General features: G+C 58.7%; 54 protein-coding genes, 4 pseudogenes and 1 riboswitch (1 of these 59 cut by a window edge). Of the genes and pseudogenes, 37 read left to right on the top strand and 21 right to left on the bottom strand.

The features are described 5' to 3' along the window. The first annotated feature begins 86 nt into the window (after positions 1 to 86). From cysM to RGU44_RS13510, 5 genes are all read left to right on the top strand, one after another. Entirely contained in the window at positions 87 to 989 is a 903-nt protein-coding gene (gene cysM, locus RGU44_RS13530) for a cysteine synthase CysM (protein WP_322181102.1), read from the top strand. Further along, positions 989 to 2,344 (top strand): 23S rRNA (uracil(1939)-C(5))-methyltransferase RlmD, encoded by a 1,356-nt coding sequence (rlmD, locus tag RGU44_RS13525; RefSeq protein WP_322217523.1) that lies wholly within the window; start codon positions 989 to 991, stop codon positions 2,342 to 2,344. The genes cysM and rlmD overlap by 1 nt, the downstream gene beginning before the upstream one ends. Positions 2,345 to 2,505: 161 nt before the next feature. After that, entirely contained in the window at positions 2,506 to 4,749 is a 2,244-nt protein-coding gene (relA, locus tag RGU44_RS13520; protein WP_322217522.1) for a GTP diphosphokinase, read from the top strand. Positions 4,750 to 4,783: 34 nt separating this feature from the next. After that, the gene (gene mazG, locus RGU44_RS13515; protein ID WP_322181096.1) at positions 4,784 to 5,608 is read left to right on the top strand and encodes a nucleoside triphosphate pyrophosphohydrolase; all 825 of its coding nucleotides are present in this window, start codon (positions 4,784 to 4,786) and stop codon (positions 5,606 to 5,608) included. Beyond that, complete coding sequence (locus tag RGU44_RS13510; RefSeq protein WP_219063936.1) at positions 5,605 to 6,144, top strand: DUF2058 domain-containing protein; 540 nt, start codon at positions 5,605 to 5,607, stop codon at positions 6,142 to 6,144. The genes mazG and RGU44_RS13510 overlap by 4 nt, the downstream gene beginning before the upstream one ends. Positions 6,145 to 6,356: 212 nt before the next feature. Here the strand turns inward: RGU44_RS13510 and RGU44_RS13505 are convergent, their stop codons facing one another. The 4 genes from RGU44_RS13505 to purM form a co-directional block, all read right to left on the bottom strand. Then, the gene (locus tag RGU44_RS13505) at positions 6,357 to 6,536 is read right to left on the bottom strand and encodes a hypothetical protein (RefSeq protein ID WP_322217521.1); all 180 of its coding nucleotides are present in this window, start codon (positions 6,534 to 6,536) and stop codon (positions 6,357 to 6,359) included. A 288-nt stretch (positions 6,537 to 6,824) separates the two neighbouring features. Beyond that, positions 6,825 to 7,538 carry a DUF3108 domain-containing protein gene (locus RGU44_RS13500; protein WP_219063934.1) on the bottom strand — a complete coding sequence of 238 codons (714 nt, stop codon included), beginning with the start codon at positions 7,536 to 7,538 and terminating at the stop codon, positions 6,825 to 6,827. A gap of 8 nt (positions 7,539 to 7,546) precedes the next feature. Then, positions 7,547 to 8,197 carry a phosphoribosylglycinamide formyltransferase gene (gene purN, locus RGU44_RS13495; RefSeq protein ID WP_322182811.1) on the bottom strand — a complete coding sequence of 217 codons (651 nt, stop codon included), beginning with the start codon at positions 8,195 to 8,197 and terminating at the stop codon, positions 7,547 to 7,549. Between the two features lie 11 nt (positions 8,198 to 8,208). After that, positions 8,209 to 9,267, bottom strand: coding sequence for a phosphoribosylformylglycinamidine cyclo-ligase (gene purM, locus RGU44_RS13490; protein WP_219063933.1), 1,059 nt, complete (start codon positions 9,265 to 9,267; stop codon positions 8,209 to 8,211). A gap of 349 nt (positions 9,268 to 9,616) precedes the next feature. On the opposite strand from purM, the gene RGU44_RS13485 reads away from it, so the two are divergent. The 6 genes from RGU44_RS13485 (at position 9,617) to RGU44_RS13460 (ending at position 14,827) form a co-directional block, all read left to right on the top strand. Then, positions 9,617 to 10,669 (top strand): DUF2066 domain-containing protein, encoded by a 1,053-nt coding sequence (locus RGU44_RS13485; protein ID WP_322181091.1) that lies wholly within the window; start codon positions 9,617 to 9,619, stop codon positions 10,667 to 10,669. A 52-nt stretch (positions 10,670 to 10,721) separates the two neighbouring features. Next, positions 10,722 to 11,795, top strand: coding sequence for an AI-2E family transporter (locus tag RGU44_RS13480; RefSeq protein ID WP_322181089.1), 1,074 nt, complete (start codon positions 10,722 to 10,724; stop codon positions 11,793 to 11,795). A gap of 195 nt (positions 11,796 to 11,990) precedes the next feature. Beyond that, positions 11,991 to 12,695, top strand: coding sequence for a DnaA regulatory inactivator Hda (gene hda / locus RGU44_RS13475; protein WP_322182809.1), 705 nt, complete (start codon positions 11,991 to 11,993; stop codon positions 12,693 to 12,695). A gap of 7 nt (positions 12,696 to 12,702) precedes the next feature. After that, positions 12,703 to 13,467, top strand: a complete 765-nt coding sequence (locus RGU44_RS13470) for an NAD-dependent deacylase (protein WP_322217520.1) — start codon at positions 12,703 to 12,705, stop codon at positions 13,465 to 13,467. A gap of 76 nt (positions 13,468 to 13,543) precedes the next feature. Continuing rightward, the gene (locus RGU44_RS13465; RefSeq protein WP_322181084.1) at positions 13,544 to 14,197 is read left to right on the top strand and encodes a C40 family peptidase; all 654 of its coding nucleotides are present in this window, start codon (positions 13,544 to 13,546) and stop codon (positions 14,195 to 14,197) included. A gap of 84 nt (positions 14,198 to 14,281) precedes the next feature. Then, positions 14,282 to 14,827: a C40 family peptidase gene (locus RGU44_RS13460; RefSeq protein WP_322181082.1), complete on the top strand. Its 546-nt coding sequence runs from the start codon at positions 14,282 to 14,284 to the stop codon at positions 14,825 to 14,827. A 45-nt stretch (positions 14,828 to 14,872) separates the two neighbouring features. Here RGU44_RS13460 and RGU44_RS13455 read toward each other — a convergent pair whose 3' ends face one another. Next, complete coding sequence (locus tag RGU44_RS13455; RefSeq protein ID WP_322181080.1) at positions 14,873 to 16,198, bottom strand: sorbosone dehydrogenase family protein; 1,326 nt, start codon at positions 16,196 to 16,198, stop codon at positions 14,873 to 14,875. Positions 16,199 to 16,418: 220 nt separating this feature from the next. Beyond that, positions 16,419 to 16,642: riboswitch (cobalamin riboswitch) on the top strand. Positions 16,643 to 16,746: 104 nt separating this feature from the next. Between RGU44_RS13455 and cobO the strand changes: the two genes are divergently transcribed. From cobO to RGU44_RS13390, 13 genes and pseudogenes are all read left to right on the top strand, one after another. Further along, complete coding sequence (cobO, locus tag RGU44_RS13450; RefSeq protein ID WP_322217519.1) at positions 16,747 to 17,358, top strand: cob(I)yrinic acid a,c-diamide adenosyltransferase; 612 nt, start codon at positions 16,747 to 16,749, stop codon at positions 17,356 to 17,358. A gap of 10 nt (positions 17,359 to 17,368) precedes the next feature. After that, positions 17,369 to 18,664 carry a cobyrinate a,c-diamide synthase gene (locus RGU44_RS13445; RefSeq protein ID WP_322217518.1) on the top strand — a complete coding sequence of 432 codons (1,296 nt, stop codon included), beginning with the start codon at positions 17,369 to 17,371 and terminating at the stop codon, positions 18,662 to 18,664. Then, a complete protein-coding gene (gene bluB, locus RGU44_RS13440; RefSeq protein WP_322181074.1) occupies positions 18,661 to 19,311 on the top strand; it encodes a 5,6-dimethylbenzimidazole synthase in 651 nt (216 codons plus the stop codon). The genes RGU44_RS13445 and bluB overlap by 4 nt, the downstream gene beginning before the upstream one ends. Beyond that, positions 19,308 to 20,216 (top strand): adenosylcobinamide-phosphate synthase CbiB, encoded by a 909-nt coding sequence (gene cbiB / locus RGU44_RS13435; RefSeq protein ID WP_322217516.1) that lies wholly within the window; start codon positions 19,308 to 19,310, stop codon positions 20,214 to 20,216. The genes bluB and cbiB overlap by 4 nt, the downstream gene beginning before the upstream one ends. After that, on the top strand, positions 20,209 to 21,216 hold the full coding sequence (gene cobD / locus RGU44_RS13430) for a threonine-phosphate decarboxylase CobD (protein ID WP_322181070.1): 1,008 nt from the start codon (positions 20,209 to 20,211) through the stop codon (positions 21,214 to 21,216). The genes cbiB and cobD overlap by 8 nt, the downstream gene beginning before the upstream one ends. Next, positions 21,213 to 22,688, top strand: a complete 1,476-nt coding sequence (locus RGU44_RS13425) for a cobyric acid synthase (RefSeq protein WP_322217514.1) — start codon at positions 21,213 to 21,215, stop codon at positions 22,686 to 22,688. Before cobD ends, RGU44_RS13425 begins: the two co-directional genes overlap by 4 nt. A gap of 1 nt (position 22,689) precedes the next feature. After that, the gene (gene cobU, locus RGU44_RS13420) at positions 22,690 to 23,211 is read left to right on the top strand and encodes a bifunctional adenosylcobinamide kinase/adenosylcobinamide-phosphate guanylyltransferase (protein ID WP_322217511.1); all 522 of its coding nucleotides are present in this window, start codon (positions 22,690 to 22,692) and stop codon (positions 23,209 to 23,211) included. Further along, the gene (cobT, locus tag RGU44_RS13415) at positions 23,208 to 24,260 is read left to right on the top strand and encodes a nicotinate-nucleotide--dimethylbenzimidazole phosphoribosyltransferase (RefSeq protein ID WP_322217508.1); all 1,053 of its coding nucleotides are present in this window, start codon (positions 23,208 to 23,210) and stop codon (positions 24,258 to 24,260) included. The genes cobU and cobT overlap by 4 nt, the downstream gene beginning before the upstream one ends. After that, positions 24,257 to 24,826 carry an alpha-ribazole phosphatase family protein gene (gene cobC, locus RGU44_RS13410; RefSeq protein WP_322181061.1) on the top strand — a complete coding sequence of 190 codons (570 nt, stop codon included), beginning with the start codon at positions 24,257 to 24,259 and terminating at the stop codon, positions 24,824 to 24,826. Before cobT ends, cobC begins: the two co-directional genes overlap by 4 nt. A 2-nt stretch (positions 24,827 to 24,828) precedes the next feature. Then, positions 24,829 to 25,566: an adenosylcobinamide-GDP ribazoletransferase gene (locus tag RGU44_RS13405; protein WP_322182807.1), complete on the top strand. Its 738-nt coding sequence runs from the start codon at positions 24,829 to 24,831 to the stop codon at positions 25,564 to 25,566. A gap of 270 nt (positions 25,567 to 25,836) precedes the next feature. Beyond that, positions 25,837 to 27,045, top strand: coding sequence for an MFS transporter (locus tag RGU44_RS13400; RefSeq protein WP_322217506.1), 1,209 nt, complete (start codon positions 25,837 to 25,839; stop codon positions 27,043 to 27,045). After that, on the top strand, positions 27,042 to 27,164 hold the full coding sequence (locus tag RGU44_RS13395) for a hypothetical protein (protein ID WP_322183158.1): 123 nt from the start codon (positions 27,042 to 27,044) through the stop codon (positions 27,162 to 27,164). The genes RGU44_RS13400 and RGU44_RS13395 overlap by 4 nt, the downstream gene beginning before the upstream one ends. Before the next feature lie 5 nt (positions 27,165 to 27,169). Beyond that, positions 27,170 to 27,376: pseudogene (locus RGU44_RS13390) on the top strand (glutathione peroxidase); the annotation flags it as partial. A gap of 110 nt (positions 27,377 to 27,486) precedes the next feature. Here the strand turns inward: RGU44_RS13390 and RGU44_RS13385 are convergent. The 3 genes from RGU44_RS13385 to RGU44_RS13375 all read right to left on the bottom strand — a co-directional run bounded on the left by RGU44_RS13385 (position 27,487) and on the right by RGU44_RS13375 (position 29,978). Further along, positions 27,487 to 28,767 (bottom strand): OmpP1/FadL family transporter, encoded by a 1,281-nt coding sequence (locus RGU44_RS13385; RefSeq protein WP_322181057.1) that lies wholly within the window; start codon positions 28,765 to 28,767, stop codon positions 27,487 to 27,489. Between the two features lie 148 nt (positions 28,768 to 28,915). Then, the gene (locus tag RGU44_RS13380) at positions 28,916 to 29,395 is read right to left on the bottom strand and encodes a hypothetical protein (protein WP_322181055.1); all 480 of its coding nucleotides are present in this window, start codon (positions 29,393 to 29,395) and stop codon (positions 28,916 to 28,918) included. A gap of 358 nt (positions 29,396 to 29,753) precedes the next feature. Continuing rightward, entirely contained in the window at positions 29,754 to 29,978 is a 225-nt protein-coding gene (locus tag RGU44_RS13375) for a hypothetical protein (protein WP_322181053.1), read from the bottom strand. 1,130 nt (positions 29,979 to 31,108) lie between these two features. On the opposite strand from RGU44_RS13375, the gene rmuC reads away from it, so the two are divergent. From rmuC to RGU44_RS13360, 3 genes are all read left to right on the top strand, one after another. Further along, positions 31,109 to 32,473 (top strand): DNA recombination protein RmuC, encoded by a 1,365-nt coding sequence (gene rmuC, locus RGU44_RS13370; protein ID WP_322182805.1) that lies wholly within the window; start codon positions 31,109 to 31,111, stop codon positions 32,471 to 32,473. A gap of 171 nt (positions 32,474 to 32,644) precedes the next feature. Next, a complete protein-coding gene (locus RGU44_RS13365) occupies positions 32,645 to 33,568 on the top strand; it encodes a DMT family transporter (protein ID WP_322181051.1) in 924 nt (307 codons plus the stop codon). A gap of 210 nt (positions 33,569 to 33,778) precedes the next feature. Then, positions 33,779 to 33,901 carry a PA1414 family protein gene (locus tag RGU44_RS13360; RefSeq protein ID WP_306823067.1) on the top strand — a complete coding sequence of 41 codons (123 nt, stop codon included), beginning with the start codon at positions 33,779 to 33,781 and terminating at the stop codon, positions 33,899 to 33,901. A 128-nt stretch (positions 33,902 to 34,029) separates the two neighbouring features. On the opposite strand, the gene RGU44_RS13355 is transcribed toward RGU44_RS13360, so the two are convergent. The 5 genes and pseudogenes from RGU44_RS13355 to speB form a co-directional block, all read right to left on the bottom strand. After that, entirely contained in the window at positions 34,030 to 34,290 is a 261-nt protein-coding gene (locus RGU44_RS13355) for a hypothetical protein (protein WP_322181047.1), read from the bottom strand. 260 nt (positions 34,291 to 34,550) lie between these two features. Next, the gene (locus tag RGU44_RS13350; protein ID WP_322181045.1) at positions 34,551 to 35,945 is read right to left on the bottom strand and encodes a sodium:solute symporter; all 1,395 of its coding nucleotides are present in this window, start codon (positions 35,943 to 35,945) and stop codon (positions 34,551 to 34,553) included. A gap of 147 nt (positions 35,946 to 36,092) precedes the next feature. Next, a pseudogene (locus RGU44_RS13345) lies at positions 36,093 to 36,594 on the bottom strand (hypothetical protein); the annotation flags it as partial. Between the two features lie 25 nt (positions 36,595 to 36,619). Continuing rightward, a pseudogene (locus tag RGU44_RS13340) lies at positions 36,620 to 36,964 on the bottom strand (DUF4440 domain-containing protein). Between the two features lie 9 nt (positions 36,965 to 36,973). Continuing rightward, positions 36,974 to 37,924 (bottom strand): agmatinase, encoded by a 951-nt coding sequence (gene speB / locus RGU44_RS13335; RefSeq protein ID WP_322181042.1) that lies wholly within the window; start codon positions 37,922 to 37,924, stop codon positions 36,974 to 36,976. 169 nt (positions 37,925 to 38,093) lie between these two features. Here speB and RGU44_RS13330 point away from each other — a divergent pair, with 169 nt between their 5' ends. Then, entirely contained in the window at positions 38,094 to 38,987 is an 894-nt protein-coding gene (locus RGU44_RS13330; protein WP_322181040.1) for a LysR family transcriptional regulator, read from the top strand. A 10-nt stretch (positions 38,988 to 38,997) separates the two neighbouring features. Then, positions 38,998 to 39,603 (top strand): tRNA-uridine aminocarboxypropyltransferase, encoded by a 606-nt coding sequence (locus RGU44_RS13325; protein WP_322217504.1) that lies wholly within the window; start codon positions 38,998 to 39,000, stop codon positions 39,601 to 39,603. Between the two features lie 3 nt (positions 39,604 to 39,606). Here RGU44_RS13325 and RGU44_RS13320 read toward each other — a convergent pair whose 3' ends face one another. Next, the gene (locus RGU44_RS13320; RefSeq protein WP_322217502.1) at positions 39,607 to 39,819 is read right to left on the bottom strand and encodes a DUF6316 family protein; all 213 of its coding nucleotides are present in this window, start codon (positions 39,817 to 39,819) and stop codon (positions 39,607 to 39,609) included. A 232-nt stretch (positions 39,820 to 40,051) separates the two neighbouring features. Here RGU44_RS13320 and RGU44_RS13315 point away from each other — a divergent pair, with 232 nt between their 5' ends. Then, entirely contained in the window at positions 40,052 to 41,011 is a 960-nt protein-coding gene (locus tag RGU44_RS13315) for a DMT family transporter (RefSeq protein WP_322217500.1), read from the top strand. Positions 41,012 to 41,069: 58 nt separating this feature from the next. On the opposite strand, the gene RGU44_RS13310 is transcribed toward RGU44_RS13315, so the two are convergent. Both RGU44_RS13310 and RGU44_RS13305 read right to left on the bottom strand, forming a co-directional pair. Further along, positions 41,070 to 41,684 (bottom strand): NAD(P)H-dependent oxidoreductase, encoded by a 615-nt coding sequence (locus RGU44_RS13310; protein ID WP_322217498.1) that lies wholly within the window; start codon positions 41,682 to 41,684, stop codon positions 41,070 to 41,072. Next, positions 41,677 to 43,071 (bottom strand): class II fumarate hydratase, encoded by a 1,395-nt coding sequence (locus RGU44_RS13305; RefSeq protein ID WP_322181030.1) that lies wholly within the window; start codon positions 43,069 to 43,071, stop codon positions 41,677 to 41,679. Before RGU44_RS13305 ends, RGU44_RS13310 begins: the two co-directional genes overlap by 8 nt. A gap of 173 nt (positions 43,072 to 43,244) precedes the next feature. Here RGU44_RS13305 and RGU44_RS13300 point away from each other — a divergent pair, with 173 nt between their 5' ends. The 7 genes from RGU44_RS13300 (at position 43,245) to RGU44_RS13270 (ending at position 51,418) form a co-directional block, all read left to right on the top strand. Beyond that, positions 43,245 to 43,775, top strand: a complete 531-nt coding sequence (locus RGU44_RS13300; protein ID WP_219063900.1) for a DUF2059 domain-containing protein — start codon at positions 43,245 to 43,247, stop codon at positions 43,773 to 43,775. A gap of 27 nt (positions 43,776 to 43,802) precedes the next feature. Continuing rightward, positions 43,803 to 44,102, top strand: a complete 300-nt coding sequence (locus RGU44_RS13295) for a BolA family protein (RefSeq protein WP_322181027.1) — start codon at positions 43,803 to 43,805, stop codon at positions 44,100 to 44,102. Between the two features lie 392 nt (positions 44,103 to 44,494). Then, positions 44,495 to 45,433 (top strand): rhodanese-related sulfurtransferase, encoded by a 939-nt coding sequence (locus tag RGU44_RS13290; RefSeq protein WP_322181025.1) that lies wholly within the window; start codon positions 44,495 to 44,497, stop codon positions 45,431 to 45,433. A 36-nt stretch (positions 45,434 to 45,469) separates the two neighbouring features. Continuing rightward, a complete protein-coding gene (locus RGU44_RS13285; RefSeq protein WP_322182802.1) occupies positions 45,470 to 46,072 on the top strand; it encodes a DsbA family protein in 603 nt (200 codons plus the stop codon). Next, positions 46,065 to 47,882 carry an ABC transporter ATP-binding protein gene (locus tag RGU44_RS13280; RefSeq protein ID WP_416194626.1) on the top strand — a complete coding sequence of 606 codons (1,818 nt, stop codon included), beginning with the start codon at positions 46,065 to 46,067 and terminating at the stop codon, positions 47,880 to 47,882. The genes RGU44_RS13285 and RGU44_RS13280 overlap by 8 nt, the downstream gene beginning before the upstream one ends. A gap of 233 nt (positions 47,883 to 48,115) precedes the next feature. Then, complete coding sequence (locus tag RGU44_RS13275; protein WP_322217494.1) at positions 48,116 to 50,581, top strand: EAL domain-containing protein; 2,466 nt, start codon at positions 48,116 to 48,118, stop codon at positions 50,579 to 50,581. Between the two features lie 21 nt (positions 50,582 to 50,602). Continuing rightward, the gene (locus RGU44_RS13270) at positions 50,603 to 51,418 is read left to right on the top strand and encodes a TenA family transcriptional regulator (protein ID WP_416194625.1); all 816 of its coding nucleotides are present in this window, start codon (positions 50,603 to 50,605) and stop codon (positions 51,416 to 51,418) included. 35 nt (positions 51,419 to 51,453) lie between these two features. On the opposite strand, the pseudogene RGU44_RS13265 reads toward RGU44_RS13270, so the two are convergent. The 5 genes and pseudogenes from RGU44_RS13265 to RGU44_RS13245 form a co-directional block, all read right to left on the bottom strand. Continuing rightward, positions 51,454 to 52,379, bottom strand: a pseudogene (locus RGU44_RS13265) (GGDEF domain-containing protein). A 259-nt stretch (positions 52,380 to 52,638) separates the two neighbouring features. Further along, positions 52,639 to 53,379 (bottom strand): YciK family oxidoreductase, encoded by a 741-nt coding sequence (locus RGU44_RS13260; RefSeq protein ID WP_322181017.1) that lies wholly within the window; start codon positions 53,377 to 53,379, stop codon positions 52,639 to 52,641. A 70-nt stretch (positions 53,380 to 53,449) separates the two neighbouring features. Next, positions 53,450 to 54,121, bottom strand: a complete 672-nt coding sequence (mupP, locus tag RGU44_RS13255) for an N-acetylmuramic acid 6-phosphate phosphatase MupP (RefSeq protein ID WP_322181015.1) — start codon at positions 54,119 to 54,121, stop codon at positions 53,450 to 53,452. A gap of 4 nt (positions 54,122 to 54,125) precedes the next feature. Next, positions 54,126 to 54,824, bottom strand: coding sequence for a bifunctional 2-polyprenyl-6-hydroxyphenol methylase/3-demethylubiquinol 3-O-methyltransferase UbiG (ubiG, locus tag RGU44_RS13250; protein WP_322181013.1), 699 nt, complete (start codon positions 54,822 to 54,824; stop codon positions 54,126 to 54,128). A gap of 60 nt (positions 54,825 to 54,884) precedes the next feature. Continuing rightward, on the bottom strand, positions 54,885 to 56,114 hold the 3' portion of the coding sequence (locus tag RGU44_RS13245) for a TRZ/ATZ family hydrolase (protein WP_322181011.1). 117 nt of this gene lie beyond the right edge of the window; 1,230 of the gene's 1,347 nt are visible here — the last part of the coding sequence; the start codon falls outside the window, past its right edge; its stop codon occupies positions 54,885 to 54,887.

Genomic DNA, 56,114 nt, shown 5'->3' with positions numbered 1-56,114 from the left:
CCCTATGCAGCGCACTTTGCGTGATATGGGGTTTAGGCGTTTGCCGTTATGATAGGCGCCCCCGCAGTCTGGATTGCGAAGACGTCATGACCCTGCAGTATCAAACCATCGCCGACTGCGTCGGCAACACCCCGCTGGTCCGTTTGCAGCGCCTGCCGGGTGAGACTACTAATACCTTGCTGTTGAAGCTTGAGGGCAACAACCCTGCCGGATCGGTCAAGGATCGCCCGGCGCTGTCGATGATCACTCGCGCCGAATTGCGCGGGCAGATCCATCAGGGCGATACCCTGATCGAAGCGACTTCCGGCAACACCGGCATCGCGCTGGCCATGGCCGCCGCGATCAAAGGCTACCGGATGATTCTGATCATGCCGGATAATTCCAGTGCCGAACGCAAGGCGGCGATGACCGCTTATGGCGCCGAGCTGATTCTGGTCAGCAAGGACGAGGGCATGGAAGGTGCCCGCGACCTGGCTGAACGCATGCAGGCCGAAGGCCGTGGCAAGGTGCTCGATCAATTCGCCAACGGGGATAACCCGGAAGCGCATTACGTCAGCACCGGCCCGGAAATCTGGCAGCAGACTGGCGGCACCATCACCCATTTCATCAGTTCCATGGGCACCACGGGCACCATCATGGGTGTTTCGCGTTACCTCAAGGAGCAAAACCCCAAGGTGCAGATCATTGGTCTGCAACCGATGGACGGGGCCTCCATCCCCGGTATCCGTCGTTGGCCGACAGAATATCTGCCGAAGATCTACCAGGCCGACCGTGTCGACCGGATCGTCGATATGGCCCAGGCCGAAGCCGAAGACGTCATGCGCCGACTGGCCCGCGAAGAAGGCATTTTCTGTGGTGTGTCGTCCGGTGGTGCCGTTGCCGGGATGTTGCGCTTGTCCCGCGAAGTCGAGAATGCAGTCATGGTCGCTATCATTTGTGACCGAGGCGACCGTTACTTGTCGACCGGCGTCTACGATGTGCCTAACTGATGGCTAAGCAAGAGAGAGGCCTGCGCTTCCAGCCCACTGGCGGCACAAAGGTGCCCCAGGTGCCGACTGGGAAGAAGCAGCGGTTGACCATCGAGCGCCTGGCCAATGACGGACGCGGTATCGCATTCATCGAAGGCCGCACCTGGTTTGTGGCCGGCAGTCTGGCCGGTGAAGAGGTCGAGGCGCGGGTACTCAACGCCCACGGCAAAGTCGTGGAAGCCCGCACTGAGCGTGTATTCCAGCCCAGTCCTCTGCGCCGGCCGGCACCCTGCGTGCATTTCGGTCGGTGTGGCGGTTGCAGCGTCCAGCATTTGCCCCATAGCGAACAGCTTGCCCTGAAACAGCGCATGCTCGCCGAGCAGTTGACCCGGGTTGCAGGTGTCGAGCCTGAAGAGTGGGCAGCCCCCTTGACCGGTCCAGAGTTCGCCTACCGACGTCGGGCGCGCATCGCCGTACGCTGGGATGCCAAGGCCAAACGGCTTGATGTGGGATTCCGGGCCGCGGCCAGTCAGGACATCGTCGCCATCGACGAATGCCCGGTTCTGGTACAGGCCTTGCAACCTATCATGACCGAGTTGCCGGCCATGCTGCGTCGTTTCAGCAAGCCGCAGGTCGTCGGGCATGTCGAGTTGTTCAGCGGTTCGTCGACGGCGGTGCTTCTGCGCCATACCGCGCCGTTGGCCGAGGCCGATCTGGCGACCTTGATCGCTTTCTGTCAGACCCACGATGCCCAGCTTTGGCTGCACGGCGAGGGTGAGCCGCAACCGGTCGACCCGAGTCAGCAATTGGGCTATCGACTGGAACCGTGGAATTTGCAATTGGCCTACCGGCCGGGGGATTTCATTCAGGTCAACGCCGCGGTTAATGCCGCGATGGTTGCGCAGGCATTGGAATGGCTGGCGCCCACGGCGGACGAGCGGGTTCTGGACCTGTTCTGTGGGCTGGGTAACTTCGCTTTACCATTGGCCCTACAGGCCCGTGAAGTGGTGGCGGTAGAAGGCGTTGCGACCATGGTCGAACGTGCCACGGGTAATGCAATGAGCAATGAACTGCACAATGTGCAGTTCATTCAGGCCGATTTGATGCAGCCGTTGGCACACGCGAGCTGGGCCGAAAACGGCTTTTCTGCGGTACTTTTGGACCCCCCGCGTAACGGTGCTTTTGAGGTGGTGCGCAAGCTGTCGACATTAGGTGCCAAGCGGTTACTTTATGTTTCATGTAACCCTGCAACTTTAGCGCGCGACACGGTCGAATTGATCAAGCAGGGCTATAGATTAAAACGCGCCGGAATTCTCGATATGTTCCCGCAAACGGCTCATGTCGAGGCGATGGCTTTATTTGAAGCGAGTAAGTGAGCGACACGGCTTAAGGAAATGAGTCAGCCGCTCACAGGGAATCTCGTTTAATCCGACTGGACCGCGGACGCACAGCCCTTGCCTGCCCAGCAAGGAGCGTTTGCTCAAGAAGCCCAGCGACTGAAGGCGCTTTTTATCGCGCCGTAGGGAAGGTAAGCAACATGGTACAGGTGAGAGCGCACCAGCCGATCAACACCGATGGCAGTATCAATCTTGATGCATGGCTCGATCATATAGTCAGCGTTGACCTTGCATTGGACCGACAGGCCTTGAAAGAGGCTTGCGAGTTTGCCCGCCATGCCGAGCAACAGGACAACGCCTCAAAGAATTTATGGGCAGAAGGGGCCTCCAGTTTCCAGTCTGGCCTGGAAATCGCCGAGATCCTCGCAGATCTCAAGCTCGATCAGGACTCACTGGTCGCTGCCGTGATCTACCGTGGCGTGCGCGAGGGCAAGATCCCCTTGGCGGACGTCAGTCAGCGTTTTGGTCCGACAGTGACTAAACTGATCGACGGCGTGCTTCGCATGGCGGCGATCAGTTCCAGTCTGAGCCCTCGCGAGTCGTTGGTGATGGGGTCTCAGGCCCAGGTAGAAAACCTGCGCAAGATGCTGGTGGCGATGGTCGATGACGTGCGCGTCCCGCTGATCAAGCTGGCCGAACGCACCTGCGCGATTCGTGCGGTCAAGAATGCCGACGAAGAAAAGCGCAACCGCGTGGCCCGGGAAGTGTTCGACATCTATGCGCCACTGGCGCACCGCTTGGGTATCGGGCACATCAAATGGGAGCTGGAGGATTTGTCCTTCCGCTACCTGGAACCCGAACAGTACAAACAGATTGCTAAATTGCTGCATGAGCGCCGCCTTGATCGCGAGCGTTTTATCAGCGAGGTCATGGGCCAACTGGAAAACGAACTGCTGAGTACCGGGGTGAAAGCCGATATCAGCGGTCGGGCCAAACACATCTATTCGATCTGGCGCAAAATGCAGCGCAAGGGTCTGGAGTTCAGCCAGATCTATGACGTGCGTGCCGTGCGCGTGTTAGTGCCTGAAATCCGCGACTGCTATACCGCGCTGGGCATCGTGCACACGCTTTGGCGGCACATCCCCAAGGAGTTTGACGACTACATCGCCAACCCCAAGGAAAACGGCTATCGCTCGCTGCACACTGCGGTCATTGGCCCCGAAGGCAAGGTGCTGGAAGTGCAAATCCGCACCCACGCCATGCACGAAGAGGCAGAGCTGGGCGTATGCGCGCACTGGCGCTACAAAGGCACCGACGTCAAATCCGGCTCTAATCAATACGAAGAGAAAATTTCCTGGCTGCGGCAGGTGCTCGAGTGGCATGAAGAGCTGGGTGATATCGGCGGATTGGCAGATCAACTGCGGGTCGATATCGAGCCCGACCGGGTGTACGTGTTCACCCCGGATGGCCATGCCATCGATCTGCCCAAAGGCTCGACGCCGCTGGACTTCGCTTATCGGGTGCACACCGAAATCGGTCACAACTGCCGTGGCGCCAAGATCAACGGGCGTATCGTGCCGCTCAACTACAGCCTGCAGACCGGTGAGCAGGTTGAGATCATCACCAGTAAACACGGTACGCCGAGTCGCGATTGGCTGAACTCGAACCTTGGCTATATCACCACCTCGCGGGCGCGGGCGAAGGTCGTCCACTGGTACAAATTGCAGGCGCGTGACCAGAACGTCTCGGCGGGTAAAACCCTGCTGGAGCGTGAACTGGCGCGCGTGGGATTGCCACAGGTGGATTTCGACAAATTGGCCGAAAAAGCCAATCTGAAAACCGCCGAAGACATGTTCGCCGCTCTGGGTGCTGGCGACCTGCGTCTGACGCAGCTGGTCAATGCTGCGCAGCAACTGGTCGAGCCGGAACGCGGCAACGAACAACTGGAGCTGATCCCGCGCAAAGCCACCGGCTACAAGCCCGGCAAGCGTGGCGATATCCAGATTCAGGGCGTCGGCAACTTGATGACGCAAATGGCCGGTTGCTGTCAACCGCTGCCCGGCGATGCCATTGTGGGCTACATCACGCAGGGCCGTGGCGTGAGCATTCACCGCCAGGACTGCGCGGCAGTCCTGCAGCTGGGCAGTCGCGAGCCGGAGCGGATCATCCAGGTCAACTGGGGCCCGGTGCCGGTGCTCACCTACCCGGTGGACATCGTCATCCGTGCCTACGATCGCTCCGGTTTGCTGCGTGACGTTTCTCAGGTTCTGCTCAACGAGCGGATCAACGTGCTGGCGGTCAACACCCGCTCGAACAAGGAAGACAACACCGCGCTGATGTCGCTGACCATCGAAATTCCGGGACTGGATGCGCTAGGACGACTCCTGGGGCGGATCTCCCAGTTGCCGAACATCATCGAGACACGGCGTAACCGCACACCCTGAGTACTTGTAGCTTTGGTTTGAATGAGAACAATTGATGTACACACTCGAAGACTTGCTGCACCTGATGGCCCGACTGCGTGACCCGCAGTTCGGGTGCCCGTGGGATGTCAAACAAACCTACGCGAGTATCGTGCCTCACACGCTTGAAGAAGCCTACGAAGTCGCCGATGCGATTGAGCGCGGTGACTTCGATCACTTGCAGGGCGAGCTGGGCGATCTGTTGTTCCAGGTGGTTTATTACAGCCAGTTGGCGCGCGAAGAAGGGCGCTTCGAGTTCGATGGCGTGGTCGACAGCATCACCCGAAAATTGATTCGCCGTCACCCGCATGTGTTCCCTACTGGCGATCTGTATGCGCCGCTGGAAACGCCGCAGCTGGACGAGGCCCAGGTCAAGCAGCGCTGGGAGGAAATCAAAGCCGAAGAGCGAGCGGCCAAGTCTGACGTGCCTGAGCAGTTGTCCCTGCTCGATGATGTCCCCGGCGTGCTGCCAGCCTTGTCCCGCTCGGCGAAGTTGCAGAAGCGCGCGGCGCAGGTCGGTTTCGACTGGCCAGACGCCTTGCCGGTGGTCGACAAGGTGCGTGAAGAGCTCGATGAAGTGCTGGAAGCCATGGCGGACAATGACGCCCCGGCCATCGCGGATGAGGTCGGTGACCTGCTGTTTGCGGTGGTGAATCTGGCCCGGCACCTTAAGGTCGATCCTGAAAGCGCCTTGCGTGCGGCGAACACTAAATTCGAAAGACGCTTCCGATTTATCGAACAGGCATTGCGCCAGACCCATCGTCCCATTGAAAATTGCACCCTCGAAGAACTGGACGCTCTCTGGGGCGAAGCCAAACGTCAGGAAAAGAACGCATCATGAGCATTTCCCTTCGCGACCAGTTGCTCAAAGCAGGTCTGGTCAACCAAAAGCAGGCCAAGCAGGTCAGCAAAGACAAGCAAAAAGAACAACGTCTGGTGCACAAGGGCCAGATCGAAGCCGATGACTCGCAAAAGCGTGCGGCGCAGGACGCCATGGCCGAAAAAGCCAAGCGTGATCAGGAACTCAATCGCCAGCAGCAGGAAAAGGTCGAGCTCAAAGCCCGTACCGCTCAGGTCAAACAGTTGATCGAAGTCTCTCGGCTGCCGAAGCTGACTACCGAGGACTACTACAACTTCGTCGACGACAAGAAGGTCAAGCGCATCTCGGTCAACACGCTGATGCGTAATAAGCTCAGCAGCGGCTCACTGGCCATCGTTCATCATGGCGGCGGTTACGAGATCATCCCGCGTGAAGCCGCGCTGAAGATCCAGGAACGCGACCCACGCCGGGTCGTGCTGCTCAATACACCGACCGAAGCACCGGATGCCGATGATCCGTACGCGGCTTATCAGGTGCCTGACGACCTGATGTGGTAAGCCCAGGACCCAGACAAACAAAACCCGCTTCTGCTCAGGCTGTGTGAAAACTACTGCGCTCGGCAATACTGCGTTAAAAACAGGCTCGGAATGCTCATTTACAACACGTAGACTCCGCTTCCTCGCCTGTTTTTGCCTTGTCTTGCCTTCGCTCGCTGCGTTTTCACACAGTCTGTGCGGTTTTGTTTTTACAGCGATTCCTAAAGGGCGTCTTACTGGGTGCGTTGGCTTTCCAGTGTTTCCAGTTCGGCTTTGTATTGATGAGCGTCCGTCTCGTTATGGAACATCCCGACCAGCAAATCCTGCTGGTGCACATCCCATATCTGCACGCCCGCGGCGTTGCTTTCGTGGGAGATATGGGAAGCGTCGCGTTCAGTAACTTTTACGGTCATCTTTGTAAGCTCCTGACTCTGGGTAGCTGCGGCAACACGTCGCAGGCCTCTGTTATATCGTTAGCTAGCTATCTAAGTAAATGACTGAAATCTGTAACACACCTTTGCATAAAGTGAAGGAATAACTCCGGGGCGCGGACGGTATGGGTGTCGCGGAGGTCGCGGGTGTGGGGTGTCGGCGTCTCGGACAGGTTACGTTCAGTTTTGCCTTGGTCCTGCGCAGCGCGCGCAATAAAAAGCCCCCGCTGAAAAGCGGAGGCTTGGGTCTTGCTGGCGAACTCAGGCCTGTTAGCTGCCTTTGACCGCATTGCCATTGACGGTGCCGTTCAACAGCATGATGTTGTATTCCTTACCGTCGGTTTCGACCTGTTGCAGGCGAACCAGCAGGTAATCCCAATCCTTGGCGAACCACATCACGGTAATGCGTTTGTTTTGCGTCGGGTCGCGTACACGCTCGACCTTGATGGCGTCGATCTTGCCAGCCTTGGTATCGACCTTTTCCGAGCCGAGTACGCGGAAGTCGTAGGTGTCTACAGAGTCACCATCGACCACCTGGTAGCTCATGCTCTTCTTGCCGGCAGCCACGTCTTTTTGCAACGCCAGCTGGTAGGTCGACTTGTCGAGCACGCCGGGGTTGATGGGCAGGTTGATCACGTCACCGCGATCCGTGCCGCTTACCACCTTGCTGCTCCAGTCGAACGCCATGTCGATCTTTTTGGTTTTACCCAGACCGCCGCGTTCGAAGTTATAGGACTGTGGCAGCAGGGTGCCCTTGTCGACACGCAGGGTGCTGACCTCGGTCAGGCTGGCGATCATCATGGAAGCCTTGAAGCTCAGGGTCCAGGTGTCGTTCGCGTTTTTCGTGAGGCTGCGTTCGGCGGTGCCGCTCATGGGCAGCTGTTTCCAGTCAGCGGTGTAGCTGGCGGAAAACGGCTGAAGGTCTGCGGCCTGAACAGCTGGCAGTGCGAGCAGAGCGAAAGCGAAGAGCAAAGCGCGACGCATAATATCTCCTAGATTCGAATCAAGTGGCCACTGGCCGGGAGTAACTGGCCATCCAGTAATGCGCCCTGTTCGCCGAGGCTTAGTCTTCCTTCGGCAAACCATCGTATTGCCAGCGGATAAATCTCGTGTTCCTGAGCATGAACCCGGTGTGCCAGGGTGGCTGGCGAGTCGTTCAACTCTACCGGGATTACTGCCTGTACGACCAGTGGACCCCCATCGAGTTCCTCTGTCACGAAATGCACGCTGCAGCCGTGTTCGCTGTCACCAGCTTCAAGCACTCGCTGGTGAGTATGCAAGCCCTTATAAAGCGGCAGCAGAGAAGGATGAATATTCAGCAGGCGGCCCTGGTAGTGACGGACGAATGTCGCACTCAATATGCGCATGAATCCGGCGAGCACCACCAGCTTGGGTTGGAAGGTGTCGATCAGCTCGATCAGCGCAGCATCGAAGGCCTCTCGACCTTCGAACGCCTTGTGATCGAGGACGCGGGCTTCGATGCCTGCGTCCCTGGCGCGCTGCAGGCCGAACGCATCGGCGCGATTGGATATCACCGCGCGGATACGGACAGGGTTGTCGACACCCTTGAAGCTGTCGATCATGGCTTGCAGGTTGCTGCCGGTGCCAGACAGCAGCACCACCACGTCACACGTTGCAGGTATCTGCACTGACATCAATGTACCTTGAGGTTTTTCAGCTCGACCTGTGCAGCGCCTTCGGCAGCGGTGGCGATCTGACCGATGACCCAAGGTTGCTCGCCGGCTTCACGCAGCACGTTCAAGGCCACTTCGACGTGTTCCTGAGCGACGCAGATGACCATGCCCACGCCACAGTTCAGGACGCGGTGCATTTCCGTTTCAGCGACATTGCCTTGCTGCTGCAGCCAGTCGAACACGGCAGGACGCTGCCAGCTGGCGACATCGACCACCGCCTGAGCGCCTGCTGGCAGTACGCGCGGGATGTTGTCCAGCAGGCCGCCGCCAGTGATGTGGGCCATAGCCTTCACTGCGCCAGTGTCCTTGATCAGCTTGAGCAATGGCTTCACGTAAATGCGAGTCGGCGCCATCAACAGGTCGGTCAGCGGTTTGCCGTCGAGCTGGATGTTTTCGATGTCGGCACCGGCCACTTCGATGATCTTGCGGATCAGCGAGTAACCGTTGGAGTGCGGGCCGGAAGACGGCAGGGCGAGCAGGGCGTCACCGGCGGCGACTTTCGAACCGTCGATAATGTCGGCTTTTTCCACGACACCGACGCAGAAGCCGGCCAGGTCATAGTCTTCGCCTTCGTACATGCCGGGCATTTCTGCGGTTTCGCCGCCTACCAGCGAGCAGCCGGACAGCTCACAGCCAGCGCCGATGCCGGTCACGACCTGAGTCGCGGTCTCGACGTTGAGTTTGCCAGTGGCGTAGTAATCGAGGAAGAACAATGGCTCTGCGCCGCAAACCACCAGGTCGTTGACGCACATGGCGACCAGATCGATGCCGATGGTGTCGTGTTTGTTCAGGTTCAGCGCCAGGCGCAGCTTGGTGCCCACGCCGTCGGTGCCGGAGACCAGTACAGGCTGCTTGTAGCCGGCCGGGATTTCGCAGAGGGCGCCGAAGCCACCCAGGCCGCCCATGACTTCCGGACGCTTGGTGCGCTTGGCCACGCTCTTGATGCGTTCGACCAATGCTTCACCGGCGTCGATGTCTACACCGGCGTCTTTGTAGCTCAGGGAGGGTTGCTTGCTCATAATCCAGGCCTTTAAGGGGATTCGGGGGGTCGACCGAAGTCGGCAGGGCCTCTCGAAAAACGCTGCATACAAGGAATGCTGCGTTTTCAGGGGCCACCGCCATCGCCAGTCTGCGAAGGCGCGCGATTTTATCAGGCTTACAGGGCAGCGGCCATCCTTAGGCCGACGGGCAGGCTTATTAGAACCCAAAATAATCGATGCATGCGCTCAAGCTGGCTCGTTTGTCGGCGGCTGTATAAGGTGTCGCTATGATTCTGTATGAATGATTCGGCTCGATGTGTGGTCTCAACCATATCAGTCGTTTTCACGCGGCTTTTTTCATGCCGCTTTTGCTCGTCGGGAACCTTCCATGCGTCTTTCTAAATTGTTGTTTGTGGGCTGCCTGTCATTGATCAGTCTGCCCAGCGTTGCTGAAACCATGAGCAACTTGTACCAAGTGCGTGAAACAGTCAGTGGGCAAACCCCTGATGAGCGCACTCAGGCCACGCAACACGCGTTGGAAACCTTGATTCTGCGGCTGACAGGTGATCCCAAGGCCCCGCAAAGCGCTGGCCTGGCCGGGTTGCGTAAGGACCCGCAACAGATCATCACCAAGTACGGCTACGAAGCGGGTCCGCCAGAGAGCTTACTGGTTGATTTCGATCCAGCCAGTACCGAGCGCTCGCTGCATCAGGCAGGCTTGTCTGTGTGGGGCAGCAATCGTCCGACGATCCTTGGTTGGTGGTTGAGTGATGCCACTGATGGCTCCAATCTGGTGGGTGATGGTCAGAGCGCGGCCGAACCCTTGCGTCGCGCGGCGCAGCACCGGGGTTTGCCGCTGCGTCTGCCTTTGGCGGATTTGAGTGAGCAAATTGTAGGAACGGCCAAGAACATCGAAGGCACCGACTCTGCGCCGTTGAGGGCCGCTTCCGAGCGGTATGGCGCCGATGGTTTGCTGGCGGTGCATGCCCGTGAAGAGAACGGTCAATGGCAGGGTAAATGGCGTTTGTGGCTGGGCCAGCAGAGTGAGCAGGGCACGGCCACCGGCGCGGACAGCGGAGCCTTGGCCGATGCTGTCCTGCTGGCGGTCAGCGAACGTCTGGCGCCGCGCTATGTGGTCAAGCCCGGTGCGTCGACCGCGCTGGTGCTGGAAGTGCAGGGCATGAACCTTGAACGTTACGCTCAGTTGAGTCGCTTGCTCGATCCATTTGGCGCCAAGCTGAAAACGGTGAGCGGTGATCGCATTACCTACGAGGTCAATGGCAGTGCCGATCAACTTCGTTCGCAATTGTCCCTGGCCAAATTGCAGGAAGTTCCAGCGGGCGAGGTGAGTGCTGCAACGCCGGCACAACAACCTCCGGTCGATGGCGTTGCCCCCGTGACTCAACCGTCTTCTGCACCGCAGTTGCACTTTCGTTGGTAACGGCGGGACGGTGCTTCGGGTTGGTTTTTATTCTTGGGTTTGAGGGGCGGTAATGGCTGACTCACGTCGTTGGTTCTGGATTGGCGGGGTTGTCCTGCTGTGTGTGTTTGTGTTTTTGCTGCATCCGATTCTGACGCCCTTTCTGATTGCGCTGCTTTTGGCCTATATGGCCGACCCTTTGGTCGATCGGCTGGAAGCTGCCGGGCTGTCGCGCACCTTGGGTGTGGTCGCGGTGTTCGGTTTGTTCACGATGATTCTGATGGCGCTGCTGCTGGTCCTAGTGCCGATGCTGGCCAAACAGTTGTTCCGCCTGTATGAACTGGCGCCACAGATACTCGACTGGTTGCAGCACACGGCATTGCCATGGACCCAGGCCAAGCTGGGCCTGGCTGATGGTTTCTGGAAGTTCGACAAGGTCAAGGCCGCCATTTCCGAGCACATGGGGCAGACGGGCGATATTGTCAGTGTGGTGTTGGCTCAGGCGACGGCATCCGGTCTGGCGTTGATCGGCTGGTTGACCAATCTGGTGCTGATCCCGGTGGTGTGCTTCTACCTGCTGCGCGACTGGGACCTGATGATGGCCAGGATTCGCAGTCTGTTGCCGCGCCATCGTGAAGGGCAGATCGTCAAGCTGGCCAGCGAGTGCCATGAAGTCCTCGGTGCCTTTATTCGCGGTCAGCTATTGGTCATGGTTGCGCTGGGCTTTATCTATGCCGCCGGCTTGATGCTGGTGGGCCTGGAGCTGGGCCTGCTGATCGGAGTGATTGCGGGTCTTGCGGCGATTGTGCCGTACATGGGTTTTGTAATCGGCATCGGTGCCGCCGTCATCGCCGGGCTGTTCCAGTTTGGCGGCGACGTGTACCCCATGATGGGTATCGTCGCGGTGTTCATGGTCGGTCAGGCCCTGGAAGGCATGGTTCTCACCCCATTGCTGGTGGGTGACCGGATTGGTCTGCACCCGGTGGCGGTGATCTTCGCGATTTTAGCGGGCGGTGAGCTGTTCGGTTTCACGGGTGTGTTACTGGCGCTACCGGTGGCGGCCGTCATCATGGTTTTGGTGCGCCATGTGCATGACCTCTATAAAGAGTCGGATATTTACGGTGGCACGGTAGATCCTGATCTGTAGGTGATCTGCCTGTTACGTCGGATCCTGGTCTATTCGCACTGGATCAGGCGCACCGATGCGGCGCATGACCGGAAGTAAACGCAAACCTTTGATTTTGCTTGTGGTCTGCCGCATTGTGCACCCAGCGTCACCGGTATAAACTTTGCCCACTTTATACTGAGGCCCCTAGCGGCTCGCTTGAGCCGTTCAGCCAGCATGAAACCGATTCAGCTGCCCTTGGGTGTGCGTCTGCGTGATGACGCCACCTTCATCAATTACTATCCCGGCGCCAATGCCGCAGCACTCGGCTATGTTGAGCGTCTGTGCGAAGCCGATGCTGGCTGGACCGAAAGCCTGATTTATCTCTGGGGCAAGGATGGCGTCGGGCGTACTCACTTGCTGCAAGCCGCTTGCCTGCGCTTCGAGCAGTTGGGCGAGCTGGCAGTTTACTTGCCCTTGGCGGATGTGATGGATCAAGGCGTTGAGCTGCTCGATAATCTGGAGCAGTACGAGCTGGTTTGCCTGGATGACCTGCAAGCGGTGGTTGGCAAGCCGGAGTGGGAAGAGGCGCTGTTCCACCTGTTCAATCGCCTGCGCGACAGCGGCCGTCGCCTGTTGATCGCCGCGTCCCAGTCTCCACGGGAGCTGCCGGTCAAACTTCTCGACCTCAAATCACGGCTGACCATGGCCCTGGTGTTCCAGATGCGTGGTCTGTCCGATGAAGACAAACTGCGCGCCTTGCAGTTGCGCGCTTCGCGCCGTGGCCTGCACCTGACTGATGAGGTCGGTCATTTCATCCTGACTCGCGGTACCCGCAGCATGAGTGCGCTCTTCGACTTGCTCGAACGTCTCGATCAAGCGTCACTGCAAGCGCAACGCAAGCTGACCATTCCTTTCCTGAAGGAAACGTTGGGTTGGTAGCGCGGCCGTGGTAGATCGCAAGCTATTGCTGCAAACAGCAGCGGCGTTGCGTCATGCCCGGCGCATCCTGATTATTACCGGCGCTGGCTTGTCGGCCGACTCGGGCCTCCCGACCTACCGGGGCGTTGGCGGGCTGTATAACGCAAAGACCTCGGACGGGCTGCCCATCGAAATGGCGCTGTCTGGCCCGATGTTGCGCCGCGACCCTGCGCTGTGCTGGAAATATATCGCCGAACTGGGCAAGGCTTGTCTCGGTGCGCAACCGAATGCCGCCCATTACGCCATCGCTCAGTTGCAGCGACTCAAGCCTGAATGCTGGGTCCTGACGCAGAACGTCGATGGCTATCAGCGTGCCGCTGGCAGCCCACCTGAGCGCTTGATTGAAATCCACGGGCAGTTGGCGCCGTTGTTTTGCCAATCCTGTGGCGCCATCGACCCGGAACTGAGCGAGCACCTGCAACGGCCATTGCCGCCCTTGTGCAAGCACTGCCATGGGGTATTGCGCCCGCCAGTGGTGTTGTTCGAGGAAATGTTGCCCGAGCGGGCGCTGGAAACGTTGTACGAAGAAATGGCCAAGGGTTTCGACGCTGTATTGAGCATCGGCACCACTGCCAGCTTCCCGTATATTCACGAGCCAGTCCTGCGTACGCGGGTGTCGGGGGGCTTTACCGCCGAGATAAATCCGACGCCGACCGACCACAGCGCCGCCATGGATGTTTTCCTGGGCTGTAGAGCCTTAGAAGTTATGGAGGAACTGGTAAGTCACATTTAGATCGATTGAATTTGCAAATCAGGGTGATAGAAGGCATAGTCTCATCTCCTTTACATCACTAGCCACGGTCGTGCCCATGCTAAATCGCTTCGCACCCCTCGTGCCCCTCGCACTGGTTTCACTCCTTTTTGGTTGCGCGGCTAACATGCCTGCCTCGAACCAGCAGCAGGTCCAGAATCAGGCTCATGCCTCGATTACTGCGCAGTCTGCACGCTCCTCCCAGATGGCCGACGGATCTGACTCCGTGTTGTCCGAAGAGTTGATCACCGAAAAAGAACTGGCCGAGTTTGCTGACAGCAAGCCGTACCGCATGCCGATTCTTGCCGACAGCATCCTGGAACGCGGCATGTCCCTGATCGGTACCCGTTATCGCGTAGGCGGTACGTCCGAAGCAGGTTTCGATTGCAGCGGATTCATCAACTACCTTTTCCGTGAAGAAGCGGGCATGACGTTGCCACGCTCCACTCGCGACATGATCAACTTGAAGGCTCCACTGGTTGCTCGCAACAACCTGAAGCCGGGTGATCTGCTGTTCTTCAGCACCAAGGGTCGCGGTCGTGTGAGCCATGCCGGCATCTATCTGGGCGATGATCAATTCATCCATTCCAGCAGCAGCCGCAGCGGTGGTGTTCGGGTCGATAGCCTGGATGACAGCTATTGGAAGAAGACCTTCATCGAAGCTAAACGTGCGTTAGCGATGGCGCCGACTACAATCCAAAGCCAACGCTAGTCATTACCGGAGCGTGTAACTCAAGTTACACGCAGTTCGGGCTCCCGGCAGAGTAAGCCGCATCCAGATCAGGTTGTTGTGTTTATGTCGATTACGGTACGCCTAGGGTTGATTACATTGGCTGCTGCGCTTCTTGGCGCTTGCGCAAGCCACGCTCCACCCCCTTCAAAACAATGGGTTGTTCGACCCGTTGCGCCAATGACTTCCGATTATTCCTCGCCTGCTGCTGAAGACGTGCTAATTCGCGCGCTGGGTTTGGTCGGCACGCCTTATCGCTGGGGCGGCAATACACCTGATTCGGGCTTCGATTGCAGTGGGTTGATTGGTTATGTCTACCGTGACGCGGCCGGTATCGCGCTACCACGCTCGACCCGAGAGATGATTGTGATGCGCGCGCCGGACGTCGGGCGCAACGCTTTACAGTCTGGTGATCTGTTGTTCTTCGCCACGTCAGGCGGCTCGCAGGTCAGTCACGCCGCGATCTACGTTGGGGAAGGGCGCTTTGTGCATGCGCCGGCAACGGGCGGCACAGTGCGCCTGGACAGCCTCGACAACAGCTATTGGCAAAAAACCTACCTCAACGCCAAGCGCGTCATTCAGCCAGAGCATCTGGCGCGTAATAACCCCTGATTTGATGTGATCGTGCAGTAAATCCTGCCCCGTCGAAAGCGGGGCTTACTGCGCCTTTGCCGCCGTCACCCGCCAGATTTTATTCCCCACGTCATCGGCCACCAGCACTCCGCCATGCTGATCATTGATCACGCCCACCGGACGCCCCTGGGCCTTCTCGTCTGCGTTGAGGAAACCGGTCAACAGATCGACGGGGGCGCCGCTGGGTTTGCCGTTGGTGAACGGTACGAATATCACCTTGTAACCACTGTGGGGGTTGCGGTTCCACGAACCGTGTTGGCCGATGAATACACCTTGGGTGAACGGTGCCGGCAGCGATTTTCCGTCACTGAAGGTCAGACCCAACGACGCGGTGTGGGGTCCGACGGCGTAATCCGGTGCAATGGCCTTGGCCACCAAAGCCGGGTTTTGGGGTGAGACGCGCACATCCACATGCTGGCCGTAGTAGCTGAAAGGCCAACCATAGAATGCGCCATCCTTCACTGACGTAATGTAATCGGGTACCAGATCGCTGCCGATTTCGTCGCGCTCATTGACGGCGGTCCACAGCGTGCCTGTCTGCGGTTCCCAGTCCATGCCATTGGGGTTGCGCAGGCCAGAGGCAAAGATCCGATGCGCGCCCGTCGCGGCATCGACTTCCCAGATCGCGGCTCGACCTTCTTCCTTGTCCAGGCCGTTCTCACCGACATTGCTGTTGGAACCCACGGTCACGTACAGTTTTTTACCGTCTTTGCTGGCAATGACGTTCTTGGTCCAGTGGTGATTGAGTGTCCCTGCAGGCAGGTCTGTCACCTTGCTTGGCTTGCCGGTAATCGAGGTTTGCCCGTTTTCATAATGGAAACGCAGCAGTTGATCGGTGTCGGCGACATAGAAGTCGTTGCCGACCAGGGCCATGCCAAAGGGTGAATTGAGGTTTTGCAGGAACACGGTACGGGTTTCAGCAACACCGTCATGGTCTTTGTCGCGCAGCAGTGTGATCCGGTTGGCGGACGCTACGCCCGCCCCCGCACGCCCCATGACCTTTTTCATGATCCAGCCCCGAATGCCTTTGCTGTCATCGGGCTTGGCCGGCGAGTTGGTTTCGGCGACCAGTACATCGCCGTTAGGCAGCACGTACAGCCAGCGCGGGTGATCCAGGTCTTCGGCAAACGCCGACACCTGAGTGCCTGGTGCAGCGACAGGTTTTGCACCCTTTGCCCAGCCCACGGCAGGGGCGATGTTCACGGTCGGGATCAGTGTTTTGTTCGGTTCAGGCAGCTTCGGCTGCGGGCCCGTGCCTTCCGCTACTTGCAGGCTGGCAGTCTCGCCGCAAGCGGTAAGGCCGGTCATCAGTACAAGCAGTACTGCCAACTGAGGTCTGAGTGTGAACATGACGATCTCCATGAAAAGCGAAAAGTGCGCGTAAAGCAGTAGAGGAGGGTGGGCTGTTGAGGTTCAACCTTTTGCAGGTGAGTTGATAGTCAACAAGCTTAGTAGATGGCGCGGGATGGCTGTCGTTTAATATCAATCGATATGACTCGCACGGGTCAAACAGCTTTATTACGCGAAAGGAAAGGGCGCTTCGATTGACGCTCTATCCCCAACCCTCTACCCTTCGCGACGTGTTTCAGGTGCTCGGCCATCGCTGATGGGCTGAGTGAAACAGGGAAGCCGGTGAGGACGCGTCCAGCGACCGATTCCGGCGCTGCCCCCGCAACGGTAAATGAGTCAAAGCTGCGCATTCAGTCACTGCATCGTAAAAAATGTGGGAAGGCGCGCAGTGGGGGCAAAGCCCGCTCATGAGTCCGGAGACCGGCCTGAACCATCCAACAGCATCACGGCGGGCGATGCTCTGCGCAGGGTCTTTTTTGACCGTGCTGGCAGTCAATTCCTGTGCCTTCCGTTTGCTTTCGCGTGCCCTGCTCAAACGGAGAGCTGAGATGAACGAATCCCCCGAACGTGACGAACGCCATCTGGCGCGCATGCTGCGTAAAAAAGCCGTCATGGACGAGCGCATTGCCAGTTCGCCGAATGAATGCGGGCTGTTGCTGGTCCTGACGGGGAACGGCAAAGGCAAAAGCAGCTCAGCGTTCGGCATGCTTGCCCGCGCCATGGGCCACGGTATGCAGTGTGGCGTCGTGCAGTTCATCAAGGGTCGCAACAGCACCGGTGAAGAGCTGTTCTTCCGTCGTTTCCCCGAGCAGGTGCGTTATCACGTCATGGGCGAGGGCTTCACCTGGGAAACCCAGGACCGCCAGCGCGATATCGCCGCCGCCGAAGCTGCCTGGGAAGTGTCCCGGGAAATGCTGCGCGACCCAGGCATCGGCCTGATCGTGCTCGATGAACTGAATATCGCCCTCAAACACGGTTATCTGGATCTGGAGCAGGTCCTCAGCGACCTGCAAAGTCGTCCGCCGATGCAGCATGTGCTGGTGACGGGCCGCGGCGCGAAACCCGAGCTGATTGATCTGGCGGACACGGTTTCCGAGATCGCCGTGGTCAAGCATGCCTTTCAGGCTGGTATCCGTGCGCAGAAAGGCATCGAGCTATGAGCAGTCCTTCATGAGAGCGCCGCGTCACTGCCCGGCGGTGTTGATCGCTGCGCCGGCTTCCGGCCAGGGCAAGACCACCGTGACGGCCGCGTTGGCCCGACTGCACCGCAATCAAGGGCGCAAGGTTCGGGTGTTCAAATGCGGCCCTGACTTTCTCGACCCGATGATTCTCGAACGCGCCAGTGGCGCGCCGGTCTATCAGCTGGATTTGTGGATGGTCGGCGCCGATGAAAGCCGCCGACTGTTGTGGGAGGCGGCGGGCGAAGCCGACTTGATTCTGATTGAAGGGGTCATGGGCTTGTTCGACGGTACGCCGTCCAGCGCAGACTTGGCGCGCCATTTCGGCGTACCGGTTCTGGGCGTGATCGACGGCACTGCGATGGCCCAGACTTTTGGCGCGTTGGCCCTGGGCCTGGCGCGTTATCAGCCGGACCTGCCGTTTGCCGGGGTCTTGGCCAATCGCGTCGGCACCGTGCGCCACGCGCAACTGCTCGAAGGCAGCCTGACCGAGGGCTTACGCTGGTACGGCGCGTTGTCACGAGAAACCGGGATCGAGTTGCCGAGCCGTCATTTGGGCCTGGTCCAGGCCAGCGAACTGAATGATCTGGATGCACGCCTCGACGCCGCCGCCACCGCCCTAGGCAGCACGTGCGAGGTGTCCTTGCCGCCGGCTGTCGAATTCGCCGCGCCCGACATCGTCAAGGCTGAACCCTTGCTTGAGGGGGTGCGCATTGCCGTGGCTCGGGACGAAGCGTTTGCCTTTACCTACGGCGCCAGTCTTGACCTGCTGCGGGCCATGGGCGCCGAGTTGTCGTTTTTCTCGCCGATCCACGACACCTTCATTCCCGATGCCGACAGCCTTTATCTGCCGGGCGGTTACCCCGAACTGCACCACGTCGCGCTGGGTCAAAACCTACCGATGCTGGCCGCCGTTCGCGCCCATCATGCAGCAGGTAAACCCCTGCTGGCTGAGTGCGGCGGCATGCTTTACCTGCTGGATGCCTTGACCGATGTCGACGGTCAGCGTGCGCAACTGGTGGGGCTGCTGACGGGCGAAGCCGTGATGCAGAAACGTTTGGCCGCGCTGGCTTTGCAAGCGGTCGAACTGCCGGAAGGCTTGCTGCGTGGGCACACCTATCACCACTCGCTGACCAGCACTGAGTTGCAGCCCATCGCTCGAGGTCTGAGCCCTAACGGTGGACGCGGCGCCGAGGCGGTCTATCGTGACGGGCGCATGACCGCGTCTTACGTACACTTCTATTTCCCTTCTAATCCTCAAGCGGTTGCGGCGCTTTTCAAACCATGAATGATCAGGCGTTCAGCCCCGACGAACGTGCGGCGGTGTATCGAGCGATTGCCGAGCGTCGCGACATGCGCCACTTCATCGGTGGTAGCGTGGCGCCGGAGCTGCTGGCGCGATTGCTCGAAGCGGCGCATCAGGCGCCCAGCGTCGGGTTGATGCAACCGTGGCGCTTTATTCGCATCAGTGACCGGTCGCTGCGGGAGAGCATCAAGGCACAGGTCGAGGCAGAGCGGATTCTTACCGCAGAAGCCTTGGGTGAGCGCTCCGACGATTTCATGAAGCTCAAAGTCGAAGGCATTAACGATTGCGCGGAAGTGCTGGTCGCGGCGCTGATGGATGATCGCGAGCGGCATATCTTCGGGCGCCGCACCTTGCCGGAAATGGACATGGCGTCCTTGTCCTGCGCGATTCAGAATTTGTGGCTGGCAGCGCGTGCCGAAGGGTTGGGCATGGGCTGGGTTTCACTGTTCGAACCGCAAGCGCTGGCCGACCTGCTGGGCATGCCGGCGGGGGCAAAACCCTTGGCGATTCTGTGTCTGGGACCGGTGGCCGAGTTTTACCCGGCGCCCATGCTGGTGCTGGAAGGGTGGGCGCAGGCGCGTCCGCTGAGCGAATTGCTCTACGAAAACCAGTGGGGAGTGAGTCGATGAGCGTGGCGTTGTTGAGCGTCGCCGGGGTTGCGCTGGATGCGCTGCTGGGCGAGCCGAAACGGGCGCACCCGCTGGTGGCGTTCGGGCGCTTTGCCGACCGGATCGAACAGCGTTTCAATTCGGCTGGGCGCGGTTGGCGCAGTCATGGTGTCACCGCCTGGTTCATCGCGGTGATCCCGTTGACGCTGCTGGTGACTTTTTTCAGCTGGTTGCCCTATATAGGCGGGTGGGTGGAGGTTCTGGCGCTGTATTGCGCGCTGGGTTTGCGCAGCCTTGGCGAGCACGTCGAGCCGGTGGCGCAGGCCTTGCGCAGCGGTGACCTGGACGAAGCCCGTCGTCGCGTGGGCTATCTGGTGAGTCGGCAGACAACGGAGCTGGACTCGACTGAAGTCGCCCGCGCGGCCACCGAATCAGTCTTGGAAAACGGCAGCGATGCAGTGTTCGCCGCCTTGTTCTGGTTTGTTGTCGCGGGTGCGCCGGGGGTGGTGTTGTATCGCTTGAGCAATACCCTGGATGCTATGTGGGGCTATCGTAATGAACGTTTCGAACGGTTTGGCTGGGCGGCGGCAAAGATCGATGATGTCTTGAATTACATTCCGGCACGCCTGGTGGCGTTGACCTACGCGCTGCTGGGCAACACCCGATTGGCCCTGCGCTGCTGGCGTTCTCAAGCACCTGGCTGGGACAGTCCGAATGCCGGTCCGGTGATGGCCGCCGGTGCGGGCGCGCTAGGCGTGGAGTTGGGTGGGGCAGCGATTTATCACGGTGAACTGCACCAGCGTCCGCAATTGGGCGAAGGCGCGCCGGCTGATGCTCAGTCGATCGATCGTGGCTGGCAACTGGTCCAGCGCGGTGTCTGGTTGTGGTTGCTGGTCCTGTGCGTGGGGGCTGAACTGTATGCTTGAGCACGGCGGTCGCTTGCGAGATGCGGCATTGCACTACGGCATCGCTGAAGCCGAGTGGCTGGACCTGTCCAGTGGCATCTCGCCCTGGCCCTGGCCGATTCCGGAAATCCCGGCGCGAGCCTGGGCGCGGCTGCCGGAAACCGACGATGGCCTGGAACTGGCAGCCTGCGCCTACTATGGCGCCCCTCGTGTGCTACCGGTGCCCGGTTCGCAAGCCGCGATTCAGGCGTTGCCGCGTTTGCGTCGTGCGGGCAAGGTCGGTGTGTTATCGCCGTGTTATGCCGAACATGCCGAAGCCTGGCGTGCCAACGGCTTTCGGGTGCGCGAAGTGTTCGAGCACGAAGTGGATTTTTTCATCGACAGCCTTGATGTGCTGGTGGTGGTCAATCCGAACAACCCCACCGGGCTGAGCATCGCCCCGGAGCGCCTGCTGGAATGGCACGCGCACCTGGCCCAGCGCGGTGGCTGGTTGGTGGTCGATGAAGCCTTTATGGACAACACGCCGCAGTTGAGCCTGACCGCCGAAGCCTGGCGCGTCGGCTTGATCGTGTTGCGTTCATTCGGCAAGTTCTTCGGGCTGGCGGGCGTGCGTTTGGGCTTTGTGATTGCCGAACCACAGCTGCTCAAATTGCTGGCGCGGCAGATTGGCCCTTGGGCCGTCAGCGGGCCAACGCGTGTGCTGGGGCAGGTGTGCCTGAGCGATGTCGAAGGTCATCGCCTGCAACGCCTGCGTACCGAACACGCCAGCCAGCGCCTGGCTGAACTGCTGAGCCAGTATGGCTTGAAACCTCAGGGTGGTTGCGCGCTGTTTCAATGGTTGACGACTCCGCACGCTGTTCAGGTTTATGAGTTCTGTGCCCGGCGCGGGATTCTGCTGCGGCTGTTTTTGAACACCGGCAGTCCCCACCACAGCGCCCTGCGTTTCGGTCTGCCGGCTGAAGAAGTCGACTGGCAACGGTTCGAACGAGCTCTTAGCGACTACACCAAGGAAATACCATGACCACCTTGATGGTGCAGGGGACGACGTCAGACGCCGGTAAAAGCACGCTGGTGACCGCGCTCTGTCGCTGGTTGACCCGTCAGGGCGTTCGCGTGGTGCCTTTCAAGCCGCAGAACATGGCGCTCAACAGCGCAGTGACGGCGGACGGTGGCGAGATCGGCCGAGCGCAAGCGGTGCAGGCCCAGGCCGCTGGGCTCGAGCCACACACCGACATGAATCCGGTGTTGCTCAAGCCCAATAGCGACACGGGCGCGCAGGTCATCATCCACGGCCGGGCGGTGACCACCATGAACGCGGTGGCGTATCACGGCTATAAAGAGATCGCGATGCAGGCGGTGCTGGCCTCGCACCAACGCTTGAGTGCGGCCTATCCGGTGGTCATGGTCGAAGGCGCCGGATCGCCTGCCGAAATCAACCTGCGTGCTGGCGACATCGCCAACATGGGCTTCGCCGAAGCGGTGGATTGCCCTGTCCTGTTGATTGCCGATATCAATCGCGGCGGGGTCTTCGCCCACCTGGTGGGCACCCTGGAACTGCTGTCCCCGAGTGAGCAGGCGCGGGTCAAAGGTTTCATCATCAATCGTTTTCGCGGCGATATCGCCTTACTGCAACCGGGCCTCGACTGGCTGGAAGCGCGCACCGGCAAACCGGTGATCGGCGTGCTGCCGTATGTGATGGATTTGCACCTCGAGGCCGAAGATGGTCTCGATCAGCGCCAGACCGACAAGGTCGAGCAGGTGCTGAATGTGGTGGTGCCGGTATTGCCGCGTATCAGCAATCACACGGACTTTGACCCGTTGCGCCTGCACCCACAGGTGAATCTGCAGTTCGTCGGTCCTGGCCAGCCGATCCCGGCTGCGGACTTGATTATCCTGCCTGGCTCGAAAAGCGTGCGCAGCGATCTGGCGTTCTTGCGCAGCCACGGCTGGGACATCGCCATCGCCCGGCACCTGCGCTATGGCGGCAAGGTGTTGGGCATTTGTGGTGGTTTGCAGATGCTCGGTCAGCAGCTGCATGACCCGCTGGGGCTCGAAGGCGCGCCCGGTTCCAGCGCCGGTTTGGGCATGCTGGACATCAACACCGTGCTGGAAGAACAGAAACAACTGCGCAATGTGCGTGGCCATCTCGCGCTTGAAGACGCGCCCGTGAGCGGTTACGAAATTCACGCGGGGGTGACCACTGGCGCGGCGCTGGAGCATGCCGCCGTGCGCCTTGATGATGGTCGCCATGACGGTGCACAGAGTGCCGACGGGCAAATTCTCGGCACCTACCTGCACGGCCTGTTCGAGTCGCCGCCAGCGTGTGCTGCATTACTGCGCTGGGCGGGCTTGGAAAATGTGCAGCACGTCGACTACCACGCGCTGCGCGAACGCGACATCGAGCGACTGGCGGACCTGGTTGAGAACCACTTGGACGGCGCGCTTTTGCGAACCCTGTGTGGTTTGGACGACGCTGGTTTAGAGGGCAACTGACATGCTGCAACTTATTCTAGGCGGCGCTCGTTCGGGCAAAAGTCGACTGGCCGAGCAGTTGGCCACCCACAGTAGCCTCGACGTCATCTATATCGCTACCAGCCAGGCGCTGGATGGCGAAATGAGCCAGCGCGTGGCGATCCATCGTCAGCGCCGCCCCGACAGCTGGGGCCTGATTGAAGAACCGCTCGAACTGGCCCGTGTCCTGGTCGAGCAGGCCAGTGCCCAGCGGTGCCTGTTAGTGGATTGCCTGACCTTATGGCTGACCAATCTGCTGATGCTCGAAGACCCTGAGCGCCTGGCCCTTGAGCGCGAGGCGCTGTTGAACTGCCTCGCCGGGTTGCCCGGTGAAATCATTTTTGTCAGCAACGAAACCGGGATGGGCGTCGTGCCCCTCGGTGAACTGACCCGGCGTTACGTCGACGAGGCCGGCTGGCTGCATCAAGCCCTGGCCGAACGTTGCCAACGCGTGGTGTTGACCGTCGCTGGCCTGCCCTTGACCTTGAAAGGACCCGCAATATGAGCAATTCCTGGTGGCTGAAGCCGGCGCAGGTAATCAATAGTCAGGTGCGTGAAGAGGCTCTGGCCCGTCAGCAGCAGTTGACCAAACCGGCCGGCTCTCTCGGGCAGCTAGAGCGGGTAGCGGTGCAGCTCGCCGGGTTGCAGGGGCGGCTCAAGCCCAGTGTCGACAACCTGTGGATCGCCATTTTTGCGGGCGATCATGGCGTGGTTGCAGAAGGGGTTTCGGCTTTTCCGCAGGAAGTCACCGGGCAAATGCTGCATAACTTCGTGACTGGCGGTGCGGCAATCAGCGTGCTGGCCCGTCAGCTTTCGGCGCAGTTGGAAGTGGTTGATCTGGGCACGGTATCGCCGTTGAACCTGCCGGGTGTCCGGCATTTGCAGTTGGGTGCGGGCACCGCGAACTTCGTCGAAGGGCCGGCGATGACCGAGGCGCAGGGTTTGCTCGCGCTGGAGGCTGGGCGTGACAGTGCTCGCCGTGCACTGGCGTCGGGCGCGGAGCTGTTTATTGGCGGCGAGATGGGCATCGGCAACACCGCAGCGGCCAGCGCATTGGGATGCGCCTTGCTCGAATGCCGGGCACAGTTGCTGGTTGGGCCGGGCACTGGGCTCAATGCGGCGGGCGTCACGCACAAAGCGTTGGTCATCGAGCGTGCGTTGGCGCTGCATGCCGGGCATGCTGGCGATCCGCTGCGCACTTTGTTCTGTCTGGGCGGCTTCGAGATTGCAGCGCTGGTCGGTGCCTACCTGGCCTGTGCTCAGGAAGGTATCGCTGTGCTGGTCGACGGCTTTATTTGCAGCGTTGCGGCGTTGGTTGCGGTGCGCTTGAATCCATCGTGTCGTGACTGGTTGTTGTTCGGCCATCGGGGCGCCGAGCCAGGCCACCGGCACGTGCTGGAAGTCTTGCAGGCCGAACCTTTGCTCGACCTGGGCTTGCGCCTGGGTGAGGGCAGTGGTGCAGCGTTGGCTGTGCCTTTGCTGCGTCTGGCCTGTGAACTGCACAACGGCATGGCGACGTTCGCCGAGGCGGCAGTGGCGGACCGCCCGGCATGACCTTGCGCCTCGATCTGCTGCGTCATGGCGAAACCGAGCTCGGCGGTGGCCTGCGTGGCAGCCTGGACGACGCTCTGACGGCTGCTGGCTGGGCGCAGATGCGCGTGGCGGTGGCTGAGGGTGGACCGTGGGATCGAATCGTCAGCTCGCCGCTGCAACGCTGCGCACGCTTTGCCCAAGAGCTGGCTGACCAGTTGGCCCTGCCACTGCACATGGACGCCGATCTGCAGGAGCTGCACTTCGGTGAATGGGAAGGGCGCAGCGCTGCCCAACTGATGGAGACCGACGCGGAGAGTTTGGGGCTGTTCTGGGCCAATCCTTATGCGTTCACCCCGCCCAAGGCTGAACCGCTGACGGCGTTTTCCTCGCGGGTATTGGCGGCGGTCGAGCGTTTGCATCAGGCCTATGCCGGTCAGCGCGTGTTGCTGATCAGTCACGGCGGGGTGATGCGCCTGTTGCTGGCTCAGGCTCGGGGGTTGCCCCGTGAGCAACTGCTTCAGGTTGAAGTTGGGCATGGTGCACTGCTGACGCTTCAGGTCGGCAGCGGCTGCGTGTTGAGCGAATGAACCTGTCGCCCTTCTGGATTGCCCTGCAGTTTCTCAGCAGCCTGCCCATTCGCCTGCCGGGCATGCCGGAGCCGCAAGCGTTAGGGCGGTCGTTGTTGTTTTATCCGTTGGTGGGGCTGCTGTTCGGGCTGGTGCTGATGGGCCTCAATGCGCTGTTGAGCGGTACGCCGTCGATGTTGCATGCGGCCTTGCTGCTGACCGCCTGGGTAGTGCTCAGCGGCGGCCTGCACCTGGACGGATTGGCCGACAGCGCTGATGCGTGGCTCGGTGGCTTTGGTGACCGCGAACGCACCCTGAGCATCATGAAAGACCCGCGCAGTGGACCGATCGCGGTCGTTACCCTGGTGCTGGTGCTTCTGCTCAAATTCTGTGCCCTGCTGGCAGTGATCGAACACCGGCAGAGCGTGGCCTTATTGCTGGCCCCATTGATCGGGCGCAGCGCCATGCTCGCCTTGTTTCTGGGCACACCGTATGTACGGGCGGGTGGGTTGGGACAAGCACTGGCCGATCACCTGCCACGCACACTGGGCCAGCAGGTTTTGCTGTTGAGCGCCGTGGGGTGCGTGCTCGTGGCGGGAGTGAGCGGTCTGATTGCCCTGTTGGTGGCGTGTGTCTGTTTCTTCTGGCTACGCCACCTGATGCTACGCCGACTCGGCGGCACCACCGGCGACACCGCCGGCGCGCTCCTGGAATTGCTGGAAGTGGCAGTGCTGGTGGTGTTGGCGCTGGTTTATGCCTAGGCAAGCCTGATTCCACAGTGTTCCTGTCTCAGCTCAAATTGTGTGGTTGATCGCATTCTCTGTGGGAGACCCAGCCCCGCCTGAAGCCTGTGCCGGGCTTATTCGCAAGCAAAACTACGCGTCCCGCTGCGAAGGCGTCTCGCCAGTCACATCTCCCTCTCTGTCTGATGCATTGACAGTCGTTGTGCGTGAAGCGTAGTTTTCGTCGGTTGGATTACGGGCCTAATACGCCTACTTTGCAGGGCTTGATGAGCGAGCCGGAGAATAAGAATGACATCGGTCTGGCGTACCAGTGGTTGGATTTTGCTGGGGAGTGCGTTGATCCTCGCGTTGTCCCTGGGTGTGCGGCATGGCTTCGGTTTGTTTCTGGCGCCCATGAGTGCTCAGTTCGGTTGGGGGCGTGAGGTATTTGCCTTTGCGATTGCATTCCAGAACCTGATTTGGGGCCTGGCCCAGCCGTTCGCAGGCGCACTGGCGGATCGCTTCGGTGCGGCGAAAGTGGTGTTTGTCGGCGGGATTCTTTATGCCGTGGGCCTGGCATGCATGGGCATGGCCGATTCGCCGTTGTCCCTGTCCCTGAGCGCCGGTGTGTTGATCGGTATCGGTTTGTCCGGCACCTCATTTTCGGTGATTCTGGGCGTGGTCGGTCGAGCGCTGCCATCCGAGAAACGCAGCATGGGCATGGGCATCGCCAGTGCGGCCGGTTCATTCGGTCAATTCGCCATGTTACCCGGCTCCCTCGGCCTGATTGGCTGGCTTGGCTGGTCGGGGGCATTGCTGGTGCTGAGCGTGCTGGTAGCGATGATTCTGCCGCTGGTTGCAATGATCAAAGATGTGCCGACGCCACTCACTGGAGGCGAACAAACCCTGCGTGAAGCCCTGCATGAAGCCTGTACCCACTCGGGTTTCCGGCTCTTGGCCCTGGGTTTTTTCGTCTGTGGTTTTCAGGTGGTTTTCATCGGTGTGCATTTACCTGCGTATCTGGTCGATCAACACCTGCCCGCCAAAGTCGGCACCACGGTGTTGGCCCTGATTGGTCTGTTCAATATCTTCGGTACTTACACGGCCGGTTGGCTGGGCGGGCGTATGTCCAAACCACGCTTGCTGACCAGCCTGTACCTGATTCGCGCTGTGGTGATTGCCTTGTTCCTGTGGGTGCCGCTGAGTGAGACCACGGCCTACCTGTTTGGCGTCGCCATGGGCCTGCTGTGGCTCTCCACTGTGCCTCTAACCAACGGTACGGTCGCCACTCTGTTCGGGGTGCGCAACCTGTCGATGCTCGGTGGTATCGTCTTCTTGTTCCACCAATTGGGTGCCTTCCTCGGTGGCTGGTTGGGTGGCGTGGTGTATGACCGCACGGGGAATTACGATTTGATCTGGCACGTGTCGATCCTGCTCAGCCTGCTGGCTGCTGCCCTGAACTGGCCGGTGCGCGAGCGGCCGGTGGCGCGGTTGCAGGTTCAGGGCGTGGTGCTGTGAACAGCGTCTGGCCTTGGCTCGGCGGCATAACCCTCGGGTTTTTGCTGCTGGCGCTGGTGTGGTGGGGCTGGCAGCACGTTGGTCTGGGTGCGCTGCAATTGGGCATGAGTACCTGCTAGGCATCATGATCGAGCCACAACAGGTCAAAGGCCCGAATGCCACCCACCTGTTCAAGGTGCTGGCCGAGCAGAGCAGCGAGCCGCGCTGGAATTTCTATAAGTACGTGATTGACCGTCAAGGCCACGTAATCGCCCATTTTTCCAGCCTGACCAAACCCGATGATGCCGCTTTCGTTGCGGCTGTCGAGAAAGCCATTGCGTCCAAACCCTGATGGTCTGAGCCTTAAGCTGCAACCATGAAAAAGCCCTGCATCCATTATTGAACTGCAGGGCTTTTTCGTATTCGGCTGACGAGCCTTTCAGCTCGTCGCGAACGGGCTCATTAGAAGCGGTAAGTCACAGACGTACCGAAACCGTGGGCGCTGTTGTTGTAGGTGGAGCTATAGGTACCCTTGGTCGGGCTAGACAGATTGACGGTGGTGTCTTCTTCCTTGAGGTAGGAGTAAGCCACGTCGATGGTCAAATCGTCTGTCGGGCTATAACCGGCACCGAAGCTGATGGCCCTGCGGTCACCCGTCGGGATGCGCGGGGAGCGGTCGGTGTTGTTGGTGGGCGACTGGTCAACCGAGAAGCCGGTGCGCAGGGTCCACTGCTTGTTGAGCTTGTACGCGGCACCGATGGCGTGCGCCCAGGTGTCGTGCCAGTTCTGCTCCTCGGTGATCGTGCCGATCGGGCCTGCGCTGCCACCCAATGCCGCTGCGACTCCGCTGTTCTTCACGGTGATGTTTTGCAAACGGCTCCAGCGGGTGTAGGTGGTACCTGCGTAGAGGGTCCAGTCGTCGTTCAATTCGTGAGTGACCGAAAAGTCCGTGGACTCAGGTGTCTTGAGGCTGAGTGAAGCGTCGTACTTGCTGCCGCTGTACGGGCCAAAGCCTGCGCCATCAATCTCGGTATGGCCTTCAAGTTTGAAGTCGACCACTGAGTGGTAGGTCAGGCCTACACGGGTGCGGTCAGTGACTTGAGCGAGGATACCGATGTTGTAACCAAGGGCGGTGTCGTTGCCCTTGATCCTGACTTGGCCGTCAGGGCCTACGCCTGCACGGGTGACTGTCGGGGTGGCCGAGGTCAATTCGCCGTCGATGCGGTTGATGGTCGGACCAAAACCGATGGAGATTTTGTCATTGAACGCATAGCTGACAGTAGGCTGCAAAGTAACGACTTTTACGTCACTTTTCTTACCGTAGTAGCGACCGGCGAAGCCATGTTCATACTGGGTGACCAGGCCGAAGGGGGCGTAAATGCCGACACCAAAGGTCCAGTGATCATCAATAGGCTTTACGTAGTAACCCATGGGTACGGCGATCAGTGGGACCATATCGCCATCATTGCTGCCGCCGAATGGACGGCCGACACCGTCATGGATATCGGTTTTTGCGTCGAGAGCTACAGCGCCCAGGCTGACCTGTTCACGCTTGATGCGCGACATACCGGCCGGGTTACCGAACACAGTGCTGGCGTCTTCGGCAGAAGAAGAGCGACCGGCGAAACCCGTTCCCATGCCGCTGACGCTCTGCTCGTTGACCGCGAAGCCTGAGGCAAAAACTTGAGTGGATACCATGCCGATGGCGAGGCTAAGTGTGGTCTTGAGCATTACTTTTTTCATTATTAGAACTCCGTGTTGATCACGGGTCGGAAATTACCAACATTTTCGTCTAAGCGCCATAGCCTAGATGGCCCGAGATAGAGCCTTCTTGTAGGACAATTTGTCCAAGTGCGTCGATCTGCAGCGATCTTGCAGCTGGAGAAAAAACTCAGGCAACGTGATGAAGAGGGGCTACGCAGGAGTGCCAGGCCGCAGTGAAATCGCGTAAACGACCCTGTGGCTGGAAGGTTTGACGCCAAATTCTTGCCATGGCCAGCACGTCGTTTTCAGCGGGCAAGGGTTTACCTTGTGCTTCGATCAACAGCCAGGCGATGGCGGTGGCATAACGCAGATTAACGGTCAGTTCCAGGTGCGGTCCCTTGAGAAATGCATGCTGACTTGCAAGGCCTCGAACGAGACTGGCTCGTTCCGGGTCCAGTGCCAGGTAGTCATCCCAGAGATGTTGGTGACGAACTTCGGTGATGCGGTACAGCCCATGAGCGCGCCGGCTGTCCAGTGCCTCGCCGAGTGCCGATTGGCTGGCGGCGACCCCGAGCAGCAAGGATTCGGCAGTAGAGCAATAACGTCCAAGATAGATCAGCGTGGGGCGGATCACATATCGACACAGTTCACTGGCGGCGATTCCCATAAAGCCCTCGTGACATCCCTTGTAAAGCAATTAGAGCCGGCGAGGCCGTGGCGCGTGGCAGCGGTGAATCGGATCAGGCTCGCCGGAAGCAGCCAGGGCCGCTTGAGTTGAAGTGTAGTGTCATATTTCGGGCGTAAAGGGCTGTTTTTAAAATATTTGTGCCGGCGGCTTATGGCGTATATATCCCTTTGTGCTTAGCTCATGCTTATTGCTCGGGTGATAAAGGATCAAAAATCCAGGCGGAAAGCAGGCTTGGAAACCGCCAGTCCAGGCGCTGGGTAAATCACAGGCAATAAAAAACCTCGCTTGAAAGGCGAGGTTTTTTGATGGGGCGATTCAGCCAGCGGCTGGCATTCCGTCAGGCAACCAGTGCCTGGCGTGTACGCTCGATCACGGCTTGCAGCGGCTCGGCGCTGGAATACTGATCGGGGTACAGACGTTCGCTGTGACGAGCGATGCCGTGTTCGTTGACGATGGTGAAGCTGAAGCAGCCTTTGCGAGCGGCCATGATCAGGCAATTCATTGGAGCAAATGCGCTGGTTAGGGTGCGAATGGCATCCTGAGTCTGGATATGAGTAGTCATGGTTATGGGTGTTTCCTACAAGCGACACGGTATAAGACCGTGCAAAATAAAAACGTTCCAGTAAACCGCGGGCCAGTGCAAGGCACGGCGGGGCGAAGAACCTGACTGGAACAAAGCAGACAGTTTGAAGCGCGCTTTATCGTATGGCGCTTGGGCTGACTGGTAGGTACTTAGGAGGGCAGGCAACACAACAAGGGCAAAGGTTCGAGGCCCGGGGTGAAGTTCCTGATCAATCTGCAGGTTGGTTGAGTCAGAGCATGAGAGCTGCGCTACACCCTTCCCGTCATTGAGGAAGGCCGTGTGTCGAGTTCATGCCTGGAAACCATCTAGGTGGTCGATCCCGTATGGTCGGCAACACTTTCACATTGGAAAAGCGTTTGCCGGGGGACTGTTTCGACCAGAATTGACTTTCAGCTTGGTACTAACTGCCGCGATGATAGCGGATCGAGTCCTGGATTGGAAGCCAGCTAATAAAATTAATTGCAGGTGTGTGGGGCAGGCTGAGATAGGGGGCAATGTCGTCCGCCGAGTTCTATGCAGATGTTGGGTCAAAACGAGGGTCGCGTTATAACTGCCAGTGATCGAGTTGTACACACTGGCGCAACAACCTGTCATGCCACTGTCACATCCGATCCCAAGCGCTTGATTTCTTGTGGTGAATTATTAAGTCAATGAAAAACATCGTTTTTTTTCATTGGTGAAAAAAGCGTCAGTTTGAACGCAGGCCACGTTCTATAGGCGTTTGCGAAGGTTCACGGTGGGTTGTCCACTGAGTTATCCACAGCTTCTGTGGATTGTCCCAAGCGCTTGCTCTAGTCCGCGGGTGCCATGGTTGGCGTAGGGGAATTCACAAAATCCTCCATGAAGAGGATCGTTTATCAGTGGTGTTTGCTATTTCTTTTTGGAATTAACAGGTTCGGATGAGGATACCGACTGTCGCCGTGGCGGTCTGTTCTAAGCATAATGCCCGGCACGATACCCCTCAGTGCATAGACGTTATAACCCCCGGAGTTTTTATGGCATTGGACCTGACCAGCCTCCTGCTTGGCCTTGCTGGCGCGGCATTGCCGTTGTTGGCCTTGGCTTGGCAGCTGCAGCGACGGCTGGCACGGCAGCAGGCCGACGCGGCGTTGCTCGACGAGCGTCTGAGTACTGCGCTGTTGGCTCAAGATGGTCTTGGCGCCCAGCTCGACGCCAGCCGTGATGAAATCAGTGACCTGAGCCACGCCAATGCGGCCAAACAGGCTGACCTTGCGGCGGTGCGCCGGGAAGTCGAGTTGCTGCGTCAGGAGCGCGATAACGCCCATGAAGCCGCTCAAGGCTGGAGCCTGGAGCGTGCCGGCAAAGAAGCCGAACTGCGCCGTCTTGACGCATGCTGCGCGTCGCTGGGCGCCGAATTGCGCGAGCAGCAGGAAAGCCATCAACAGCGTCTGAGCGACCTGCAAGGGTCGCGTGATGAATTGCGTGCGCAGTTCGCCGAGCTGGCCGGGAAAATCTTCGATGAGCGCGAACAGCGCTTCGCCGAAACCAGCCAACAGCAACTGGGGCAATTGCTCAACCCGCTGAAAGAGCGGATTCAGTCCTTCGAAAAACGTGTCGAAGAAAGCTATCAGCAAGAAGCTCGCGAGCGTTTCTCGTTGGGCAAAGAGCTGGAGCGCCTGCAGCAGCTCAATCAGCGCTTGAGCGATGAAGCCACCAACCTGACGCGCGCACTCAAGGGCCAGAAGACCCAGGGTAATTGGGGGGAATTGATTCTTGAGCGGGTGCTTGAGCATGCAGGACTGGAAAAAGGGCGTGAGTACCAGACGCAAGTCAGTCTCAAAGGCCCGGATGGCGAGCGCTTTCAGCCGGATGTGCTGATTATGTTGCCCGGCGACAAGCAAGTGGTAGTCGATGCCAAGGTCAGTCTCACCGCTTACCAACAGTACGTCAGCGCCGATGACGAGGTGATTGGTCAAGCCGCGTTGAAGCAGCATGTGCTGTCCTTGCGCAACCATGTCAAAGGCCTGTCGGGCAAAGATTACAAACGACTCGAAGGCTTGCACAGCCTGGACTTCGTGTTGCTGTTCGTGCCCATCGAAGCGGCTTTTTCCGCCGCGTTGCAGGCGGAGCCAAACCTGTTTCAAGAGGCGTTCGATCGCAACATCGTGATCGTCAGCCCGACCACCTTACTTGCCACCTTGCGTGTGATCGATAGCCTGTGGAAGCAGGAACGTCAGAGCCAGAATGCGCGGGAAATCGCTGAGCGGGCAGGTTGGTTGTACGACAAGTTTGTGCTGTTCATCCAGGACCTGGACGAAGTTGGCAATCGCCTGCAACAGCTGGACAAAGCGTACGGTGCTGCCCGCAACAAACTCACCGAAGGGCGCGGCAATCTGGTCAGCCGCAGCGAGCAACTGAAACTACTGGGCGCCCGCGCCAGTAAAAACCTGCCAGCGGACCTGCTTGAAAGGGCCATGACCGATGATGATGGGGTGGTGCAGTTGCCTGAATGATCCTGGGAGAGAGTGACAGCCAGTGCGCGAAGACAATCTCCTCCGTCGTAATCGATCCTTTTAAATAAACTGATGTCGCTTTTGCCCATACATTTTCCGACCGATTGATCAATAATCCATAACATTTTGCCTATCTGGATCTGCCATGTTCAGCTTGTATCACCTTCAATCATGAGTGTGCCGCGTAAAAGTGCCGATGCTTTTGCCCTGCAAGTCATGCTGGGCCTCTGTCTGATCTGGGGCGTGCAACAAGTGATTATCAAGTGGGCTGCGCCGGATATCGCGCCCATCATGCAGGCTGCTGGCCGCTCGGGTATTGCCGCGCTGCTGGTGGGCATTCTTATGGTCTGGCGCGGTGGTCTGCGGCACATGAGCAGTACCTGGCGCGGCGGTCTACTCGCCGGTGCCTTGTTTGCACTGGAGTTTCTGTTTATCTCCGAGGGCCTGCAATTGACCTCGGCGGCGCACATGTCGGTGTTTCTTTATACCGCTCCGGTATTCACTGCGTTGGGCCTGCACTGGTTGCTGCCCAGCGAACGCTTGCGCACCTTGCAATGGATGGGCATTTTTCTCGCGTTCGCAGGTATTACCACGGCCTTTGTTGGCGGCTTGTCATTGAGTGGCATGGACCGCAATATGCTGATCGGCGACGCGCTGGGTGTTCTTGCGGGCATGGCGTGGGGCGCAACCACGGTGGTGGTGCGGGCGTCGCGGCTGTCTGAAGCACCGGTGACGCTGACCTTGTTCTATCAACTGATGGTCGGCTTTGTCGCCTTGCTGCTGATTGCCGTCAGCAATGGGCAGGTCAGTCATGTGACCCTGACGCCTGTCGCAGTCGCCAGCGTGCTGTTTCAGGCGCTGGTTGTTTCCTTCTTCAGCTATTTGATCTGGTTCTGGCTGCTGCGCCGTTACCTGGCGTCAAATCTGGCGGTGTTCTCATTCATGACACCCCTGTTTGGCGTGACCTTCGGCGTGCTGCTGCTTAATGAACCGCTGAGCTTTAACTTCGTGATCGGAGCAGTGTTGGTGCTGTTGGGGATTACGCTGGTCAGCGGCGAGCAGTGGATACGCCGCCGGTTTAAGCCCTGGGCCTGATTGACCAGGTGATCAGAAAGACCGGGCTTACCTCTCTGCGACAGACGCCTTGAACTGCGAAACGGCGAGCACTGCGTAAAATGAGGTTATATGTCACAAATTCTTTTCCGCGATACTCTGTAGCAGGCGTAAAGTAGGTCCCGGAACTATGATGAATAAGACGCGGCTAGCGGATGTCAGTCGTTGAGTATTTCCCTGAAGGGGGGCGTGATGAACAGTAAATTGCAAGAATGGCTCCATGACCTCGGAGTTGCCCTGGGCCTGATCGAACGGCCAAAACTCCAGCCCATTCCTATCCGCACTGATGATGAACGGCGGCGCCCGCGTCGGTAAGTGATCGACGGTTTCATTGTCACAGTGCTTCATCTGCAGGCATTAAAAAGGCCCGGTTTCGCTGTTGATTAAATCAATCGCAGAACCAGGCCCTTACGTTAAAATCTCTCGCAAAAATCCTTTTGATTTCAATCGTTTGTGCTTAGCACCAAAATCACGTCGACCAGGATTTGCAGGGTCAGATGCTCCGGTACTTTGTAGATTCGGTCTTTGATGCGGGCCGGGAAGATGATGTCGAAATCAAATTCCAGCTGATCGAGTAAATCCTCTACCTCGAGATCGTCCAGCGCCAAGTCTCTGAGCGTTGCGTTTTCGCGTATCTCGGATTTATCGATCAGCATGACACCCAAGGTGTTGTAGACGCGTTGCTGAATGTCTGGCCGCTCCATGAAAGCCCCTGTTTCTGCGATGTCCAGAGAGTTAACCCGGTACTGCCGAAACCAGGGGATCGTGCGCGGTCCATAGCTTGGGTAGACCACTACTCCATCAGGCTAGCTCAATCCGCGTTGTATCAGGTGCAAGGATTTACCGGGCCGCGTGCTCGTGCATCCACAGGTCGATCAACTCCCGCAGGCGCGCCCCTGAAAAGCTTGGGAAGTGGCCGCGGTGCACCGCGCGGATCGGTCCACCCGCTCAAGGTAATCCGGATTCACGCCGCGCGGGGCTTGACCGTATTAGCCATGGTCACGGGCCGGGGTGACAACAGGCTGACCACCACGAAGCTGATCAAACCGACCGACAGGCTGTAGTAGATCGGCGTGTTGGCGTCGAAACCGTCCTTGAGCATGAGCGCCAGCGCGGTCAGGAAGCCCAGTGCCATGCTGGTGATCGCCCCCGAGGTGGTTGCCCGCTTCCAGTAGATTGCGCCGATCAATGGAATCAGCATGCCGCCTACCAGCAGGTTATAGGCCAGGGTCAGGGCGCTGATAACATCGTTCACGACCAGCGCGATGGCGAGTACCACAAGGCCGGTGAGCAGGGTAAACAGGCGGTTGATGCCCAGGCTCGACTGTTTGCCGCCGCGCAGGCGTGGCAGCAGGTCTTCGGTCAGGGTCGTCGATGCTGCGAGTAAACCGGCGCTGGCGGTGGACATCATGGCGGCCAGGGCTGCGGCGATGACCAGGCCACGCAGACCGTCGGGCAACGAGACTTTAACGATGGCGGCGAAGGCGTTGTTGACGTTGTCCAGGTCCGGCAGCAATACATGAGCGGCCATGCCAATCAGGGCGCAGGCCAGACCGTAAAAAATGCAGTAAACCCCGGCGATGGAGCCCGCGTACTTGGCGATCTTGTCAGTGCGTGCGGTGAACACACGCTGCCAGATGTCCTGGCCGATCAGGATGCCGAAGAAGTAGATCAGGAAGTACGTGATGATGGTGTCCCAGCCGATGGTGGTCCAGCTGAAGCTCGATGCTGGCAGCTTGGCGACCAGTTGATCCCAGCCGCCAACGCGGTACAGGCAGATCGGCAACAGGATGAACATCAGGCCAACGGTCTTGATCACGAACTGAACGATGTCGGTCAGGGTCAACGACCACATGCCGCCAATCGCCGAGTACACCACCACGACACCGCCGCCGAGTAATACCGATACCCAGAACGGTAAACCGAACAGCACTTGCATCACGGTGCCGATGGCGAGGATTGAGGTCACGCCGATCATCAGTGCATACACCAGCATGATCACCGCGCTGGCCTGACGGGCCATCGGGTTATAGCGCTTTTCCAGCACTTGAGTAACAGTGAAAATTCGCAGTTTGAGCAGCGGTTTGGCGAGGAACAGGTTCAGCGCGATGATCCCCAGGCCCAAGGCCGCGCACAGCCAGAAACCGGAAATCCCGTGCACATATCCCAGCCGTACAGTGCCGACGGTGGACGCGCCGCCGAGGACGGTGGCCGCCATGGTGCCCATGTATAAGGTTGGGCCCAGATTACGCCCGGCGACCAGGTAGTCTTCGTGGGTTTTCGCTTTGCGCATGCCGTACCAGCCGAGCACCAGCATGCCAGCGGCATAAATGAGGACGACGAAAATATCTAAAGCCATGGAGGGTTTCCTATTATTTTTTTTATGTTGAAGCGCAAATCTGACGCGGCGTCGCGCCGGGCAGGGTCACACAGGCAGGCTCGCCGCGAGCGTTGATGGATCAGACGGTTTGTCGCAGTGTGGCGGTATCAGCGGCTTTGTTGTCTTGGCGGCGTGGGTCGCCGTTGCCAGGCCAAACAGAAATGGAATCAGCGTGGCAGCCTGAGCGATGATCACGGCCAGCATTATTCTGGTTTTCGACGTGTCGCGGGGTATGTAACGCGACCAGTCGCCGAGGAACGCGCCAAAGGAAGTCGGGTTGCTCATGGCCACCAATGCAGAGCCGATAAAGGCTGCCCAGAAGCCTTCTTTGCCGAGGCTGACGCTGCCGGCAAAGTTGATGTCGAACGGACCGGCGAAGGCGAAGATGCCGAGCAGGAATAACAGGCTGGCGCTCCACACGGCGATCTTGTTGACCCACAGCAGGAAGCGGAAGCCATAGATGCACACGGTCAGCACTAGAATCGTGAACAAACCAGAAGGTATTGGACCCACCAAAAATCATCTGGAACAGGTCGCGGGGGGTTGCGGTACGTGCGTGATCGGGGATCTGTTCAACCCCGAACGTCTCGATGCTGTTGATGCTTTGGTCGTTTTTGTTGTTATTCATGATCTGCTCCGATCATTTCATTGGGCTAAGGGGGTGGCAGCCTTAAGGGAGTGCGGACAAATGTTCGTGGTAGGCCAGCCAGCGGCCTTCTTGTTGTTTTTAAGTGGCGTGTTGTCGGCGGAACACAATGGTTTCGCGCTCTTGGCTAAGGCTTTGCTCCCCTTGCATGCGCAGCTCGGTGGCAACGTCATGGATAAAAATCGCGACGTCGCCTTGCAGAATGACGTGAGCATTACTGGAAACGCAGCGGAGTACTTCAAATCCCTCCAGCCGCCAGCTGTCCCACAACGCCTGATAGGCTGCGATCATTGTTTACAAACGCCGTCACCAGGTCGGCGGCGGCTTGCAGGACATCATCGCGGTCGCTCATGGTCATCCCTCAGCGGTGCACAACGCCGGGGAGTACGCAGAGCATTTCGTACAGCAAGTTAGCGCCCAGTAGCGAGGTATTGCCGGTGGTGTCGTAAGGTGGCGAGATTTCTACCAGATCGCAACCGATCAGGTCGAGGCCCTGGCAGCCACGGATGATTTCAATTGCCTGGATAGTCGTCAGGCCGCCGATTTCAGGGGTGCCGGTGCCGGGTGCCCACGCGGGATCGATACCGTCGATATCGAAGCTCAGGTACACCGGACCGCCGCCGACTTTTTCACGGACTTCAGTCATCAGTTGGGCGAGGGATTTGTGCCAGCATTCTTCGGCCTGAACCACACGGAAGCCCTGTTTGCGGCTCCAGTTGAAGTCTTCTGCGGTATAACCCTGAGCGCGCAGACCAATTTGCACCACACGATCACAATCGAGCAGGCCTTCTTCTACTGCGCGGCGGAAGGTTGTGCCATGGGCGATTTTCTCGCCAAACATGTGATCGTTGACGTCAGCGTGGGCGTCGATGTGCACCAGGCCAACCTTGCCGTGTTTTTTATGGATGGCGCGCAGGATTGGCAGGGTGATGGTGTGGTCACCGCCCAGTGTCAGAGGGATGACATCGTGTTCGAGAATCTTGTCGTAGGACTCTTCGATGATGCGCACAGCGTCCAGCAGGTTAAAGGTGTTGATCGCCACGTCGCCGATATCGGCCACGGACAGGGAATCAAAAGGCGCAGCGCCGGTGGCCATGTTGTACGGACGAATCATGACCGACTCGGCGCGAATCTCACGCGGCCCGAAACGGGTGCCAGGGCGTAGTGACGTGCCAATGTCCAGCGGGACGCCAACAAAGGCCGCATCCAGGCCAGCAGCCGATTGCAGGTGGGGTAGACGCATCATGGTGGCGATGCCGGCGAAGCGCGGCATTTCGTTGCCGCCCAGTGGTTGGTGAAAAATCTTTTCCACGGGATTGCCTCATCGTTGTTGTGATTTAGGCGGATTTTGCAAAGTACGAAGGATTGAAAGAATCGCTGAGGCAAAATACTTAGTTCAGAGATTTCTAAACTATCGCTTAAACTGTGACATAGCTCCTACAGGGGGATATGTGTCTTCCTGCTAATCACCCGGAACCCTCATGGCCAACGCGTTACCCGACCTGAAACTGTTACGCATCTTCGTCAGCGTGGTGCGGCATCAGGGTTTTGCCAGCGCTCAGCAGGAACTCAACCTGTCGACCTCGGCCATCAGCACCTACATGAGTCAGCTCGAAGCGGCCTTGGGGCTGGTGTTGTGCCATCGTGGGCGGGGCGGTTTCAGCTTGACCAGCAAGGGCGAGCTGTTCCATCAGGAGACCCTGCGTCTGCTCGGCGAGTTGGAGGATTTCGAGCAATACGCCGCCGCCCTCAAAGGCGAACTGCGTGGCACGCTCAACCTCGGGGTAATCGACTCCACCGTCAGTGATCGCGCACTGCCGTTCGCCGAAGCCATTGGCGCCTACAGTCATGAGTATCCGGCGGTGCATCTGCACTTGTCAGTGATGAGTCCCTACGAATTGCAGCTCGGCGTGCAGGACAATCGCCTCGATCTGGCCATTGGCGCCTTCTCCACGCGCATGAGTGGGCTGGTCTATCAGCCGTTGTACCGCGAGCAACACTGGCTGTATTGCAGCAATCGCCACCCATTGTTTACCGAGCGGCGCATCCCCGAGCAAGTCATCACTCAGCAGCGCATGGTCGGGCGTGGTTATTGGAGCCAGGCCGAGCTGGCGCGGCATGGTTTCAAGCACAGCGCCGCGACCGTGGAAAGTATGGAAGCACAGCTGATTCTGGTGCTGTCCGGCGCCTATATTGGCTACCTGCCGGAGCATTACGCGCAAGCCTGGGCAGACTCCGGTCATCTGCGGGTCTTGTTGCCAGCGACGTTCGGCTACCAGGCGCCGTTCTCGATGATCGTGCGCCGTGGGCGCAGTCGCGAACCGTTGATCCAGACTTTCCGCGACTTGCTCAAGGCACAGCTCAATCAGAGCTGAGGAGAACACCATGTCGCGCGCCCAATGCGCCCGCTGCCTGCGACCTGAAACTCATTGCCTGTGCGCGCTGATCCCGCAACTCGACAGTCGCACCCGTGTGCTGATTTTGCAGCACCCGAGCGAAGTCAATCACGCCCTGAACACCGCACGGCTGGCGGCGCTTGGGCTGAACAATGCCGAATTGATTGTGGGGGAAGTATTCGATGACTTGCCTGCACTACTGAACCCGCCCGGTTATCAGGCAAGGCTGCTGTTCCCCGCCGACGATGCGCAGCCGTTGGAGGCTTACCGGAGCGAAGGCGGTGAGACGGGAAGTATGTCGATGTTGTTGGTCGTACCGGACGGCACCTGGCGCAAGGCGCGCAAGTTACTGCACCTCAATCCACTGCTGGCGGCCTTGCCCCGGGTGACCCTGGCGCAAACCGTGCCTTCACGCTATCGACTGCGTAAAGCTCCGGGGCCGGGTGCGTTGTCGACAGTAGAAGCCATTGTCCAGGCATTGCAGACGTTGGAGGCGCCAAAACCGTTCGACGCGCTATTGCGGCCTTTCGAGGCCCTGATCGACGGGCAAATTGCAGCGATGGGCGAGGACACCTATCAGCGCAACCATCTTTGAGCATCAGCCGTTCAGTGAGGACTGTTGCTCTGCCTTGATCCGCTGCATTCGCTGGATATAGGCATCGGTTTCACGCTCCGCATCGGTGCGGCTTGGGAATGGGCCTTCCAGGGTGTTTTCCCGGGTGCTGAAAAAGTACTGCCCATTGACCAGAGAAACACGATCACAGCGGTAGTGGACGGTCGGGTTTGGATCTTGTGCGCGCTTTCCGAACATGGTCGTTTCCTGGGATTGGACGTAGTGGACAGCTGTGGTGGCGGACAGAGCCTAGTTTAAATCTTGCCAATAGCGGGCGGGAATACATCGGATAAGTGGCCGGCGGCCATCAATTAACACACTTTCCGGAAATCTCTGCGCGCAACTGTCCCTGTGTCGCAGGCCAAACCGCGTCTAGAATAGCGGCTCTGCTGTACTGCCTTTTCACGGCTCGTTTATAGGATTATCTGCGATGCATGTCTCTTCTGGACGCTGGTTGTACGGCCTGTCACTGGCGTTGGTGACCGCGGTGCTGTGGGGCATCCTGCCGGTCAAGCTCAAGCAAGTATTGCAAGTGATGGATCCGGTCACGGTGACCTGGTTTCGGCTACTGGTTTCCGGCTCGCTGCTGTTTATCTGGCTGGCATCGGTGGGGCGCCTGCCAAGTTTCAACGTGCTGGGGCGAAAGGGCAAAGGGCTCGTGGCGCTTGCGGTGTGCGGGTTGGTGGGCAACTACGTGCTGTATTTGATCGGCCTTAAAATGCTCAGTCCCGGCACCACACAGCTGGTGATCCAGATGGGGCCGGTCCTGCTGCTGATCAGCAGTATTTTCCTGTTCAAGGAGCGTTTCAGTCTGGGGCAGGGGGTAGGCTTACTGGTCCTGCTGATCGGCTTTGGCCTGTTCTTCAACCAGCGGCTGATCGAGTTGCTGACCTCGTTGGGCGACTACACGGCCGGGATTCTCACGGTGCTGCTGGCGTCGGCTGTCTGGGCGTTTTATGGCTTGAGCCAGAAGCAATTGTTGACGGTGTGGAACTCACTGCAAGTGATGATGGTGATTTACCTGTTCTGCGCACTGTTGGTGACGCCGTGGGCGCATCCGATGGAGGCGTTACAGCTGAGTCCGTTGCAAGGTTGGTTATTGCTGGCCTGCTGCCTGAACACGCTGGTGGCGTATGGTGCTTTCGCCGAAGCGCTGGCCCATTGGGAAGCGTCTCGGGTGAGTGCGACGTTGGCGATTACGCCGTTGGTTACCTTTGCTTCCGTGGCGACCGCCGCCTGGTTATGGCCTGATTATGTCCAGTCCGAAGACATCAATGGGTTGGGCTACAGCGGTGCGGTGTTGGTGGTGCTCGGCTCAGCCCTCACGGCCCTCGGTCCGTCGTTGATGGCGGGCTTGCGGGCACGGCGGGCACGGATAGCCGGGGTTTGATCGGTATCAGGTGGGGCGTGTTGGTCCTTTCGTGAAGGCTTCCCGAAAAAGCCGCCTCCTAAACCCGGCCCAACTGTTCAGCTTCTCGCAACCACTTCTGTCGTTGCTCTTCAGACGAGCTGTGCACCGGGCCGAACTCTTTCAAGCGTTGGTTTTTGATCCCGCAAAAATCCAGAATCGTACGCACCAACTGCCGGTGCGCCGGGGCGCCATAGACCCAGCGAAAGTAGCGCGGCGGGGTGTCCATGGTCACCAATATCTCGGAGGTGCGCCCCCTGAGCAGCTCGTTCGAAGGGTGTTTGCGACCATGGGCCTTGAACGCAAATCCGGGTAAAAATACCCGGTCGAAAAAACCGCTGAGCAACGCTGGCAGGCCACCCCACCAGATGGGGTAAACAAACACCACGTGTTGGGCCCAATGAATCTGTCGTTGAGCCTCCAGCAGATCTGGCTCCAGGGTTTGGCTCTGTTCATAGCCATAACGCAGCACCGGATCGAACTCCAACTCACCCAATTTGAGCATCCGCACCACATGCCCCTCGCTGCGTGCGCCTCGGGCATATGCTTCGCCCAATGCGTGGCAGAGGCTGATGGTTTTCGGCGTACCAAAAATCATCAGGATGCGTTTGCCGTCCCCTACCAGTGGAGTGGCGCCGCTTTTCGGATCACCCATTGCTGCCTGCCTCCAGCATATTTTCCGGACGCACCCAGGCGTCGAACTGTTCTTCGGTCAGATAACCCAATGCCAGGGCCGCTTCGCGCAAGGTCAGTCCCTCGCTGTAGGCTTTCTTGGCGATCTGCGCCGATTTGTCGTAGCCGATATGGGGGTTCAGTGCTGTTACCAGCATCAAACCGCGCTCCAGGTGTTCCGCCATTTTCGTGGCATCTGGTTCCATGCCGGCAACGCAATGCTGTTGGAAATTGCTGCAACCATCACCCAGCAGACGAATCGATTGCAGCAGGTTGTGGATGATCACCGGCTTGAACACGTTCAATTGTAGATGGCCCTGACTGGCCGCGAAGCCGATGGCTACGTCATTGCCCAGCACCTGACAGGCCAGCATCGACAATGCCTCGCACTGAGTCGGGTTGACCTTGCCGGGCATGATCGAACTGCCGGGTTCATTGGCCGGGAGCCTCACTTCGGCCAGCCCGGCACGGGGTCCAGAACTTAACAGGCGCAGGTCATTGGCGATTTTCATCAGGGTCACGGCCAGGGTTTTCAGGGCGCCCGATAACGTGGTCAGCGGCTCATGACCGGCTAGCGCGGCAAATTTGTTCGGCGCAGTGACAAACGGCAGACCGGAAAGGGCAGCCAGTTCGGCGGCAATCGCTTCGGCGAACCCGTGTGGCGAGTTCAGGCCAGTACCGACAGCGGTGCCGCCTTGAGCCAGTTCACACACGGCAGGCAATGCATTGCGAATTGCCCGTGTGGCGTAATCGAGCTGTGCGACATACGCCGAGAGCTCCTGGCCGAAGGTGATCGGTGTGGCATCCATCAGGTGGGTGCGCCCGGTTTTGACCAGCTTCATGTGTCGCGCCGATTGTTCGGCGAGCCCGCCAGACAACTCGGCAATCGCGGGTAGCAGATGCTCTTGAACCGCCTGCGCCGCCGCAATGTGCATCGCCGTCGGGAAACAATCGTTGGAGCTCTGGGAGCGGTTCACATGGTCGTTGGGGTGCACCGGCGCCTTGCCGCCGCGCCCTTTGCCGGCCAGCTCGTTAGCGCGGCCGGCGATCACCTCGTTGACATTCATATTGCTCTGGGTGCCGCTGCCGGTCTGCCAGACCACCAGGGGGAATTGCTCGTCCAACTGACCGCTGAGTACCTCGTCAGCCGATTGTTCGATCAAGCGCGCGATGTCGACAGGCAGGTCGCCGTTGCGGTTGTTGACCCGCGCGGCGGCTTTCTTGATCAGCGCCAGGGCGTGCAACACGGCCAGCGGCATACGCTCGTTGCCAATCGCGAAATTGATCAGTGAGCGTTGAGTCTGTGCCCCCCAGTAAGCATCGTCAGGTACGTCTATCTGGCCAATGCTGTCGGTCTCGATACGGCTCATCGGGCTCACTCCTTAAGGTCTGATTGCGAAGTTTAGGCTCAGTTAACCGGGTTGGGTTCCCTAAGCTCCGTTTTTAACCGCTCGCCAGTCGGGGGTTGAGCCGTAAGCAGACATGGGCGCAGAATGACCGGTCTTGGGGTTCTGCCTCGCCTGCTAGATGATAAGGAAACTCGATGACCCGTCTTCGTGCCATCTGTACCGCGGTTGCTCTGGTATGCGCCAGCGGCCAGGTTTTTGCCGACACCGCCAGCCACAACGCCAGTGCTGAAACATTCCTGAAGCTGGCTCATGCCGACAAACTGGGCACACCGGTTTACATGCAAGTGCAGCAAATGTTCCAGCAGCGCTTTGCCGAAACCAAAGCCCCTGAGTCGAAAAAAGCCCTGCTTGAGACCTATCAGGCCAAAGCCAACGCAGCCCTGGACCGCGCTATCGGCTGGGACAAGCTCAAGCCAGACATGGTCAAGCTCTACACCGCCAACTTCACCGAAAGCGAGTTGAAGGATCTGGTCGCGTTCTATCAGTCCCCATTGGGCAAGAAAGTGCTGACCAAGATGCCTGAACTGACTCAGCAGTCGGCTCAATTGACCCAGGGCAAACTGGAAAGCGCAGTGCCTGTCGTCAACAAATTGCTGGCTGACATGACCGCAGAACTGGAACCGGCAAAAGCCGTTGCTCCTGCTGCTCCGGCCAAAAAGCCATAAGCGCAGTTGGCGTAAATGAAGGCAGACATGACCATGCAACAGCGAATCGAGGCGGCTTTGGCCGCCTTGCAGCCGCAGCATCTGCAAGTGCTTGATGAAAGCCACATGCACAGCCGTGGTCTGCAGACCCACTTCAAGGCGGTACTGGTCAGTGATCAGTTCGCCGGGTTGAATGCAGTCAAGCGTCACCAGAAGGTTTACGCCACGCTGGGTGATTTGATGAGCGAGTTCCACGCTCTGGCGCTGCACACCTACACGCCTGAAGAATGGGCGAAAACCGGCGCGGCCCCAGATTCACCGACCTGCGCCGGTGGTAGCAAACACTGACAGATCGTTGCTGTCGCGCTTCTGCCCGGCGTGGGAGCTGACTTGTCACTACGCGTCCCGCTGCGAAGACCATTCGGCGCGGTTTACCTGCTGCCGCTCGATCCAGATCATGGCTGCAGGGTCAAACCCAAACCTGTCGGAAGCCCGTGTCGGGCTTATTCGCAGACAAGTCAGCTCCTACAAATGATCTTATATTTCAGATGGTTATAGGTTGTTTGACAGAAGGCTCCGACGGACAGTATCAGACTCGGGTCCAATCGGGTCGCACGCGATGACCTGAAACAAGCCATGCCTCTGCAGTTTTGTTAGAATCCACAACGCGCCGCATTAGCCGGCGCGTTTTTTTTGCATCGGGTCGGCTCTTTGCGAGAGCACCCACCTGGAGACGCAGCATGAATCAAAAGATTGTCGTGGCGGCTTTGTATAAATTCGTCACCCTCACCGATTACGTCGCCCTGCGCGAGCCGCTGTTGCAGGCGATGGTCGATAACGGCATCAAAGGCACCCTGCTTATCGCTGAAGAAGGCATCAACGGCACCGTTTCCGGTACCCGCGAAGGCATCGACGGCTTGATGGCCTGGTTGAAAAACGATCCACGCATGATCGATATCGATCACAAAGAATCGTACTGCGATGATCAGCCGTTCTATCGCACCAAGGTCAAACTCAAGAAAGAAATCGTCACCTTGGGCGTCGAAGGCGTCGACCCGAACAAGAGTGTCGGCACCTACGTCGATCCGGAAAACTGGAACGCGCTGATCAGCGATCCGGAAGTCCTGCTGATCGACACCCGCAATGATTACGAAGTCTCGATTGGCACCTTCGAAGGCGCCATCGATCCGAAAACCACCAGTTTTCGCGAGTTTCCGGACTACATCAAAGCCCACTTCGACCCAGCCAAGCACAAGAAAGTCGCCATGTTTTGCACGGGTGGCATTCGCTGCGAAAAAGCCTCGAGCTACATGCTCGGTCAGGGCTTCGATGAGGTCTATCATCTCAAGGGCGGCATCCTCAAATACCTTGAGCAAGTACCGCAGCAAGACAGCTTATGGCGTGGTGACTGCTTCGTTTTTGACAACCGCGTCACCGTGCGCCACGACTTGAGCGAAGGCGATTACGATCAGTGCCACGCCTGCCGGACCCCGATCAGCGTTGAGGACCGTGCCAGCGAACACTACGCACCGGGTATCAGTTGCCCGCACTGCTGGGATAAATTAAGCGAGAAGACCCGCCGCAGCGCCATTGATCGGCAAAAGCAGATCGAATTGGCCAAGGCACGCAATCAACCGCACCCGATTGGTCGCAACTACCGACTGCCAACAGAGGCCTGAGACATGCAAGCCCGCCTGCTCTACGTGATGGACCCCATGTGCTCATGGTGCTGGGGCTTTGCTCCGGTGGCCGAGGCTCTGGTGCAGCAGGCGAAAGCGGCGGGCGTTGCATTGCATCTGGTAGCGGGTGGGTTGCGCACGGGCAGCGGTGCCGCGCTGGAACCCACCACGAAGCGTTATATCCTCGAACACTGGCAAGCGGTGGCGAACACCACCGGTCAGCCATTTCGTTTTGAGGGCGCGCTGCCGGACGGTTTTGTCTACGACACCGAGCCGGCTTGCCGCGCACTGGTCGCGGCGCGAGACCTCGATCCGGAGAGCGCCTGGACGCTGGTCAAATTGATTCAGCAGGCGTTCTACGTCGAAGGCCGCGATGTGACCCGCGCCTCGGTTCTGGTGGAGCTGGCGGAACAGGCCGGTTTGCCCCGAATCGAATTTGCTGAAGCGTTCGACAGTCTTGAACAGCGCGCGGCCACGGCAGCGGACTTCACCTGGGTACAGGATCTGGGCATCGCCGGTTTTCCGACGTTGCTCGCCGAGCGCAACGGTCAGTTGGCGTTACTGACCAACGGTTATCAACCTCTTGACCAATTAGCTCCGTTGCTCGGCCGTTGGCTGGAGCGCGCTGCCTGTGCATGAGCAATCGAGCCCGCCTGAAGCTGCACCTCGTATTGATCGACTAAGCTGGGCCGAAATTCGCCGTCTGGCACTTCATCATAAAAAGGCATTGTGGATCGCCAACGGCGTGGCTGTGCTGGCGACCTTGTGCAGTGTGCCAATCCCCTTGCTCCTGCCCTTGCTGGTCGATGAAGTGCTGCTCGGGCATGGCGATTCAGCGCTTAAATTCATGAACCACCTGCTGCCCGACAGCCTGCATAAGGCGGTGGGCTACATCGGCCTGATGTTGCTGGTGACGTTTGCCCTGCGCCTGGGGGCGTTGGTGTTCAATGTGCTGCAGGCGCGCCTGTTTGCCCGGCTGGCCAAGGACATCGTTTACCGCATTCGGATACGTCTGATCGAGCGCCTCAAACGCATCTCCCTCAGCGAGTACGAAAGTCTGGGCAGCGGCACGGTCACCACGCATTTGGTGACCGACCTCGACACCCTGGACAAATTCGTTGGCGAAACCCTGAGCCGTTTCCTCGTCGCCACGCTGACCCTGACCGGCACCGCCGCCATTCTGGTCTGGATGCATTGGCAGTTGGCGCTGCTGATCCTGCTGTTCAACCCGTTGGTGATTTACGCCACGGTGCAGTTGGGCAAGCGGGTCAAGCACCTGAAAAAACTCGAGAACGACAGCACCTCTCGCTTCACCCAGGCGCTGACCGAAACCCTGGATGCGATTCAGGAAGTGCGTGCAGGCAATCGCCAGGGCTTCTTTCTGGGGCGCCTGGGGGTGCGGGCGCAAGAGGTTCGCAACTACGCCATCGCCTCCCAATGGAAAAGCGATGCTTCAAGCCGGGCCAGCGGGCTGCTGTTCCAGTTCGGCATTGATATCTTCCGCGCGGCAGCGATGCTCACCGTATTGTTTTCCGACCTGTCCATCGGCCAGATGCTCGCGGTGTTCAGCTACCTGTGGTTCATGATCGGCCCGGTGGAACAACTACTCAATCTGCAATACGCCTACTACGCCGCAGGCGGAGCGCTGACCCGCATCAACCAGTTGCTGGCGCGCGCCGATGAGCCGCAATACCCTGGCGGTACAGACCCGTTCACGGGGCGGAAAACGGTCGATATCGAGGTGCGTGGCCTGAGTTTTGGGTATGGCGAAGAACTGGTGCTGGATCAATTGAACCTGTCGATTGCCCCAGGAGAGAAGGTTGCGATTGTAGGCGCCAGTGGTGGTGGCAAAAGCACTTTGGTCCAATTGCTGCTGGGACTGTATACGCCTCAAGCGGGCAGCATCCGGTTTGGCGGCGCAAGCCAGCAGGAGATCGGTCTGGAAACCGTGCGCGAACACGTCGCGGTGGTGCTCCAGCATCCGGCGTTGTTCAACGACACGGTACGCGCCAACCTGACCATGGGCCGTGAGCGCACCGATGAAGCCTGCTGGCGTGCGCTGGAAATCGCCCAACTCGACGACACCATAAGCGCCCTGCCGCAGGGGCTGGACAGCATCGTCGGGCGTTCTGGCGTTCGCTTGTCCGGTGGTCAGCGTCAGCGGCTGGCGATTGCGCGCATGGTCTTGGCCGACCCCAAAGTGGTGATTCTCGACGAAGCCACCTCGGCACTCGATGCAGCGACTGAATACAACCTGCACCAAGCCTTGGCGCACTTCCTCAGCGGCCGGACAACCCTGATCATTGCCCACCGCTTGTCAGCGGTGAAACAGGCAGATCGGGTCCTGGTGTTCGATGGCGGACGCGTTGCCGAAGAGGGCGACCACCACCAATTGATCGCCGAGGGCGGCCTGTACGCAAAGCTGTACGGTCATCTGCAGCAAATATAATAACCAAACGGTCTTGCTGAAGACCCGGTTATAAATAAATCGTAGCGCTACGAATTTCTTATACATTCTCTATCTTCTATATAGACTGCCAACGAAAGGGCGCCACCGGGCGGTATTGCGTCTCAAACTTGAGAAAATGGTCTGCCGTCTTGTCCGGTTTTAGCCTAGGCTCTTTCCAGGACTATCACTCAAGCTGCAGGGTGAGTATCAGAAACGCTCATGTAAGGGAAACCATGAAGAAAAAGCGGATTCTGGAGAGGCCCCGTTTGCTGGGCATTGTTTGGCCATTTATAGCGGTCGTGCTGTTCCAGACGCTTCTGGGGTGCGTGAGCTTGTATGTGCTGTCTGCCGTTCGCGGGTATGTCGCCGGCGAGAGCATGTGGTCCAAAGGGCAAAAGGATGCCATTTACTACCTCAACCTGTATGCCAACAGTCGGGATGAGCAGCACTATCAGAAGTACCAGCAAGCCATTGCCATTCCGCAGGGTAGTCATGATCTACGGATCGCGCTCGACGGACCGATCCCTGAGATCGGAGCAGCTCGTCTCGGTATCCTGCAAGGTGGAAACCACCCGGATGACGTCCCGAGTATCATCTGGCTGTATTTGAACTTTCGTCATTTCAGCTACATGGAAAAAGCCATTGAGTTGTGGAAAGTCGGTGACGGCTACCTGGTACAACTCGATGCCGTTGCCCGGCAGATGCACACCCGTATCAGCCAGGGCAGTGCGACCAACGATGATGTGCGTGGCTGGAAGTCTCAGATCAATGCGATCAATGAGGGTGTGACGCCTGCGGCTAAAGCCTTCAGCGATGCGCTGGGGGAGGGTTCGCGGTTCATTCTGCGCCTGTTGCTGATCACCAACCTGGCAACGGCGGTGGTGCTGATTCTTCTGGCCCTGCTGCGCACGCATAAATTGCTGACACAGCGGCACGCTTTCGCCAGTGCGCTGCAATTGGAAGAAGAGCGGGCGCAAATCACGCTGGAGTCCATAGGCGACGGGGTGATCACCACCGATGTCGAGGGCTCGATCACTTACATGAACCCGGCCGCCGAGCACCTGACCCATTGGAAGAGCGAGCAGGCCAGTGGTTTGCCGCTGGCTGCGCTGTTCAATCTGCTGGATGAGAACGACCAGAAAGACAGTTTCATCCTGATAGAACACATCCTGGGCGGCAAGCTGAGTAGCGCCAGCGAACATTCGCAGTCTATTCAGCGTCTGGACGGCTCCACGGTGTCAGTAGCGCTGGTGGGGTCGCCGATCCAGTCCGGCGGCAAAGTCAGCGGTGCCGTGCTGGTTCTGCATGACATGACCCAAGAGCAGCAATACATCGCCAATCTGTCCTGGCAGGCGACCCACGATGCATTGACCGGGCTGGCCAACCGGCGCGAGTTTGAATATCGACTGGAGCAGACGCTCAGTAATCTGGCGCGTCATGCCGGTCGCCATTCGCTGTTGTTTCTCGATCTTGACCAATTCAAGCTGGTCAATGACACCAGTGGTCACGCTGCGGGGGATGAGTTGCTACGGCACATTTGTACCTTGCTGCAACAGGGCTTGCGCGAAGGCGACACCCTGGCGCGACTGGGCGGTGATGAGTTCGGTATCCTTCTGGAGAACTGCCCGCAGGAAACAGCCGAAATCATTGCTGAAAGCTTGCGCCAAACCGTGCAAAGCCTGCATTTTGTCTGGAAGGGTCGGCCTTTCGTCACCACCATCAGTATTGGGTTGGTGCACATTACCCATGTGCCGACTACCCTCGAGGCCTCACTGCGTACGGCCGACATGGCGTGCTATATGGCCAAAGAGAAGGGCCGCAACCGAGTGCAGGTCTACCACGCAGACGACTCTGAGCTGTCCATGCGTTTCGGCGAAATGGCCTGGGTGCAGCGGCTGCACATGGCCCTCGAAGAGAATCGTTTCTGCCTGTATTCCCAGGAAATCGCCGACTTGGGGAATGTCGGTGAACATGCGGGAGGGCACATCGAAATTCTCCTGCGACTACGCGATGAAACAGGTCAGATGATTCTGCCGGACAGCTTTATTCCGGCCGCCGAGCGCTATGGCCTGATGACCACGCTGGATCGCTGGGTGGTGCAGAACGTATTCAAGGTCATCGCGCAATGCCTGCGCGAGGCAAAGCACAGCGGGCCGATGGCGATATGCGCGATCAACCTGTCGGGGACCAGTATTGGCGATGATGCTTTTCTGGCGTACCTGAAAGAGCAATTCGATACGTACCAAATACCGCCCGACCTGATTTGTTTTGAGATCACGGAGACCAGTGCCATTTCAAACCTGGGCAGTGCCATCCGCTTTATTAATGAGCTAAAAGGCTTGGGATGTCTGTTCTCGCTGGATGACTTTTGTGCGGGGATGTCGTCGTTCGCCTACCTCAAACATCTGCCAGTAGACTTTTTGAAGATCGATGGCAGTTTTGTAAAGGACATGCTGGATGATCCTGTCAATCGCGCGATGGTTGAAGTGATCAACCATATCGGGCATGTGATGGGCAAACGGACCATTGCCGAGTTTGTCGAAACCCCGCAGATTGAACAGGCACTGCTAGAGATCGGCGTCGATTTCGCGCAGGGCTATATCATCCAGCGCCCGCAAGTGTTTACGTGTGAAAGTCTGTATTCCCGGCCGGTTCGCCCAGCACCTTTGTTGTTCAGGGTGCCAGGAACATTCCGCTAAAACGCAGTGCGCGACCGAACAATGACACCACAAAAAAAGGAGGCCAAAACAGTGATCGATACTTTCTGCAGAACTGGTCCGCTCATGGAAGCAACCAGTTATCCGGCGTGGGCACAGCAGTTGATTCAAGAGTGCAGTGAAGCCAAGCGCCGAGTGGTAGGGCATGAGTTATATCAGCGGATGCGCGATGGCCGCCTGAGTTCGAAAACCATGCGGCAGTACTTGATCGGTGGCTGGCCGGTGGTTGAACAGTTCGCCCTGTACATGGCGCAGAACCTGACAAAAACCCGCTTCGCCCGTCATCCGGGTGAGGACATGGCGCGTCGTTGGTTAATGCGCAATATTCGCGTCGAACTCAATCATGCTGATTATTGGGTGAACTGGAGCCTGGCCCACGGGGTCAGCCTTGAAGAGTTGCAGGCCCAGCAAGTTCCACCTGAATTGCATGCTCTGAGCCATTGGTGTTGGCATTCCAGTTCGTCTGACTCGCTGATCGTCGCTATTGCGGCGACTAACTATGCCATTGAAGGCGCCACCGGTGAATGGTCGGCACTTGTCTGCTCAAACGGGGTGTATGCCGACGCTTTCCCGGAAGATCAGCGTAAGCGCGCCATGAAATGGCTGAAAATGCACGCTCAATATGACGACTCGCATCCTTGGGAAGCATTGGAAATTATCTGCACGCTGGCCGGTAACAACCCCAGTATCCAATTGCAGACTGAGCTGCGTCAGGCAGTCACCAAGAGTTACGACTACATGTACCTGTTTCTGGAACGCTGCATGAAGCTGGAGCAGGCGACGCAGTCGCGTGAACACATGATGCTGGTTGAAAACTGAGTGACGGGCAGGCTTGGCAAACGAGTTAATCGAGCTTAGCCCGCCATCGCCAGACGGTTGCGCCCCTGACGCTTGGCTACGTACAGCGCGCTGTCTGCGCGGCGCAGAATACTTTCGGCCGACTCGGCCGGCAACAGCGTGGCGCACCCCAGGCTGACGCTCAGTTCAATCGGGTGATCCAGCATTGGATAGGTCAGATGGGTCGCCGCCAGACGCAGGCGCTCGCCGACCATTGCAGCGGCTTCGCGCCCGGTGTTCGAGAGCACGATCAAGAACTCCTCACCCCCAAAACGAAACACCATATCGATATTGCGCAGTTGGGCCTTGATTGAGTTTGCGACGGCTTTGAGCACTTCATCGCCCGTGCTATGGCCGTAATCGTCATTGACCCGCTTGAAGTGGTCGATATCGAGCATCAGCAAGGACAGCGGGTGTTTATGACGGTGGGCGACTTCGATTTCCCGAGACAGGGTTTGATCCATGGCGATTCGGTTGCCGGTACAGGTCAACGGATCGCGCAGGGCACTCAGTGTCGCCTCGCGATAGAGCAGGGCGTTTCGCAGAGGGAATAACAGACAAGGCAGCAAAGACTCAAACTGGGCCAATTCGCGTTCGGAAAAACGCTGGTTACGCTGAAAGACCAGTTCGCCCAGGTGTTCGCCTTCATTGCTCAAACTGTAACTGACACGATGGTGCCCACGCTCACCCACTTTAAGGTGCAGGTCGCTGGCGCGGTGTTCGTAACTCAGTGCCATGAGCGGGATCATGCGCTGAATGCCGCGAAAAAAATCGTCAGGATTCTTTCCGGTTCAAGGCTGGTTTGTAATTGCAGGCCAAGCTGATGGCGCAATTGTGCCAAATCGACAGGCCGCTGGGCGGCGTTGTGTTGTTGGCCAAATCCCAGTCGTTGCAATTTAGCGCTGTCGAAGTCGATTGCGTTGGTCTGGGTAGAAGAATTCATGTTTTTACTCCTAAAACACATAACGCAGTCTTAGCTGGTGTTTTAGAGCGAAAGTCGTGCCAAACAGTTCATTTAATTAAATGCATTGATATTCAGCTAGTTAGGGAACTATAAAACGGGGAGGTGTTGCAGGGTAGGCGGTTCCTTGACTCGTTTGGTAGCCTTCGGCCACCAAACTGATTGAGGTGACAGAATTATGTCACCTCAATATCAAGCCCGATTCTTCGATTGGATTTGCTTTGCTACAGCGCAACGGCTTTCACTGAGCGTCGAAAGCCTGGCCGTTGATGCCGGTGCTGTCAGGACCCATCAAGTACAGGTAGAGGGGCATGATTTCTTCGGGGGTCGGGTTGTTCAGCGGGTTTTCACCTGGGTAAGCCTGCGCACGCATGCTGGTGCGTGTGGCGCCCGGGTTAATGCTGTTGGCGCGCACCGAAGAGACCGTTTCCAGTTCGTCGGCGAGGCTCTGCATAAAGCCTTCAGTGGCGAACTTGGACACCCCGTAAGCGCCCCAATAAGCACGACCCTTGCGCCCGACACTGCTGGAGGTGAACACCACCGAGGCGTCCTGGGACAGCTTGAGCAGTGGCAGCAAGGTGCTGGTGAGCATAAACATCGCGTTGACGTTGACGTGCATCACGCGCATGAAGTTCTCGCCGGACAACTGTTCGGTCGGCGTACGCGGGCCAATGATCGATGCGTTGTGCAGCAAACCGTCCAGATGGCCGAATTCAGTCTCGATCATCGCGGCTAGTTCGTCATACTGGTGCGGCAGGGCAGTTTCCAGATTGAAGGGGATCACGGCTGGCTGAGGATGGCCCGCGGCTTCGATCTCGTCATAGACCTGAGTCAGATTGGCTTCGGTCTTGCCCAACAGCAATACCGTGGCGCCATGTGCAGCGAAGGCCTTGGCGGCAGCCGCACCAATGCCACGGCCAGCGCCGGTGACCAGAATCACCCGATCCTTGAGCAGTTCGGGACGAGCGGAATAATCAAACATTAAAAACCTCAACAATTAAAAAGGCACCCGTCTCCTGCAGCCTATGGCCGGAAGCAGATCAGTCTATTCTTCAGCAGCGACACAATGCGTTATCCAGCACCTTGCGCAGGTCCAGTGGATGATCGACCACTACATCGGCACCCCAATGATCGGGGTTGTCGTCGGGGTGAATGTAGCCATAACGCACGGCTGCGGTTTTGGTGCCAGCGTCGCGTCCGGACTCGATGTCACGTAGGTCATCGCCGACGAATAGCACGCTGGCCGGGTCCAGGTTGAGCATGCTGCACGCCAGAATCAAAGGCTCCGGGTGTGGCTTGCTGTTGGTCACGTGGTCCGGACAGATCAGGATTGCCGAGCGCTCGGCCAAACCCAGTTGCTCCATGATCGGTTGGGCAAAGCGCACGGGCTTGTTGGTAACCACACCCCAGATCAGATTGGCTTTCTCAATGTCGATCAGTAACTCGGCCATGCCATCGAACAGCGTGCTGTGGACGGCACAGTTGGTCTGATAGCGCTCGAGAAACTCCAGGCGCAGCGCTTCAAACTCAGGTTCCATCGGCGACAGGGCGAACGTCGCCGCGACCATCGCCCGGGCGCCGCCGGAAATTTCATCGCGAATCAGTTTGTCCGACACCGACGCCAGGCCGCGATCGGCAAGCATGCTCTGGCAGATCGCGATGAAATCCGGCGCGGTATCGAGCAACGTGCCGTCCATGTCGAATAAAACCGCTCTCAAACGCATGTCCTTATGCCTCTCGAAGTGTCTGGATCATGTAATTGACGTCGACATCGGACGCCAGCTTGTAATGCTTGGTCAGCGGGTTGTAGGTCATGCCGATGATGTCCTTGACCTGCAAACCGGCTTCGCGACTCCAGGCACCCAGCTCGGAAGGGCGGATGAATTTCTTGAAGTCGTGGGTGCCGCGTGGCAACAGGCCCATGATGTACTCCGCGCCGACGATGGCAAACAGGTACGCCTTGGGGTTACGGTTGATGGTGGAGAAAAACACCTGGCCACCCGGTTTGACCATGCGGAAGCAGGCGCGAATCACCGACGACGGGTCCGGGACGTGCTCCAGCATCTCCAGGCACGTCACCACGTCGAACTGCTCGGGCATTTCTTCCGCGAGGTCTTCGGCGGTGGTCTGCCGGTAGTCGACGGTCACGCCCGATTCCAATTGGTGCAACTGCGCGACCGCCAACGGCGCTTCGCCCATGTCGATGCCCATTACCGTGGCGCCACGCAGGGCCATGGCTTCACTGAGAATGCCGCCGCCGCAACCGACGTCCAGCACCTTTTTACCGGCCAGCTGGACGCGCTCGTCAATCCAGTTGACCCGCAGCGGGTTAATGTCATGCAGCGGCTTGAATTCGCTGTTGCGGTCCCACCAGCGATGGGCCAGTGCTTCGAATTTGGCGATTTCAGCGTGGTCAACGTTGCTCATGGGATGTCCTCTTAAACTTGATAATGCTGGCGAGCGTTCGAACGAGGGTTCGGACGGTCTTTATTCTGTTTTCTGCTGCTCTTTATGGCCATGAATGCGCTGGCCCCAGCTTTTAGCCGTTTCAATAAGCGCTTGTTCATCCATCCGCGTCAGGCACTTGTCCTCGAGCAGTTGCTTGCCAGCGACCCAGACGTGGGTTACGCAGTCGCGCCCGGTGGCATATATAAGCTGCGATACCGGGTCATACACCGGTTGCTGGGCCAGCCCGGACAGGTCGAAGGCGGCGAGATCCGCAGCCTTGCCGATCTCCAGCGAGCCTGTTTGCGCCTGGATACCCATGGCGCGGGCGCCGTTCAGGGTGGCCATGCGCAGGGCGCGGTGCGCGTCCAGTGCGGTAGCCGACCCCGCGACAGCCTTGGCCAGCAAGGCCGCAGTGCGGGTTTCGCCGAGCAGGTCCAGGTCGTTGTTGCTGGCTGCGCCATCGGTGCCCACCGCGACATTGACTCCAGCCTGCCACAAGCGCTCTACCGGGCAAAAGCCGCTGGCGAGTTTCAGGTTCGATTCCGGACAGTGGATCACGCTGGCGTTACTTTCTACCAGCAAAGCCATGTCCTCATCGCTGACCTGGGTCATGTGTACCGCTTGAAAGCGTGGGCTCAAAAGACCCAGTCGGCCCAGACGTGCCAGAGGCCGCTCATTGCGGTGCTCGACGGATTGCTCAACTTCGAACGCGGTTTCATGCATGTGCATGTGAATCATCGCGTCGAGTTCGTCAGCCAGGACCCGGATTTTTTCCAGGTTTTCATCGCTGATGGTATAGGGTGCATGGGGGCCGAAGGCGACGTTTATTCGTGGGTGATGCTTGAGGTCGTTAAACAACTCGACGCCAGTGTGCAGTGCTTCCTCGGGGGTGCGTGCGCCGGGAATAGGGAAGTCCAGGACCGGCACGGTGATTTGTGCGCGGATGCCGCTGTTGTGCACACGTTCGCTGGCCACCTTGGGGAAGAAATACATATCAGAGAAGCAGGTGATGCCGCCTTTCAACTGCTCGGCAATCGCCAGGTCAGTACCATCGCGGACGAAGGCTTCATCGACCCATTTGGCTTCGGCAGGCCAGATATGCCGCTCCAGCCAGGTCATCAGTTGCAAGTCGTCGGCCAGACCGCGAAACAAGGTCATGGCAGCATGCCCGTGGGCATTTATCAGACCAGGGCTGAGGAGCATGCCAGGCAGTTCGCGCACTTGCAGCGCGGTTTGCTTCAACGCTTCGGCTCTGGGGCCGATGTACAC

The sequence above is a fragment of the Pseudomonas sp. 5C2 genome (genome assembly GCF_034314155.1).
GTDB lineage: Bacteria > Pseudomonadota > Gammaproteobacteria > Pseudomonadales > Pseudomonadaceae > Aquipseudomonas.
The sequence above is the reverse complement of the archived record's forward strand: the minus strand, read 5'-3'. Positions and strand labels throughout refer to the sequence as shown.

Coding starts and splice junctions, on each gene's coding strand:
- RGU44_RS13365 (WP_322181051.1), top strand. CDS start 32,645: ATGAGTGTGCCGCGTAAAAGTGCCGATGCTTTTGCCCTGCAAGTCATG.
- RGU44_RS13350 (WP_322181045.1), bottom strand. CDS start 35,945: ATGGCTTTAGATATTTTCGTCGTCCTCATTTATGCCGCTGGCATGCTG.
- RGU44_RS13460 (WP_322181082.1), top strand. CDS start 14,282: ATGTCGATTACGGTACGCCTAGGGTTGATTACATTGGCTGCTGCGCTT.
- RGU44_RS13320 (WP_322217502.1), bottom strand. CDS start 39,819: ATGTTCGGAAAGCGCGCACAAGATCCAAACCCGACCGTCCACTACCGC.
- cobO (WP_322217519.1), top strand. CDS start 16,747: ATGAACGAATCCCCCGAACGTGACGAACGCCATCTGGCGCGCATGCTG.
- RGU44_RS13505 (WP_322217521.1), bottom strand. CDS start 6,536: ATGACCGTAAAAGTTACTGAACGCGACGCTTCCCATATCTCCCACGAA.
- purM (WP_219063933.1), bottom strand. CDS start 9,267: ATGAGCAAGCAACCCTCCCTGAGCTACAAAGACGCCGGTGTAGACATC.
- RGU44_RS13260 (WP_322181017.1), bottom strand. CDS start 53,379: ATGTTTGATTATTCCGCTCGTCCCGAACTGCTCAAGGATCGGGTGATT.
- RGU44_RS13315 (WP_322217500.1), top strand. CDS start 40,052: ATGCATGTCTCTTCTGGACGCTGGTTGTACGGCCTGTCACTGGCGTTG.
- RGU44_RS13290 (WP_322181025.1), top strand. CDS start 44,495: ATGAATCAAAAGATTGTCGTGGCGGCTTTGTATAAATTCGTCACCCTC.
- RGU44_RS13455 (WP_322181080.1), bottom strand. CDS start 16,198: ATGTTCACACTCAGACCTCAGTTGGCAGTACTGCTTGTACTGATGACC.
- RGU44_RS13310 (WP_322217498.1), bottom strand. CDS start 41,684: ATGGGTGATCCGAAAAGCGGCGCCACTCCACTGGTAGGGGACGGCAAA.
- cysM (WP_322181102.1), top strand. CDS start 87: ATGACCCTGCAGTATCAAACCATCGCCGACTGCGTCGGCAACACCCCG.
- RGU44_RS13425 (WP_322217514.1), top strand. CDS start 21,213: ATGACCACCTTGATGGTGCAGGGGACGACGTCAGACGCCGGTAAAAGC.
- cobC (WP_322181061.1), top strand. CDS start 24,257: ATGACCTTGCGCCTCGATCTGCTGCGTCATGGCGAAACCGAGCTCGGC.
- cbiB (WP_322217516.1), top strand. CDS start 19,308: ATGAGCGTGGCGTTGTTGAGCGTCGCCGGGGTTGCGCTGGATGCGCTG.
- cobT (WP_322217508.1), top strand. CDS start 23,208: ATGAGCAATTCCTGGTGGCTGAAGCCGGCGCAGGTAATCAATAGTCAG.
- cobU (WP_322217511.1), top strand. CDS start 22,690: ATGCTGCAACTTATTCTAGGCGGCGCTCGTTCGGGCAAAAGTCGACTG.
- cobD (WP_322181070.1), top strand. CDS start 20,209: ATGCTTGAGCACGGCGGTCGCTTGCGAGATGCGGCATTGCACTACGGC.
- hda (WP_322182809.1), top strand. CDS start 11,991: ATGAAACCGATTCAGCTGCCCTTGGGTGTGCGTCTGCGTGATGACGCC.
- RGU44_RS13510 (WP_219063936.1), top strand. CDS start 5,605: ATGAGCATTTCCCTTCGCGACCAGTTGCTCAAAGCAGGTCTGGTCAAC.
- RGU44_RS13275 (WP_322217494.1), top strand. CDS start 48,116: ATGAAGAAAAAGCGGATTCTGGAGAGGCCCCGTTTGCTGGGCATTGTT.
- RGU44_RS13400 (WP_322217506.1), top strand. CDS start 25,837: ATGACATCGGTCTGGCGTACCAGTGGTTGGATTTTGCTGGGGAGTGCG.
- RGU44_RS13465 (WP_322181084.1), top strand. CDS start 13,544: ATGCTAAATCGCTTCGCACCCCTCGTGCCCCTCGCACTGGTTTCACTC.
- RGU44_RS13330 (WP_322181040.1), top strand. CDS start 38,094: ATGGCCAACGCGTTACCCGACCTGAAACTGTTACGCATCTTCGTCAGC.
- RGU44_RS13500 (WP_219063934.1), bottom strand. CDS start 7,538: ATGCGTCGCGCTTTGCTCTTCGCTTTCGCTCTGCTCGCACTGCCAGCT.
- RGU44_RS13385 (WP_322181057.1), bottom strand. CDS start 28,767: ATGAAAAAAGTAATGCTCAAGACCACACTTAGCCTCGCCATCGGCATG.
- RGU44_RS13300 (WP_219063900.1), top strand. CDS start 43,245: ATGACCCGTCTTCGTGCCATCTGTACCGCGGTTGCTCTGGTATGCGCC.
- RGU44_RS13360 (WP_306823067.1), top strand. CDS start 33,779: ATGAACAGTAAATTGCAAGAATGGCTCCATGACCTCGGAGTTGCCCTG.
- RGU44_RS13325 (WP_322217504.1), top strand. CDS start 38,998: ATGTCGCGCGCCCAATGCGCCCGCTGCCTGCGACCTGAAACTCATTGC.
- RGU44_RS13295 (WP_322181027.1), top strand. CDS start 43,803: ATGACCATGCAACAGCGAATCGAGGCGGCTTTGGCCGCCTTGCAGCCG.
- mazG (WP_322181096.1), top strand. CDS start 4,784: ATGTACACACTCGAAGACTTGCTGCACCTGATGGCCCGACTGCGTGAC.
- RGU44_RS13285 (WP_322182802.1), top strand. CDS start 45,470: ATGTGCTCATGGTGCTGGGGCTTTGCTCCGGTGGCCGAGGCTCTGGTG.
- RGU44_RS13305 (WP_322181030.1), bottom strand. CDS start 43,071: ATGAGCCGTATCGAGACCGACAGCATTGGCCAGATAGACGTACCTGAC.
- RGU44_RS13270 (WP_416194625.1), top strand. CDS start 50,603: ATGACACCACAAAAAAAGGAGGCCAAAACAGTGATCGATACTTTCTGC.
- rlmD (WP_322217523.1), top strand. CDS start 989: ATGGCTAAGCAAGAGAGAGGCCTGCGCTTCCAGCCCACTGGCGGCACA.
- RGU44_RS13375 (WP_322181053.1), bottom strand. CDS start 29,978: ATGACTACTCATATCCAGACTCAGGATGCCATTCGCACCCTAACCAGC.
- ubiG (WP_322181013.1), bottom strand. CDS start 54,824: ATGAGCAACGTTGACCACGCTGAAATCGCCAAATTCGAAGCACTGGCC.
- RGU44_RS13445 (WP_322217518.1), top strand. CDS start 17,369: ATGAGAGCGCCGCGTCACTGCCCGGCGGTGTTGATCGCTGCGCCGGCT.
- RGU44_RS13380 (WP_322181055.1), bottom strand. CDS start 29,395: ATGGGAATCGCCGCCAGTGAACTGTGTCGATATGTGATCCGCCCCACG.
- RGU44_RS13485 (WP_322181091.1), top strand. CDS start 9,617: ATGCGTCTTTCTAAATTGTTGTTTGTGGGCTGCCTGTCATTGATCAGT.
- relA (WP_322217522.1), top strand. CDS start 2,506: ATGGTACAGGTGAGAGCGCACCAGCCGATCAACACCGATGGCAGTATC.
- RGU44_RS13480 (WP_322181089.1), top strand. CDS start 10,722: ATGGCTGACTCACGTCGTTGGTTCTGGATTGGCGGGGTTGTCCTGCTG.
- RGU44_RS13355 (WP_322181047.1), bottom strand. CDS start 34,290: ATGGAGCGGCCAGACATTCAGCAACGCGTCTACAACACCTTGGGTGTC.
- mupP (WP_322181015.1), bottom strand. CDS start 54,121: ATGCGTTTGAGAGCGGTTTTATTCGACATGGACGGCACGTTGCTCGAT.
- bluB (WP_322181074.1), top strand. CDS start 18,661: ATGAATGATCAGGCGTTCAGCCCCGACGAACGTGCGGCGGTGTATCGA.